General features: G+C 53.3%; 58 protein-coding genes and 1 tRNA gene (2 of these 59 only partly in view). 31 read left to right on the forward strand and 28 right to left on the reverse strand.

Translation table 11 applies throughout. From position 1 onward, the window contains the following. From ACUTQ5_RS07935 to eptB, 3 genes are all read left to right on the forward strand, one after another. Nucleotides 1-496: the 3' end of a 6-phospho-beta-glucosidase gene (locus ACUTQ5_RS07935; protein WP_445650798.1), read on the forward strand. 806 nt of this gene lie to the left of the window's left edge; the window shows 496 of its 1302 coding nt (coding positions 807-1302); its start codon lies off the left edge, out of view; it ends in the stop codon at nt 494-496. Nucleotides 497-551: 55 nt separating this feature from the next. Beyond that, entirely contained in the window at nt 552-1913 is a 1362-nt protein-coding gene (celB, locus tag ACUTQ5_RS07940; protein WP_445651143.1) for a PTS cellobiose transporter subunit IIC, read from the forward strand. 230 nt (nt 1914-2143) lie between these two features. Continuing rightward, complete coding sequence (gene eptB / locus ACUTQ5_RS07945) at nt 2144-3796, forward strand: kdo(2)-lipid A phosphoethanolamine 7''-transferase (RefSeq protein ID WP_445650799.1); 1653 nt, start codon at nt 2144-2146, stop codon at nt 3794-3796. 52 nt (nt 3797-3848) lie between these two features. On the opposite strand, the gene proP is transcribed toward eptB, so the two are convergent. The 4 genes from proP to ACUTQ5_RS07965 form a co-directional block, all read right to left on the reverse strand. Beyond that, on the reverse strand, nt 3849-5351 hold the full coding sequence (proP, locus tag ACUTQ5_RS07950) for a glycine betaine/L-proline transporter ProP (RefSeq protein ID WP_445650800.1): 1503 nt from the start codon (nt 5349-5351) through the stop codon (nt 3849-3851). 406 nt (nt 5352-5757) lie between these two features. Further along, entirely contained in the window at nt 5758-7122 is a 1365-nt protein-coding gene (locus tag ACUTQ5_RS07955) for a TolC family protein (protein ID WP_445650801.1), read from the reverse strand. Between the two features lie 3 nt (nt 7123-7125). Then, on the reverse strand, nt 7126-9066 hold the full coding sequence (locus ACUTQ5_RS07960) for a MacB family efflux pump subunit (RefSeq protein ID WP_445650802.1): 1941 nt from the start codon (nt 9064-9066) through the stop codon (nt 7126-7128). Continuing rightward, complete coding sequence (locus tag ACUTQ5_RS07965; protein ID WP_445650803.1) at nt 9063-10244, reverse strand: efflux RND transporter periplasmic adaptor subunit; 1182 nt, start codon at nt 10242-10244, stop codon at nt 9063-9065. The genes ACUTQ5_RS07960 and ACUTQ5_RS07965 overlap by 4 nt, the downstream gene beginning before the upstream one ends. 238 nt (nt 10245-10482) lie before the next feature. On the opposite strand from ACUTQ5_RS07965, the gene ACUTQ5_RS07970 reads away from it, so the two are divergent. The 4 genes from ACUTQ5_RS07970 (at nt 10483) to ACUTQ5_RS07985 (ending at nt 11895) form a co-directional block, all read left to right on the forward strand. Further along, nucleotides 10483-10576 (forward strand) — tRNA-OTHER (locus ACUTQ5_RS07970). Between the two features lie 187 nt (nt 10577-10763). Then, the gene (locus ACUTQ5_RS07975; RefSeq protein ID WP_445650804.1) at nt 10764-11063 is read left to right on the forward strand and encodes a hypothetical protein; all 300 of its coding nucleotides are present in this window, start codon (nt 10764-10766) and stop codon (nt 11061-11063) included. Between the two features lie 127 nt (nt 11064-11190). Beyond that, entirely contained in the window at nt 11191-11694 is a 504-nt protein-coding gene (locus ACUTQ5_RS07980) for a YlaC family protein (RefSeq protein WP_445650805.1), read from the forward strand. 69 nt (nt 11695-11763) lie between these two features. Beyond that, the gene (locus ACUTQ5_RS07985; RefSeq protein WP_012006291.1) at nt 11764-11895 is read left to right on the forward strand and encodes a hypothetical protein; all 132 of its coding nucleotides are present in this window, start codon (nt 11764-11766) and stop codon (nt 11893-11895) included. Nucleotides 11896-11975: 80 nt separating this feature from the next. Here the strand turns inward: ACUTQ5_RS07985 and ACUTQ5_RS07990 are convergent, their stop codons facing one another. The 5 genes from ACUTQ5_RS07990 to mdoC form a co-directional block, all read right to left on the reverse strand. After that, nucleotides 11976-12104, reverse strand: a complete 129-nt coding sequence (locus ACUTQ5_RS07990; RefSeq protein ID WP_017892392.1) for a hypothetical protein — start codon at nt 12102-12104, stop codon at nt 11976-11978. 279 nt (nt 12105-12383) lie between these two features. Further along, entirely contained in the window at nt 12384-14105 is a 1722-nt protein-coding gene (locus ACUTQ5_RS07995; protein WP_445650806.1) for a potassium/proton antiporter, read from the reverse strand. 287 nt (nt 14106-14392) lie between these two features. Then, the gene (locus ACUTQ5_RS08000) at nt 14393-14617 is read right to left on the reverse strand and encodes a hypothetical protein (protein ID WP_445650807.1); all 225 of its coding nucleotides are present in this window, start codon (nt 14615-14617) and stop codon (nt 14393-14395) included. Nucleotides 14618-14924: 307 nt separating this feature from the next. Further along, entirely contained in the window at nt 14925-15941 is a 1017-nt protein-coding gene (locus ACUTQ5_RS08005) for an acyltransferase family protein (RefSeq protein WP_445650808.1), read from the reverse strand. A 217-nt stretch (nt 15942-16158) separates the two neighbouring features. Continuing rightward, nucleotides 16159-17289 carry a glucans biosynthesis protein MdoC gene (gene mdoC, locus ACUTQ5_RS08010; protein ID WP_445650809.1) on the reverse strand — a complete coding sequence of 377 codons (1131 nt, stop codon included), beginning with the start codon at nt 17287-17289 and terminating at the stop codon, nt 16159-16161. Nucleotides 17290-17548: 259 nt separating this feature from the next. On the opposite strand from mdoC, the gene mdoG reads away from it, so the two are divergent. From mdoG to ACUTQ5_RS08025, 3 genes are all read left to right on the forward strand, one after another. Further along, nucleotides 17549-19117: a glucans biosynthesis protein MdoG gene (gene mdoG, locus ACUTQ5_RS08015; RefSeq protein ID WP_445650810.1), complete on the forward strand. Its 1569-nt coding sequence runs from the start codon at nt 17549-17551 to the stop codon at nt 19115-19117. After that, nucleotides 19110-21671, forward strand: coding sequence for a glucans biosynthesis glucosyltransferase MdoH (mdoH, locus tag ACUTQ5_RS08020; protein ID WP_445650811.1), 2562 nt, complete (start codon nt 19110-19112; stop codon nt 21669-21671). Before mdoG ends, mdoH begins: the two co-directional genes overlap by 8 nt. A 162-nt stretch (nt 21672-21833) precedes the next feature. After that, nucleotides 21834-22079: a YceK/YidQ family lipoprotein gene (locus ACUTQ5_RS08025; protein ID WP_445650812.1), complete on the forward strand. Its 246-nt coding sequence runs from the start codon at nt 21834-21836 to the stop codon at nt 22077-22079. A 2-nt stretch (nt 22080-22081) separates the two neighbouring features. Here ACUTQ5_RS08025 and ACUTQ5_RS08030 read toward each other — a convergent pair whose 3' ends face one another. Continuing rightward, nucleotides 22082-22630 carry a GNAT family N-acetyltransferase gene (locus ACUTQ5_RS08030; RefSeq protein ID WP_445650813.1) on the reverse strand — a complete coding sequence of 183 codons (549 nt, stop codon included), beginning with the start codon at nt 22628-22630 and terminating at the stop codon, nt 22082-22084. Nucleotides 22631-22695: 65 nt separating this feature from the next. Then, nucleotides 22696-23073, reverse strand: coding sequence for a MysB family protein (locus tag ACUTQ5_RS08035; protein ID WP_445650814.1), 378 nt, complete (start codon nt 23071-23073; stop codon nt 22696-22698). A 207-nt stretch (nt 23074-23280) separates the two neighbouring features. Between ACUTQ5_RS08035 and leuA the strand changes: the two genes are divergently transcribed. Further along, nucleotides 23281-24951 (forward strand): 2-isopropylmalate synthase, encoded by a 1671-nt coding sequence (gene leuA / locus ACUTQ5_RS08040; protein WP_445650815.1) that lies wholly within the window; start codon nt 23281-23283, stop codon nt 24949-24951. Here the strand turns inward: leuA and ACUTQ5_RS08045 are convergent. Next, nucleotides 24936-25697 carry an AraC family transcriptional regulator gene (locus ACUTQ5_RS08045; RefSeq protein ID WP_261088877.1) on the reverse strand — a complete coding sequence of 254 codons (762 nt, stop codon included), beginning with the start codon at nt 25695-25697 and terminating at the stop codon, nt 24936-24938. The two genes, leuA and ACUTQ5_RS08045, sit on opposite strands and share 16 nt — an antisense overlap. Before the next feature lie 141 nt (nt 25698-25838). Here ACUTQ5_RS08045 and ACUTQ5_RS08050 point away from each other — a divergent pair, with 141 nt between their 5' ends. The 3 genes from ACUTQ5_RS08050 to ACUTQ5_RS08060 are packed head-to-tail and all read left to right on the forward strand — an operon-like array spanning nt 25839 to nt 27005. Next, a complete protein-coding gene (locus ACUTQ5_RS08050) occupies nt 25839-26150 on the forward strand; it encodes an ArsR/SmtB family transcription factor (protein WP_445651144.1) in 312 nt (103 codons plus the stop codon). Beyond that, nucleotides 26147-26581 carry a YeeE/YedE family protein gene (locus ACUTQ5_RS08055; protein WP_445650816.1) on the forward strand — a complete coding sequence of 145 codons (435 nt, stop codon included), beginning with the start codon at nt 26147-26149 and terminating at the stop codon, nt 26579-26581. Before ACUTQ5_RS08050 ends, ACUTQ5_RS08055 begins: the two co-directional genes overlap by 4 nt. Before the next feature lie 4 nt (nt 26582-26585). Then, the gene (locus ACUTQ5_RS08060) at nt 26586-27005 is read left to right on the forward strand and encodes a DUF6691 family protein (protein WP_445650817.1); all 420 of its coding nucleotides are present in this window, start codon (nt 26586-26588) and stop codon (nt 27003-27005) included. Nucleotides 27006-27100: 95 nt separating this feature from the next. Here the strand turns inward: ACUTQ5_RS08060 and ACUTQ5_RS08065 are convergent, their stop codons facing one another. The 4 genes from ACUTQ5_RS08065 to ACUTQ5_RS08080 form a co-directional block, all read right to left on the reverse strand. After that, nucleotides 27101-28654, reverse strand: a complete 1554-nt coding sequence (locus ACUTQ5_RS08065; RefSeq protein ID WP_445650818.1) for a peptide MFS transporter — start codon at nt 28652-28654, stop codon at nt 27101-27103. 477 nt (nt 28655-29131) lie between these two features. Then, on the reverse strand, nt 29132-30367 hold the full coding sequence (gene mdtG, locus ACUTQ5_RS08070; RefSeq protein WP_445650819.1) for a multidrug efflux MFS transporter MdtG: 1236 nt from the start codon (nt 30365-30367) through the stop codon (nt 29132-29134). Nucleotides 30368-30566: 199 nt separating this feature from the next. Then, entirely contained in the window at nt 30567-30851 is a 285-nt protein-coding gene (locus ACUTQ5_RS08075; protein WP_261088870.1) for a YciI family protein, read from the reverse strand. A 117-nt stretch (nt 30852-30968) separates the two neighbouring features. Continuing rightward, the gene (locus ACUTQ5_RS08080) at nt 30969-31889 is read right to left on the reverse strand and encodes a Kdo(2)-lipid IV(A) acyltransferase (RefSeq protein ID WP_445650820.1); all 921 of its coding nucleotides are present in this window, start codon (nt 31887-31889) and stop codon (nt 30969-30971) included. Between the two features lie 276 nt (nt 31890-32165). Here ACUTQ5_RS08080 and ACUTQ5_RS08085 point away from each other — a divergent pair, with 276 nt between their 5' ends. Further along, nucleotides 32166-32327: a hypothetical protein gene (locus tag ACUTQ5_RS08085; protein ID WP_017892410.1), complete on the forward strand. Its 162-nt coding sequence runs from the start codon at nt 32166-32168 to the stop codon at nt 32325-32327. 18 nt (nt 32328-32345) lie between these two features. On the opposite strand, the gene ACUTQ5_RS08090 is transcribed toward ACUTQ5_RS08085, so the two are convergent. Beyond that, complete coding sequence (locus tag ACUTQ5_RS08090) at nt 32346-32822, reverse strand: oxidoreductase (protein ID WP_445650821.1); 477 nt, start codon at nt 32820-32822, stop codon at nt 32346-32348. Nucleotides 32823-32997: 175 nt separating this feature from the next. On the opposite strand from ACUTQ5_RS08090, the gene trhO reads away from it, so the two are divergent. Further along, nucleotides 32998-34059: an oxygen-dependent tRNA uridine(34) hydroxylase TrhO gene (gene trhO, locus ACUTQ5_RS08095; protein WP_445650822.1), complete on the forward strand. Its 1062-nt coding sequence runs from the start codon at nt 32998-33000 to the stop codon at nt 34057-34059. Between the two features lie 52 nt (nt 34060-34111). Here trhO and ACUTQ5_RS08100 read toward each other — a convergent pair whose 3' ends face one another. Further along, a complete protein-coding gene (locus ACUTQ5_RS08100) occupies nt 34112-34690 on the reverse strand; it encodes a YceI family protein (protein WP_445650823.1) in 579 nt (192 codons plus the stop codon). A gap of 23 nt (nt 34691-34713) precedes the next feature. Further along, nucleotides 34714-35268: a cytochrome b gene (locus ACUTQ5_RS08105; protein WP_445650824.1), complete on the reverse strand. Its 555-nt coding sequence runs from the start codon at nt 35266-35268 to the stop codon at nt 34714-34716. Between the two features lie 424 nt (nt 35269-35692). Here ACUTQ5_RS08105 and ACUTQ5_RS08110 point away from each other — a divergent pair, with 424 nt between their 5' ends. Next, on the forward strand, nt 35693-36745 hold the full coding sequence (locus tag ACUTQ5_RS08110; RefSeq protein WP_445650825.1) for an AI-2E family transporter: 1053 nt from the start codon (nt 35693-35695) through the stop codon (nt 36743-36745). A gap of 108 nt (nt 36746-36853) precedes the next feature. Here ACUTQ5_RS08110 and ACUTQ5_RS08115 read toward each other — a convergent pair whose 3' ends face one another. The 7 genes from ACUTQ5_RS08115 to pyrC form a co-directional block, all read right to left on the reverse strand. Further along, entirely contained in the window at nt 36854-36970 is a 117-nt protein-coding gene (locus ACUTQ5_RS08115; protein ID WP_012006315.1) for a DUF2770 family protein, read from the reverse strand. Between the two features lie 120 nt (nt 36971-37090). Next, complete coding sequence (locus ACUTQ5_RS08120; RefSeq protein ID WP_445650826.1) at nt 37091-37717, reverse strand: LuxR C-terminal-related transcriptional regulator; 627 nt, start codon at nt 37715-37717, stop codon at nt 37091-37093. A 226-nt stretch (nt 37718-37943) separates the two neighbouring features. Next, nucleotides 37944-39059 carry an N-methyl-L-tryptophan oxidase gene (gene solA, locus ACUTQ5_RS08125; protein ID WP_445650827.1) on the reverse strand — a complete coding sequence of 372 codons (1116 nt, stop codon included), beginning with the start codon at nt 39057-39059 and terminating at the stop codon, nt 37944-37946. Between the two features lie 268 nt (nt 39060-39327). Next, nucleotides 39328-39582 carry a biofilm formation regulator BssS gene (bssS, locus tag ACUTQ5_RS08130; RefSeq protein WP_012006318.1) on the reverse strand — a complete coding sequence of 85 codons (255 nt, stop codon included), beginning with the start codon at nt 39580-39582 and terminating at the stop codon, nt 39328-39330. Between the two features lie 198 nt (nt 39583-39780). Continuing rightward, nucleotides 39781-40059 (reverse strand): hypothetical protein, encoded by a 279-nt coding sequence (locus tag ACUTQ5_RS08135; protein ID WP_135316079.1) that lies wholly within the window; start codon nt 40057-40059, stop codon nt 39781-39783. Nucleotides 40060-40185: 126 nt separating this feature from the next. Then, nucleotides 40186-40425: a DNA damage-inducible protein I gene (gene dinI, locus ACUTQ5_RS08140; protein ID WP_153857159.1), complete on the reverse strand. Its 240-nt coding sequence runs from the start codon at nt 40423-40425 to the stop codon at nt 40186-40188. An 80-nt stretch (nt 40426-40505) separates the two neighbouring features. Next, a complete protein-coding gene (gene pyrC, locus ACUTQ5_RS08145) occupies nt 40506-41552 on the reverse strand; it encodes a dihydroorotase (RefSeq protein WP_445650828.1) in 1047 nt (348 codons plus the stop codon). A 224-nt stretch (nt 41553-41776) separates the two neighbouring features. Between pyrC and ACUTQ5_RS08150 the strand changes: the two genes are divergently transcribed. After that, entirely contained in the window at nt 41777-42064 is a 288-nt protein-coding gene (locus ACUTQ5_RS08150; protein ID WP_445650829.1) for a putative quinol monooxygenase, read from the forward strand. A 62-nt stretch (nt 42065-42126) separates the two neighbouring features. Here the strand turns inward: ACUTQ5_RS08150 and rne are convergent, their stop codons facing one another. Then, a complete protein-coding gene (gene rne / locus ACUTQ5_RS08155; RefSeq protein ID WP_445650830.1) occupies nt 42127-45498 on the reverse strand; it encodes a ribonuclease E in 3372 nt (1123 codons plus the stop codon). Nucleotides 45499-46049: 551 nt separating this feature from the next. On the opposite strand from rne, the gene rluC reads away from it, so the two are divergent. Beyond that, the gene (gene rluC / locus ACUTQ5_RS08160; RefSeq protein WP_445650831.1) at nt 46050-47012 is read left to right on the forward strand and encodes a 23S rRNA pseudouridine(955/2504/2580) synthase RluC; all 963 of its coding nucleotides are present in this window, start codon (nt 46050-46052) and stop codon (nt 47010-47012) included. Nucleotides 47013-47020: 8 nt separating this feature from the next. On the opposite strand, the gene ACUTQ5_RS08165 is transcribed toward rluC, so the two are convergent. Continuing rightward, a complete protein-coding gene (locus ACUTQ5_RS08165) occupies nt 47021-47602 on the reverse strand; it encodes a Maf family protein (protein ID WP_445650832.1) in 582 nt (193 codons plus the stop codon). A 141-nt stretch (nt 47603-47743) separates the two neighbouring features. On the opposite strand from ACUTQ5_RS08165, the gene yceD reads away from it, so the two are divergent. The 12 genes from yceD to holB form a co-directional block, all read left to right on the forward strand. Then, the gene (gene yceD / locus ACUTQ5_RS08170; RefSeq protein WP_012006326.1) at nt 47744-48265 is read left to right on the forward strand and encodes a 23S rRNA accumulation protein YceD; all 522 of its coding nucleotides are present in this window, start codon (nt 47744-47746) and stop codon (nt 48263-48265) included. A gap of 16 nt (nt 48266-48281) precedes the next feature. Next, nucleotides 48282-48449, forward strand: coding sequence for a 50S ribosomal protein L32 (gene rpmF, locus ACUTQ5_RS08175; protein ID WP_012006327.1), 168 nt, complete (start codon nt 48282-48284; stop codon nt 48447-48449). An 11-nt stretch (nt 48450-48460) separates the two neighbouring features. Continuing rightward, a complete protein-coding gene (plsX, locus tag ACUTQ5_RS08180; RefSeq protein ID WP_445650833.1) occupies nt 48461-49495 on the forward strand; it encodes a phosphate acyltransferase PlsX in 1035 nt (344 codons plus the stop codon). Between the two features lie 6 nt (nt 49496-49501). Further along, nucleotides 49502-50455, forward strand: coding sequence for a beta-ketoacyl-ACP synthase III (locus tag ACUTQ5_RS08185; RefSeq protein ID WP_261088858.1), 954 nt, complete (start codon nt 49502-49504; stop codon nt 50453-50455). Between the two features lie 17 nt (nt 50456-50472). Then, complete coding sequence (gene fabD, locus ACUTQ5_RS08190) at nt 50473-51402, forward strand: ACP S-malonyltransferase (RefSeq protein ID WP_445650834.1); 930 nt, start codon at nt 50473-50475, stop codon at nt 51400-51402. An 11-nt stretch (nt 51403-51413) separates the two neighbouring features. Next, entirely contained in the window at nt 51414-52148 is a 735-nt protein-coding gene (fabG, locus tag ACUTQ5_RS08195; RefSeq protein WP_020826338.1) for a 3-oxoacyl-ACP reductase FabG, read from the forward strand. Nucleotides 52149-52302: 154 nt separating this feature from the next. Continuing rightward, nucleotides 52303-52539 carry an acyl carrier protein gene (acpP, locus tag ACUTQ5_RS08200; RefSeq protein ID WP_004719003.1) on the forward strand — a complete coding sequence of 79 codons (237 nt, stop codon included), beginning with the start codon at nt 52303-52305 and terminating at the stop codon, nt 52537-52539. Nucleotides 52540-52620: 81 nt separating this feature from the next. Continuing rightward, nucleotides 52621-53862 carry a beta-ketoacyl-ACP synthase II gene (fabF, locus tag ACUTQ5_RS08205; RefSeq protein WP_445650835.1) on the forward strand — a complete coding sequence of 414 codons (1242 nt, stop codon included), beginning with the start codon at nt 52621-52623 and terminating at the stop codon, nt 53860-53862. Between the two features lie 174 nt (nt 53863-54036). After that, nucleotides 54037-54834: an aminodeoxychorismate lyase gene (gene pabC / locus ACUTQ5_RS08210; RefSeq protein ID WP_445650836.1), complete on the forward strand. Its 798-nt coding sequence runs from the start codon at nt 54037-54039 to the stop codon at nt 54832-54834. 13 nt (nt 54835-54847) lie between these two features. Beyond that, nucleotides 54848-55873 (forward strand): endolytic transglycosylase MltG, encoded by a 1026-nt coding sequence (gene mltG / locus ACUTQ5_RS08215; protein WP_445650837.1) that lies wholly within the window; start codon nt 54848-54850, stop codon nt 55871-55873. Beyond that, nucleotides 55863-56501, forward strand: a complete 639-nt coding sequence (gene tmk, locus ACUTQ5_RS08220) for a dTMP kinase (protein WP_445650838.1) — start codon at nt 55863-55865, stop codon at nt 56499-56501. Before mltG ends, tmk begins: the two co-directional genes overlap by 11 nt. Then, a protein-coding gene (gene holB / locus ACUTQ5_RS08225; RefSeq protein ID WP_445650839.1) for a DNA polymerase III subunit delta' crosses the window boundary here: on the forward strand, nt 56501-56620 show its start. Its footprint extends 888 nt past the window's final position; only the first 120 of its 1008 coding nucleotides appear in the window; the start codon lies at nt 56501-56503; its stop codon lies beyond the right edge, outside the window. Before tmk ends, holB begins: the two co-directional genes overlap by 1 nt.

Raw genomic sequence — 56620 nt, forward strand, 5'->3', positions numbered from 1 at the left:
GGCTGCCGCGCAGGGCACCCGTGCAGAGCAGGTGATGAAAGTAGAAGCAGAGTTATTTGCCTTATATGCCGACCCGACACTGGATAAAAAACCGGAGCAACTGAGTTTTCGCGGGGGGGCCTTCTATTCTGAGGTGGCGGTCGAATTGATCCGCGCAATTCACAATAACAGCGGCAAGGTGCTGGTGGTGAATACTCGCAATAACGGTGCCATTCAGGGCTTGCCCGATGATGCGGTGATTGAAACCAACTGTGTGATCGATGCACAGGGCGCGCATCCGCTGAGCTTCGGCCCGTTGCCAATGGCCATGAATGGACTGACTCAACAGGTTAAAGATTTTGAACGCCTGACCATAGAGGCGGCGGTGCATGGCGATCGTCAGAGTGCGCTGTTGGCGCTTGTGGTGAACCCGCTGATTGGCGGTGTCGGCATTGCGCAACCCTTACTGGACGAAGTGTTGAGCCTCAATCAGGCCTATCTACCGCAGTTTAATTAAGTCGATATTCCATAATAACAATCACGACGACCGGCTTTGCCGGGCAGGGGGGATGATGGCGGGTTTAAATAACATTCTGGAACGTTACGTGTTGCCGACGGCGTTAAAAATTGCTGGGCAAAAACATATTTTGTCGGTGCGGGACGGCATAATTCTCAACATGCCGTTTATGTTAATCGGGTCGTTTTTCCTGATCTTCGCTTATTTACCGATCCCCAGCTACGCCAATCTGATGGGCGAGGTGTTTGGTGCGGCGTGGCGGGACAAGTTGTTGTATCCGGTCAAGGCGACCTACGACATCATGGCGATCATCTCCAGCTTTGGCATTGCCTACCGGCTGGCGGAAAAATACCGTGGGATGGATCCGCTCAGTACCGGTGCGGTTTCGCTGGTGGCGTTTATCATGACTATTCCCCAGCATACGCTGTTTTCACCGGTGAAAGGGGCCGCAGAGCAAATTGTTAAAGGCGTGCTGCCGATGAATTTTATCGGTAGCCAGGGGCTGTTTGTGGCGATCGTAGTGGCGCTATTATCGACGGAAATCTACCGTTTTGTGCATAACCGTAATCTGGTGATCAACATGCCGGAAGGGGTGCCGCCAGCGGTAGCCAAATCCTTTCTGGCCTTGATCCCGGGGTTCTGCGTGCTAGCAGTGATTTTGCTGCTGCGTTTGATTGTTGAGGCTACGCCGTTTGGCGATATCAACACCATGATCGCTACGCTTATCGGCATCCCGATGCATCACGTGGGTGGAACACTTCCCGGAATGATTTTCTCGGTCATTCTGATCGGCCTGCTGTGGACGCTGGGGCTGCATGGCGACGCTATCGTACTGGTGTTTATTCAACCGGTGTGGCTGGCGAATATGTCAGAAAACCTGGTGGCGTTTCAGGCCAATCAGCCGATCCCGCACATCATTACTCAGCAATTTTACGATTTGTGGATTGCGCCCGGCGGGACGGGAGCGCTGTTGGGGCTGGTGATCTTTATGCTGTTGCGCAGCCGTAGCACTCAGATGAAACAGTTGGGGAAAATCGCCGCACCGGGTTGTCTGTTCAACATCAGTGAACCCATGGTGTTTGGGATCCCGTTGGTGATGAATCCGTACTTCTTCCTGCCGTTTATTCTGACGCCGGTGGTGCTGGTGATCGTGACCTACAGCGCGATGGCAACCGGGCTGGTGACGCCTCCGGTCGGCATTGCCTTACCGTTCACTACGCCGATTTTCATTAGTGGCTATCTGGCAACTGGCGGTCATATTTCAGGAACGGTGATCCAGGTGGTCAATCTGCTGATTTCAATGGCGATTTACTATCCGTTCTTCCGCGCCTGGGATAAGCAAAAATACCGCGAAGAAAATCAGGCGGCGATGCCAGTACAAAACGCCGTGACTGATGAGCAACCGCAGATGCCATAAAACGGACGATTCCAGTAACGGTGGTCGGATACTGCCGTTACTGGAGATAAACGAAAACAACGCCACACATGAATTGTTACATCATAACAGCACTAATTTCACCCACCGTGGCAACGCCGGCCTAAATTGCCTGTCAGATAACCATTCCAGCAGCAGGAGAGAGAAAACTCTCAACAATAACCTGTATCTGGCAAGGGTATGAATTCACTTTGGCAAGAATGGTATCAATAATGCAGAAGTTCCGACGCTGGACCCAGTTGCAGGTCTCTTTCTTTATCGCTTTTTATCTCGGTGTGTTACTCAATATCCCCATATTTTACCGCCGTTATCAGCAACTTCATTATGACAACTCCTTGTCGATCGGCATTGAGGTGCTCGCCGCCTTCTGCCTGGTGTGTTTTATCACGCTATTGATCTCGTTTTTGGGGCGCAGGCTGTTCCGTGTTTTGGCATCGTTACTGGTGTTGAGTTCGGTTGCCGCCAGCTACTACATGGTGTTATTCCACGTTGATATTGGCTACGGCATTCTGGCGGCGGTGATGACCACTGACGTTGACTTGTCCAGGGAGTCGGTAGGCTGGCATTTTGCCGTGTGGGTGGTGTTGGTGAGCCTGTTGCCGATGCTGCTTATTTGGTTGGCCCCGATGCACGAAGCGACTTATAAGAAAGGAAACGGCTGGGCGTGGTGCAAGAAGGGCGGCATTATGCTGAGCGCCGCACTGCTGTGCTGGCTCCCCCTGAAGCTAATGGGGCAGGTACAGGATCGTCACGATCGGGAAAGTAATCAGTTGATGGCCAGTTATGGTGGGGTGGTGGCCGGCAGTTATTCGCCGTCCAACTGGCTTTCTGCCTTGGGATTGTTGACCTACAGCTCATACAGCCAGGCGGAAGACAGCCGTAATCTGTTTGATCCGGCGGCGCACTTTACCTATCAACCGCCAAAAGACGTGAATGATCTGTACGTGGTGTTTGTGATTGGCGAAAGCGCCAGACGCGACCACATGGGCATTTATGGCTACCAACGCGACAACACGCCGAATCTGGATAAGGAAAGCAATCTGGCGGTGCTGCAGGGCTATTCCTGCGATACCTCAACCAAGCTCTCGTTACGTTGCATGTTCGTGCGTGAAGGCGGAGCGTCAGAAGCGCCGGAACGGACCCTGAAGGAAATGAACGTATTTTCCGTGCTGAAAAAGCAGGGTTTTTCCTCTGAACTGTTCTCAATGCAGAGCGAGGCCTGGTTTTATAACAAAACCCAGGCGGATGATTATGAGTTGAGAGAAAGTATTCAGGCGGAAAAACGTAATGCCGGTAAACCTGTGGATGATATTGCGCTGATTGACGAGTTAAAGGATTCGTTAGGTCGCCACCCGCAGGGCAAGCATTTGGTGATCCTTCATACCAAGGGCTCGCACTATATGTACACTGAACGTTATCCTCGTGCTTTTGCCCGCTACCAACCGGAATGTCAGGGTATTGATGATACTTGCTCTACGCAATCAATGATCAACTCTTACGACAACAGCCTGCTGTATACCGATTACGTCCTTGAGCAGGTCTTCAACCAGTTACGTAATCGTAATGCCATCGTGTTTTACTCCTCGGATCATGGTGAATCGATCTCGGAGAATATGCATTTCCACGGTACCCCGCGTGACCATGCACCGCAGGCGCAGCGCACCATTCCTATTATGGTCTGGGCATCCGACAAGTTTCTTAGCCAGCCCGACCATCAGGCGGCTTTTAATCAGTTAAAGGCGCTGCAGCAGGCGAAAACGCCGGTTTTCCACGAGAAACTGTTCGACAGTATTCTGGGCTGTATCGGTTACACCTCGCCGGACGGGGGGATAGTGAAACAGCATAACTGGTGCCAGGTTAACTAAACCAACCGCTTGGGACGGGACACCAGGAGCACTTTTTTATTAGAGCATGGTTTTAGTCCAGTTTTGGATGCTGGTCGACCAACGTCTGTTTTTTCTTTTCCAGCTCGGCGATCTGCTCGTTGATTTCTTCGACTTTCTGTTCGATGTTGTCGTAGTTCTCCTGCAGCAGTTCTTTGGCTTCCGAGCGGTCTGAAGCGGCTGGGGTAGCACCGCGCAGCGGTTTATTGGCGGTTTCCTTCATGTACAGGCCGGTGGCGAGACCGATTACCGCTACTGTCATCAGGTAGTAAGCCGGCATATACAGGTTTCCGGACGACTCGACCAACCAGGCGGCCACCGTTGGGGTTGCACCGGCAACCAGTACCGAAATATTGAACGAAATTGCCAATGCGCTGTAACGAATGTGCGTTGGGAACATTGCCGGCAGAATCGAAGCCATCACGCCGGTGAAGCAGTTCAATAGCACCGCCAGGACTAACAGCCCGACGAAAATTAAACCAATCACATTACTGTTGATCAAAATAAAGCACGGGATCGCCAGCGCCAGTAGGCCGATGCTGCCGCCAATAATAAACGGCTTACGGCCAATGCGGTCACTGGTCATGCCGATTACTGGCTGCACGAACAGCATGCCGATCATGACGGCGATAATGATCAGAACGCCGTGATCTTCCGAGTAGTGCAGGTTATGCGACAGGTAACTCGGCATGTAGGTCAGCAACATGTAATAGGTCACGTTGGTCGAAATCACAATACCGACGCACACCAATAGGCTTCTCCAGTGCTTGGCCGCAATCTCTTTGAACGACGTCCTTGGCGGGTTTTCGATAGCGTTGCGGTCTTCCTTCTCCATTTTTTCCACGTGCTGCTGGAATGCCGGAGTTTCTTCCAGCGCATGGCGCAGGTACAGACCAATCAGGCCCAACGGCGCGGCGATGAAGAATGGAATACGCCAGCCCCAGTCGAGGAAGTTGGCTTCCCCAACAATGCTGGAAATCAGCACTACAACGCCGGCACCCAGCACGAAGCCGGCAATCGAGCCGAAATCAAGCCAACTGCCCATAAAGCCACGCTTGCGGTCTGGAGAGTATTCGGCGACGAAGATGGCCGCGCCGGAGTATTCGCCACCGACCGAGAAGCCCTGCGCCAATTTTGCCAACAGCAGCAGCACTGGTGCCCAAATACCGATCGAAGCGTAGGAGGGGATCAGACCGATACAGAAGGTGCTCACCGCCATGATAATGATGGTGATGGAGAGGACTTTTTGACGACCGAATTTATCGCCCATCGCACCAAAGAAGATGCCGCCTAACGGACGAACCAGGAAGGGAACGGAAAAGGTTGCCAGTGCGGCAATCATCTGTACGCCGGGAGTGGCGCCAGGGAAAAATACTTGTCCGAGGGCGTAGGCCACGAAGCCATAAACACCAAAGTCGAACCACTCCATCGCGTTGCCCAATGCCGCCGCGGTTATGGCCTTTTTCAACTTGCTGTCGTCAATAATGGTGATGTCATTAATATGCATCGGCTTATGACGTTTTTTTCTTAACTTCATACAATCATCCCTTAATCAATTTTAGTCGTACGTGAATTCGCGATCCTTCTGCCCAGTTATCAGTTTGGTTAATCTAAGCGCTATACGCAGAGATCGACCATTGCCATTTTTTGTGTGATGCGAATCACGTAATATTTCAATTTTCACCGGGAATATGTCATTTAGGTGACTAATTATTTTGCATCTATAGCTTAACGTTATATCTTGCGGTGATCAAATTTAGCAGTTTATCTAATGAATTTGCACCGATTTAGCGCATAAATAGATTAACTATTGTGCATGTTGACGGTTTTTTGTCTGGTGAGGGATGGATTAAGTATAGGAAGAACTGCGGTAAAAACCGGCAAAATTAATGCGTTCTGCGGCTGAAAAAAGCCTGACGAAGACGTCAGGCCGGGGAGGGGAGTTATTGCGCTGAGCCGCCGAATTCCAGATAGAGTTGGGCCAGGTTCTGATATTGGCCAAAACGGTTTTCATCCAGCGCCAGTTCTGCCAGCCTGCGGCGATTCTGCGCATCCAGCCAGAAGCTGATTGGGACGGCACCTTGCCGGTAGCGCCTCTCATTCAAGCGTTCAGATTTTTGCGCCAACGCCAACGAGGCCTGTAAGTGTTTTTCCTGAGCTATCAATTGGCCACGCAACGACAAGGCATCGTCGACATCGGCCATGGCTTTATACAGCGCCTGTTTGAATTCCAGCACCTGCAGATCATAGTCGCTGCGGGCAATTTTGATATCTACGTCCATCTGCCGCCATTCAAGGAACGGCAGCGACAGCCCTGCCCCCACCGAAGTCACAGGGTTGCGCAAAAACTCCAGCAATGCGGTACTGCTGGCACCCAATGAACCGGTCAGGCTGAAGGTCGGATAGTACTGGGTACGCTTTACATCGATGTTGGCCAATGCTTCACGCAGCCGCATCTCTTTGGCGCTGATATCCGGCCGATGACGCAGCACGTTGACCGGGATACCGGCATTGATTTGCGGCAGCGGGCCGGTGGGTAAACGGGCGGGTTCTACCAAAGTCTTGCCCGGGGGCGAGCCCAGTAACACCGTTTGTTCATTCAAGGCTTGTTGACGCTCACGCAACAGCGCCAGATGGCTGCTCTCCTGGTTGTTCAGATTTTGCTCGGCATCCACCACGTCCAGTGAAGAGATGCTGCCGGCACGGTAGCGGGCATTGACCAACTGCAAGATCTGTCTGGAGTAAGCGATATTTTGCTGACTGACGCCAATCCGTTGATTGATAAAACCGAGGCGCCAGTAATTTTTGCTGGCGTTGGCGAGCAATGCCAAACGTGCAGTTTGCAAATCTTGTTGAGTTGCCTGACTGGCCCATTGTGCGGCATCGCGCTGTCGTGCCAGTTTGCCCCACAGATCGACCTCATAGCTGACGCCGAGGTTGGCGCTGCTGTTTTTATTCCAGGGTGATGAGTTGGACAGAGCGGTGCTGGCACCGGTATTGAGCGTCGCGTTTACGCTGGGAGCGGTGCCGATGTCGACCCGTTGGGCCGCCAACTGGGCGCGATAGACGCGCAACGCGGCAGCGGCCAGATCGTTATTAGCCAGCATCACCTGTTGCAGCCAGCGGTCCAGTTGGGGATCGTGGAAGTCATGCCAGGCAAAAGGGACTGACGTAGCGGCATCGGCACCGGGTTGCCATTGGGGCGGATAGTCCACCTTCGGAGGTTGATATTCGCTTTTCAGCGCGTTGCCGCAGCCGGTGCTGAGCAGGGCGGTGAGGCATATCGCCAGGGGGGATAAAATTCTCATAAGTTACTCGCTGGCCAGTGAAATGACCGGATCCATCCGTGCCGCTTTGCGGGCTGGGAGATAACCGAAGATCATGCCGATCAGAGTGGAGCAGCAAAAGGCAACGGCGGCGGCCTGCCAGGAATAGATGGCGGTGAGCATGCCGCCCGCCAGCAGGGTGAACAGCGAGCCGGCGGCGAAAGACAGTAAAATGCCCAGTACGCCACCGATCAGGCAGACCAGCACCGCCTCAATCATAAATTGCTGCATAATGTCGCTGCGACGTGCGCCGACGGCCATACGCACGCCGATTTCATGCGTCCGCTCGGTCACCGAGACCAGCATGATGTTCATCACGCCGAGGCTGCCGATGATCAGAGAAATTGAGGCCACCATCAGGATCAGTAGGCTGAGGGTCATCGAAGTTCGTTCGATCGACTTACGGAATTTATCGAGGTTGAACAACATAAAGTCTTTAACGCCGTGACGCTGGGTCAGCAACTGGTTAATGGCGGCGACAGCGGCTTCGTTGGCAACGTCATCTTTCAACCTTACGCTGATGCTGCTCAACTTGGTTTGGCCCACCATGCGGTACATGACGGTGGTATAGGGCATCCACACTCTGATGCGGTTGGGGGCAGAGTCCTGGTTACTTTGCACCACGCCAATCACTCGCGCCGGTACGGCGCCAAGAAACACGATCTGGCCCAGTGGCTCTACGCCGAAATCACCGAACAACGACTGGCGTGCGTTCTCGTCAATGATCACTTCCTGTAGGGCGTTGCGGTCGTCCTGGAAATTGCGACCTTGCAGCAGAGTTAGGCCGTTAACGCGTAAATAATCACGTCCAACACCAGTGATCGACGCGTTGGCTGATTTGCTGCGAAAGTGGATGCTGTCTGAGGCAGTGACCTCAGGGCTGACACTATCGACAAAGCTTTGGCGGGCCAGCGCGTCGGCATCCGCCGGCACCAGGGTGCGGATGTTGTCGATGGCATCATCAAAGAAATCACGGCCGGGATAGATGCTGACCACGTTGGTGCCCAGGCTTTTAATACTCTCCAGCGTGCGTTGTTTGGCACCTTCACCCAGCGCGACCACCGTCACCACCGCAGCAATGCCGAAAATGATACCGGTCATGGTCAGTGCGGTACGCAAGCGATGGGCATTCATGGCTTTCAGCGCCATCTGTAACGATTCACGGGTGCGATCGACCAGACTCTGCCAATAGCCTTGAGCAACCGGTGGGGTCTTTTTCATTATCGGCAGAGGAAGCGTGGATTTACAGCCACTGTCGGCGACGATCTCGCCGTCCTGCAGCTCGATGATGCGCTGAGCGTGCTGCGCCACCTTCATATCGTGAGTGACGATCACTACCGTATGGCCGCGCTGATTAAGTTCGCTGAGGATCTCCAGCACTTCCTGACCTGATCGGGTGTCCAGGGCGCCGGTGGGCTCATCCGCCAGGATAATTTCAGCGCCGTTGATTAACGAACGAGCAATACTGACACGCTGTTGCTGGCCGCCGGAAAGCTGACCGGGTTTATGGTGTTCACGACCTTCCAGTCCCAGCCGGGCCAACAGTTGCGCCGCATGCAGTTGGCGTTGGTCCCGCTTGCTGTTGGCATAAATCGCAGGGATCTCGACGTTGCCTAACGCGCTGATATCCGGCATTAGATGATAACGCTGGAAGATAAAACCAATGTGTTCACGGCGAAGCCTGGCCAGTTGGTCCGGCGATAGATGAGCCGCGTTTTGGCCGTTGATGTAATAGTCACCCTGATCCGGTACGTCCAGACAGCCAATGATGTTCATCAGCGTGGACTTACCGGAGCCAGAAGCACCAATGATTGCGACCAACTCCCCGGTAGCGATGCTCAGATTAATGTTTTTCAGGACGGTCAGCGGCTGGCTGCTGTTGGTGTAGGTGCGGCCAATACCTTTCAGCTCAATGATAGTGTTCACAGTGAGAGGTCTTCCTCGCCCGGTCTGGTATTTTCCTGCACCAGCACCACGTTTTCACCTGCCTTCAATCCGGACAGGATTTGAATATCGACATTATTGGTAATGCCGGTTTTCACCTCGCGCATTTCCAACCGGTTGTCCCCGGTCAGCACTTGTACCTGTTGTTTATTATCTGCGGTTTTATGTACCGCCTGGATCGGCACCAACAGCGCGTTTTTCGCCTCACCGAGCAGCAATGAAACTTGCGCCGTCATGGCAATCCGCAAGCGGTTATCCGCGTTTGGGACGTCCAGCAATGCGTTGTAATATACCGAAGCATTGGAGTTACCGGAACCGGAGGACGAACTGCCGGCGGAGATCGAGTCGTCTTTCATCACCGATTCCGGTGCCAATTCGACGGTGCGCAGCGTGGCGTCGTAACGTTTATCGGGTTCGGAGAAAATGGTGAAGTAGGCCTTTTGCCCCTGAGAAACGCGGGTAATGTCGGCTTCGGAAATCTGCGCCTTGATGGTCATTACGTCCAACTGTGCCAGTTTGACGATGGTGGGCGCGCTCTGGTTGGCATTCACCGTTTGGCCTTGCTGAGTAATCACTGCAATAACAATGCCGTCCATCGGCGCCAGAATACGGGTGTAACTCAGGTCGACCTTTTTCTTGTCTACTTCAATCTGTGCCTGCACGATGCGAGCATTCAACGCGATCAGTTCGGCGCGGGTGGCGGCGAGCGTGGCCTCAGCCGTCTCAAAATCTTCGCGGGAGCCAGCTTCATCCATCAACATGCGCCTTTGGCGTTTAAAGCGGGACTCGGCCTGTTTCAACAGTGCCTGTTTGGCCTGTAAATCTGCCTTGGCGACATTCAGCGCTGCTTCTGCGTTGCGCAGATCGTTGCGTTGGGGTAGATCGTCGATGTCGGCAATAGGTTGGCCTTTGGTGACCCTGTCGCCAAGTTTGACCTTCAGGGATTTGACTTGGCCGGAAACCTGAGCCCCGACGTTGACCCGTTCTATCGCATCAAGTTTGCCGGTGGCCAGTACAGCATTTTCAATATCGCCCAGGCGAGCCGGTGCCGTGACTGAAGCGGCTTGCGGGGGGCTTTGTAAAGAGAATGCTACCAGGGCAAGGATGACCAGCAGAGCGCCGGTCAGGATAAACGCCAATCGGCGCGGGGTGATTTTCATAATGTTATCCATAACAGAAAACGATGATCCCGGAAGGCACTATAGTGGCATCCAGCGCCTTAACTAACAATAAACACGCCGCAGACGAGCCATAAAATGATCATTATTAATTATCACACGGTGAAATTAATTCTCCGCTGAAGGTTAAATAGGCGAAAATATAAGATTTCTCTGCAAATGCAGCGGTTCATATTTCGATAATTTTAATGTGGGTAATGACATCCCGAAGCAAAGGAATGCGCTATTAACTCAGTTGGCAGAGTGGTTGGTTTTAAAATGTTTTATTGGCTACAAAATTGATAGACGCGGGGTCGAGTCCGCATAGCGCGCCAGCTTGCTTTTGTGAACTGTTACCGTAAAGTGCACCCGGGTTGATTTGCACTATCGGCTCCTTATTGGTTTTTTCGGGTGTGCTTTGCCGTAACCGTTTCTCTTCCTTTCTTTATGTTTTCTTCCGTTCCAGCGATCTTTGCTAAACTGTAATCAGGCAGGTATGCTGCCCGGCAACAGGAGATCGCTATGTCAGAGTCCGATCAACTGCAGGAATTAATGCAACGCGTAGCGATACTTGAAGCCAGAGAAAAGTCGCTGACCGCCGCCTCCAACGCCTATCAGGCGATTATCACCACCATGCTCGGCAATCTGGATAAGCAGGATCGAGACAAGATTATCGGAATGATTGACCAGGCACATGAGCTTGCCTATGCTCGTGCCATCCAGCGCTGCAATGAGCCGCAAAAGCAAAAAATCAAACAGGCTGACGATATTGCTCAGCGGATGTTTATGTTTGCTCAAGGCAAGAATTCCCTGCAACGTTAGCCATTAGAGGTATAACAGTTACCCATTTAAAATTGCTTAACTGATCTACCTGCGCAAACTGTACTTGTGTTAGTTTGAGGAATGATTATTGATAGCAATAATGTCCCCCAGGCATAAGGTTGTAGCGATGGACGCGATTAAAAGCATCTTGGTAAAAGAAATCGAGCGGATCAACAGGCAGGAAGGGCGCGACGGTAAACTGCGTTTTAACAGTGAGTTTGCCCGCGATCACCGTTATCTGTGTCTCGCCATGTTTGCCGGTTATTTTGCCGTGATCGCCGTGATGTATCAGGTTCCCTATATGGGCTTCATCTCTTTCCTGGCTTTCACCGCCTTCGTATTGTTCATGTTCGCCATGCTGCTAATTGAAATCAAACCGGTGTATCGCTTTGAGGACATCGGCGTGCTGGATCTGCGCGTATGCTATAACGGCGAGTGGTATTTCACTCGCGCACTGTCGCCGCAGTCGGTGAAGGCGTTGTTGGATGAACCGTCGATCGCAGCAGCGATGAAAACACGCATGCAGGAAATCATCGCCAATAAAGGCGAAATTGATTTCTATGACGTTTACGATCTGGCGTATTCAAAGAAGCCACAGGATGAACAGCCACGGGTGGTGGTGCTCAACTGAAGGGTTTGCGGCTGAAGAGTTGTCGATTATACTCACGCATTGAAGCCAGTTAAGCGTGAGGAGCTTACCATGAGTGATGATATTTTCGATTTTGATATCGATGCCGAATTGGCGCAGGCAGAAGAGAAAGCGGCACAGAAAGTAAAAGAGCTGCCCGAAATCCTTGAGGATGAGGCAGATTGCGAAGGCTGCAAGATCTGATCGCCATCGCCAATAAAAAAACCGCTGAGGCGGTTTTTTTATGTCCGAATTTGGGAAGATTGCGCCCGTCAGGCGGGGGGTTAATCCAGCACAAAACCCCAAATGAGTAACGCCGCCACAGTAATCAGGCAGAGTGCGGAGACGGTAATCAGTATCTTGCCCAGAATGTCTTTTTCTTGCTGCTGCTGCGCCACGTTAAAATTATCCAATTAAGAGCCTGTGGACCAAATCGGCGATCCCCAGATCCAGCACAATGACCGTCAGTGCGATCCCCAACATGGCCGATAGAAATCGAGTTTTACTGTTCAAATCAATACCCATCACTGCTACGCAGCGTTCCCAGAGTAAGGTAAGGTTAAAACGTCGGAGCTAAACGCCCGGTTTTGATAATCACAGAGTTTAAGAACCTTTCCGGGTCTATAAGTTCCGTCTGTTTTGAGGCGGTCGCTACGAGGATTGCCACACAGCGACCGGTGTTGAGGGGCGGATCAGTCAGTCACAATTTTTACGCCGATTTTACTGATGGCATTGCCATCCATCTCGGCGATGGTCCAGGTCAGGCCATCCCATTCGATCTGATCGCCTACCACGGGTTCGCCGCCAATCAGTTTAATGACGAATTGACCCAGCGTTTGCTGTTCGTCCACACCTTCTTGCAGGTTAAGCCCGTACACCTGCGAAATATCGCTCAGGCGTGCGTCCGACTGCAGGATAAAGTCGCCGAAGAAACGCTCGTCCATGGTGACTACCGGCGCTTGGCTAAAGAGTTTTCCCAGCACCGGCAGATCATGCTCGTGGCCGATAACGCACAGAATGTCATCTTCGCGCAACCGCGTGCTGCCGCTAGGATGCAATAACTCTTTGCCACGGAACAATGCGGCAATACGCGTGCCGGGTGGCATTTTCAATTCACGCAGTGCAGCACCCACACACCAGTTTTCCGACGAGAGCTGATAAACAAACTGTTCCCACTGGTTTTCCGGGTGTACGTCCAACCCGACCCGTGAAATAGGTGCCAGAGCCGGCGGCACTATCACCTTGGCTTTCTTCGCGGCGAACGACAGAGTCGTGCCTTGCAACAACAGTGAAACCAGCACCACAAAAAAGGCCACGTTGAAGAACAACTGCGCATTTGGCAATCCGGCCATCATTGGGAATACGGCCAAAATAACCGGCACGGCTCCGCGCAGACCGACCCAGGAAATAAAGCTGCGTTCGCGCAGGGTAAAGCTGCGAAACGGCAGTAAACCGATAAATACCGAAAGCGGCCGGGCGAACAGGATCATCCATAACGACAGCAGCAGGGCAGGGATGGCAATAGGCAACAACTCGTGCGGATTAAGCAATAGGCCCAGCACCAGGAACATGCCGATTTGGCTCAGCCAGGCCAGGCCGTCAAAGGTTTGGACAATGCCGTGTCGGTTACGGATTGGCCGGTTGCCCAGCGTCAGCCCGCACAGGTACACCGCCAGTATGCCGCTGCCATCCAGCGCAGTGGTCAGCGCAAAAATCAAAATGCCGCCGCTGACGGCCAGCAGTGGGTAGAGACCTTCGGCCAGTTTGATGTGGTTGATCAAGGTCAGCAGCAGCCAGCCGCCGCCGAGCCCAAAAACAATGCCCATACCAAACTGCTGCAACAGGTGGAGTGGGAACATCCAGCTCAGCGTGGTTTCGCCGGCGGAAATCATCGCAATCAGGGTGATGGTAAGAAACACCGCCATCGGATCGTTGCTGCCGGACTCAATCTCCAGCGTGGCACTGACGCGTTCGTTAAGTCCCTTGCCACCGAGGAGTGAAAATACCGCCGCGGCATCGGTAGAACCGATTATGGCACCAATCAGCATACCCTGTAGTAAGTCGAGGTTGAACAACCAGGCTGCAGCCAGCCCAGTCAGCCCTGCGGTGATCACCACGCCGACGGTGGCGAGGGAAAGCGCCGGCCAAAGCGCCACGCGAAATGAACTAACGCGGGTGCGCATGCCGCCATCGAGCAGGATCACGGCCAGTGCCAGGTTACTGACCAGATAGGCCACCGGGTAATTACTGAAAACGATGCCTCCCGGTCCATCAACTCCCGCCAGCATGCCGATGGCGAGGAATATCACCAGAATGGGAATACCCAGGCGAGAAGAAAATGAACTGAGAAGAATACTTGCTCCCACCAACACGGCACCGATGATGAACAAACTGTTAATGGTGCTGGCATCCAAAATAACGTTCTCCTGCAGGCTGGGGGGAAAGGCGTTGCGCGTGGGCGCAGATACCCCATGATGATAGCCTGTTTTCTAGGTAAAACGCCAAGAGTGATTCGAAAACAATTTGGCATTTATTGTCATTTAACAGAGGAAGTGTGGGGAAGTCGGGGGAAAACGATGAACTTCTCACTTTTATCTATAATTATCAGCTTGCTGTGGTTCTATGCGAGCAATAAACCGGCGGGAAGGAAAAACCATTAAACCCCCGCGAGGAGGCTTAATGGTTTGCAGGCGTGGTGCCATTAATGATCGAGTGATTGCAAAGCCCGCTTGATCAGCTCGGCAGCCAGTTTTCGTTCTGACTCTGAAATACCGTCAAGGTTAAGGCTGGAAAGCTCGGTGATCAGAATGCTGCGGTCCTTGCCGCTGATGGATGCATCCAGTGCGGAAAGCAACCGACCAAGAATTTTCAGCAGGGTGGCGTTTGCTGGTACGGCTTCCGGAGCCGAAGTGTCTTTATCAGTCATTAAAAATCCTCTCTGTCGTGACGGAAGGGAGATACTGCAAACATTGCCGCAATGATAGCAACAACGCCGTCCCTCAGGGTTCATTGAGCCCAATCGCTACCGTAAGGCAGGGATGTGGATTTCCACTTATGCATTGCAGTTATAACAACTAGCAACAATATGCTCCAGCATAACTTTGTCCTAACTTTCACCACCGGGGTGAGCAATGCGTGCTCAATATCCTGTGTTACGGCCGTGGCGCGGCAGTGATGAATGCAGCGAAACTAATCAAATCGGAGGTGAAGGCGGCCGGAGCCGCCTCGGATGTTCAGAAGGTTTTTTCTTTGGGTTGTGCCCGGTGGAAACTCGGACGTTCCAGCAGAAAGTTGAGGTGCAGCCGTTGAATAAAATAGTAAGCAACCATCGGTGCAATAAGACCGAACAAGGTGCCGGCGATAATATGAGCTGACCAGTTATTAACGTGCAGGAACTTGGTCAACACTATACGCAACCCACTGGCGGCCAGGATGTGCATTAGATAGATCACCATGCTTAACTCACCCAGCCGTTTCAGCCAGGTTATGTCTGCCTTCGCCAACAAAACGGACAGGCAAATGATAAAGGTGATGGCGACTACGGCCAGGATCATGGAATACAGGCCTGCATCGGTATAGGTCAGACCAAGATAGTCATGGAAACCCCATTCAAGCAGGACAAAGGCGAACATGGCTACCAGACTGGAAGTCATACTGATTCTGGCAATAGTGGCTGAGTAACGAATGGCCAAAACACCGAGCAGGAAGAAAATCATAAAACTAGTGATATAACCAAAGTGGAAAGCCTTGGTAAGGTTGTCCTGGTATACGTATAACCCGGCGCTGATGATGATCAGTGTAGGCAGGATATAGTTGAATTTATTTTTGTTATACAGCAAGGTCGCAAGGACAAACACCATAAACAGAGCATACAGGAACCAGAATTGTGCCCGTGGATGCGTAAACAACGCCAGCATGTCGTTCAGACTGGCCGAGTTGTTGGTATAGCGTGATAACACAACCTCTACGGTGCCTTGCAGTAATGACCAAATGACATAGGGGTATACGATGGTATCAATTTTACTGATGATGAAACGACCTTTCCCCTTTCTCTCTAATGAATGAACAAAAAACAAGCCAGAGAGGAAAAAGAACAATGGCATATGAAAACTGTAGATAACGCTGTCAGTCAGTTGGTAAAACGATTCTGAAAGGTGAATACCCGCACTGTATAAACCGCGATTAACGTGGCCAAAGACCACCAAAATGATACCGATTCCCTTCGCATAGTCGACCCATGCTTCTCTCATATGATTACCCAGCCCAAGAAAAAACAAAAAAAACTTACAAATCTGCATAAGGAGCGTAACAGGCGATGGCCGTTTTGCAATGTGATAACGGGAATAGGACGATTATTCGGAATATGCTCAATATGTCAGGATGCGTAACACATTCAAAAAGTTAACGAAGACGAATTTGCTGGTGCCAGGAGATGAGGCATCACCCTGCGAGGGTGATGCCAATCGGTTATTGCGGTTTTCCGGAGAACAGGAAGCGGAGTAGTGGGACGCGTTTGTGCAACTCATATAAGGCGAAGGCACAGGAGAAGACAAACACCAAACCCAGCAGGAAACCCAGCAGGTTATTGTTGATATGTGGCGTCACAAACGCGCCATATATCAGGGTAAGTGGATGGTGCACCAGATATATAAACAGCGAGGCGTTGACCAGGTAAGTGATTCGTGGCGAGTGATAATTCAGCAGGGTATGTCCGAATGAGAAAATCACGTTGGCCATCAGGATCCCCAGCAGAGTTTTGATCAGCACTTCCAGTTCAAACATATAGCTACTGTGGGCCAGATACTTCTGATTCAGCATGTAGGCAACGAACAGCAGCAGTGAACCGAGCAGTGACCAGACGGAGGGTTTGAGGAAAATCTCTTTCAACCACACGTACTTGAAGGCGTAAGCGCCAAGGATGAAGAACGGCAGGTAGAACATCGTCTCCATGACCACGAAATTGAACAGGCCATTGGAGAGTAAATATGGAGCAAAAATTAAAATAATACGGTGCCCGGCCGAATAGCATAAAGCATAAATAAGAAAGAGCAGTGAGATTTTTCCTAATCCAGTCATTTTATTTATTGGATAGGGTGGGGAATTACTTTTAATTACCTTGATTTTTTTGAATAGATAAAAACAAAGAGTAGTCAGTAATGACAGCGTTAATAAAAACCACAGGTGAGAAACCAGTTCCCAAACTGTTACATTTATTTTCTGGTAGAGCGTAAAATTTTCCCAGCCGTTTAATTTATCGGTGAAGTATTTCAGCATGAAAAACTGCGGCACCGTTATTAACGGGATCGAACTCAACAGCGGAATGGCCACCCGCTCCAGCCTTACCTTCAACCACTTATGGCGTTCATAACGCTCATAGAGCAGATATGAGAAGTAGCCGGAAATCACAAAGAACACCTGCATGCGGAAGGCATGGATGAAGTCGTTCAGCACTGTCAGCGAGAAGGAAGGGGTAGCACTGTTCACCGCCCAGGCATGGCTGGAATAGATCAGAGACAGATGAAAAGGGATGCCGAGCAGCATCAAATAAGCTCGGATCGAATCGAGGAAAAACTCGCGTTGGTTGCTGCCTTTAGTCATAGTTTACCGCTGATGATTTTATCGAATGGTCATTAGCACGCTTAATAAGTCGGCAATGGTTAAATCGAACCTCAAACCCTACTATAGCGTTTCACATTTTTCCATAGCGTCTTGTTGCGGGGCTTGCTACGCTGGTGTTTAGTCAGTTGCTTAAACAATGAGCCATAAACATGAACCATTAATTTATCATGTTGTCGGAAAGCTGAATAATCCATTAATATGGATTTAAATGATTTGAGCACACGAATAGGGGGGGGATGTGCTAGTTAATATATTATCCAAGAAACCACGCGCCGCGAGCGTACGTTGGTTAGGTGCGACCGTATTGTTCACGCTGTTGACTTCGCCGGCATGGGCTTTTTCTATTGATGATGTGGCCAAGCAGGCGCAGGATCTGGCAGGGAAAGGCTTCGAGGCTCCGAAAAGCAACCTTCCTTCTCAATTCCGTGAGATGAAATTCGCGGACTATCAGCAAATTCAGTTCAATCACGATAAAGCCTATTGGAGCAAGCTGAAAACCCCATTCAAGCTTGAGTTTTATCATCAGGGGATGTACTTCGACACGCCGGTGAAAATCAACGAGGTCACCTCGACCACCGTCAAGCAGATCAAGTACAGCCCGGACTACTTCAACTTTGGTTCGGTGAAGCACGATCCGGATTCGGTAAAAAACCTCGGCTTCGCCGGTTTCAAGGTGATTTATCCGATCAACAGGGCGGATAAGAACGACGAAATTATGAGCCTGCTGGGCGCGAGTTACTTCCGCGTGGTAGGTAAAGGACAAGTGTACGGGATTTCCGCCCGTGGCCTGGCGATTGATACCGCCTTGCCATCTGGTGAAGAGTTCCCGCGTTTCCGCGAATTCTGGGTTGAGCGTCCGAAACAGGGCGACAAGCACCTGGTGATTTACGCGCTGCTGGATTCACCGCGTGCGACCGGGGCTTACCGTTTTGTGGTCTATCCGGGCCGCGATACCACGGTGGACGTCGAATCTAAAGTGTTCCTGCGCGACAAGGTCGGCAAACTGGGCATGGCACCGCTGACCAGCATGTACCTGTTCGGGCCGAACCAACCTTCGCCAACCCTGAACTACCGCCCGGCGCTGCATGATTCCAACGGCCTGTCTATCCATGCCGGCAACGGCGAGTGGATCTGGCGTCCGCTGAATAATCCTAAGCATTTGTCCGTCAGCACCTATCAGGTTGAGAACCCTAAAGGTTTCGGTCTGCTGCAGCGCGGTCGCAACTTCAAGGATTACGAAGATCTGGACGATCGTTACGATCTGCGTCCAAGCGCCTGGATTGAGCCGCGTGGCGACTGGGGCAAGGGTAAAGTTGAGCTGGTGGAGATCCCAACGGCGGATGAAACCAATGACAACATCGTTGCTTTCTGGACCCCGGACGTGTTGCCGGATGCCAAAACACCGCTGGCGCTGAACTATCGCCTGCACTTCACCCGTGACGAAGACAAGTTGCATTCTCAGGATATTGCCTACGTCAGCCAGACCATGCGTTCTACCGGTGACGTGAAGCAATCTAACCTGATCCGCGAGCCAGACGGCAGCGTGGCATTCCTGGTTGACTTCGTGGGGCCGGTACTGAAAGGCCTGGATGGTGCTACGCCGGTTGCCGCTCAGGTGAGCATCGGTGATAACGGTGAAATGGTAGAAAACAATGTCCGCTATAATCCAGTGACCAAAGGCTGGCGCCTGACGCTGCGTCTGAAAGTGAAAGACGACAAGAAGCCAGTAGAAATGCGCGCCGCGCTGGTCAATGGTGATAAGACCCTGTCGGAAACCTGGAGCTATCAGCTACCTGCCAATGAATAAGCCTACTCAACTTGCCCAGGATTATCTTGCGGCAATGCCTCTGGCCGCTGAGCGGTCGGAGGCGCTTACCCCCCAGCCAGGAGCGGATGACGCCAAGGCACTGGAGGCGCTGCATCGCAAGATGGGCGCCACCGATGCCAACGTCAATACGCTGTCGGCGGATGACGTGGCGCTGGCCTCGGTAAAGGCGCGTATCGAAAGCGCCTGGCCGGATGCGGTCAGCGACGACGATTTTGACAATGACGTGGAAGGCCGCAGTATTTTGAAGGCCACGCCACCGATTAAACGTACCAGCATGTTCCCTGAAGCCTGGCGTACCAATCCGGTGGCGCGCTTCTGGGACTCCCTGCTGGGGCGCTCGCCGCACAATCGCTATGCTTCCAAAGAGGAGGCAGACGCGGAAAACCGCTGGCGTGTAGTCGGTTCAATGCGCCGTTATGTACTGTTGGTGTTGATGCTGGTGCAGACCGGTATCGCCACCTGGTACATGAAAACCATTTTGCCGTATCAGGGCTGGGCGCTGATCGACCCAATGGCGATGCTGGAGCAGGATCTGATGCAGTCGGTGTTGCAATTGCTGCCTTATGTACTGCAAACCGGCATTCTGATCCTGTTCGCCATTCTTTTCTGCTGGGTATCAGCCGGTTTCTGGACTGCACTGATGGGCTTCCTGCAGCTGCTGATCGGCAAAGACAAATACAGTATCTCTTCCACCATCAAGGGCGATGAGCCAATCAATCCGGCGCACCGCACCGCGTTGATCATGCCGATCTGTAACGAAGACGTCGAACGGGTGTTCGCCGGCCTGCGTGCGACCTATGAGTCGGTTGCCGCCACCGGTCAGCTTGAACATTTCGATATCTACGTGCTCAGTGACAGCTACGACCCGGATATCTGCATGGCGGAACAGAAAGCCTGGATGGAACTGTGCCGTGACGTAGATGGCCATGGCCGTATCTTCTATCGCCGTCGCCGTCGCCGTGTGAAACGTAAAAGCGGCAACATCGACGACTTCTGCCGTCGCTGGGGGGGCGAGTACAGCTATATGGTGATCCTGGATGCCGATAGCGTGATGAGCGGCGAGTGTCTCACCGGTTTGGTGCGCCTGATGGAAGCCAATCCGAACGCCGGCATCATTCAGTCTGCACCGAAAGCTTCGGGTATGGATACGCTGTATGCCCGTGTGCAACAGTTTGCCACCCGGGTCTACGGGCCGCTGTTTACCGCTGGTCTGCATTTCTGGCAGTTGGGTGAGTCGCACTACTGGGGTCACAACGCGATTATCCGCGTGAAGCCGTTTATCGAGCACTGTGCGCTGGCACCGCTGCCGGGTGAAGGCTCCTTTGCCGGTTCCATCTTGTCGCATGACTTTGTGGAAGCCGCACTGATGCGTCGTGCCGGTTGGGGCGTGTGGATTGCTTATGATCTGCCGGGCAGCTACGAAGAATTGCCGCCTAACCTGCTGGATGAGCTGAAGCGTGACCGTCGCTGGTGCCACGGTAACCTGATGAACTTCCGCCTGTTCCTGGTGAAAGGTATGCACCCGGTGCACCGTGCGGTGTTCCTGACCGGTGTAATGTCCTATCTGTCGGCGCCGCTGTGGTTTATGTTCCTGGCGTTGTCCACCGCGTTGCAGGTGGTGCATACCCTGATGGAGCCGCAGTACTTCCTGCAGCCGCGTCAGCTGTTCCCGGTTTGGCCGCAGTGGCGTCCTGAACTGGCAATAGCGCTGTTCTCTACCACTCTGGTGCTGTTGTTCCTGCCCAAGCTGCTCAGTATCGTACTGATCTGGGCGAAGGGGGCGAAAGAATACGGCGGTGGCGTGCGTCTGTTCCTGTCGATGCTGTTGGAAATGCTGTTCTCGGTGCTGTTGGCTCCGGTACGCATGTTGTTCCACACGGTGTTTGTGGTCAGCGCCTTCCTCGGTTGGGAAGTGGTGTGGAATTCTCCGCAGCGTGACGATGATGACACGCCATGGAGCGAAGCCTTTAAGCGTCATGGTTCGCAGATGCTGCTCGGTCTGGTCTGGGCGGGGGGGATGGCCTGGCTGGATCTGCGCTTCCTGTGGTGGTTGTCACCAATCGTCTTCTCGCTGATCCTGTCACCGATCGTTTCGTCTCTGTCGAGCCGTGCAACGCTGGGGATCAAGAGTAAGCGCGCCAAACTGTTCCTGATCCCGGAAGAGTATTCTCCTCCGCGTGAACTGCTGGCGACCGAAGAGTATCTGCAGCTTAACCGTGAACGTGCATTGGCCAATGGCTTTATGCACGCCGTGGTTAACCCGTCGTTCAATGCTCTGGCGGCTGCGCTGGCGACCGCGCGTCATCATCGGTGCGGTGTTATCGAGCGCAATCGTGAAGAGCGGGTGAATGAGGCGCTGCAACTGGGGCCAGAGAAGCTGGTGAAGGGCAAACGCCTGGAGCTGTTGAGCGATCCTGTTGCTCTGTCGCGCTTGCATCAACGTGTCTGGTTATTGCCGGAAGGCGCCGCATGGCGTGAGCATTATCAGCAACTGCCATACAATGAACAGGCTCACCCGCAAGGTCAGCGCTAAGCGTTGACCGGGTAGTCCAAACGGGGAATGCGCACAGCGTGTTCCCCGTTTTTTTTGGCTCTTCTCTTACGCAATGCTGACGATCTGCAAGGAAAAAACTATGCTAACATCCGCGCCGGGCGTTGTTTACTTTCAGAATATCCAGGGCTAAGAGTCAATTTGGTGAATCTCTCTTCTTTTCTTCGGCTGGCATTATTGGCTGCAGGTGTAATGCTGTTAACTGGCTGCGGCAGTATTATCAGCCGCACAGTGCCGGGTGCCGGCCACGGTCATCAATACTACCCGGGTGTGCAATGGGATCTGCGTGATACCCCCTGGCGCTATGCCACGGTGATCGATGTGCCGCTGTCGATGGTGGTGGATACTTTTATGCTGCCGTTTGATGCACAGCACGGGCCTTACGAGTAAGTCTATTCCCGGGTGGCAAACACCAACAGCTGGTATCCCTGGGGGCCACAGTGGAAGGGGGCCAGCACCGTCATCTTTAGTCCTTGCTGATGGGCAGCCAGCGAATGCGGGTTGTCGTCGTCAATAAACAGGGCGCCAACGTCGAACTTCTTCCGAGAGTGCGCTTTGACGGCGGCGAACAGCTGCTTTAACACGCCTTTGCCGCGCCAGGCAGAGTCCAGGCACACCGGACCGTACATAAACACCCGTTGTTCACTCAAAGGTTTCCCGTTGAATGACTCGTCGGCCAGCTTTTCCAGCATCGCATCCACTACCGGCGGGCGCGGCTGCGCGTCCGTGCTCATCAGGCAAACAAAGCCGGCCAACGCCTGGTCTTCAACCGCCACCAGAATACCGAGGCCCTGATTAATTCGGGCCAACTGTGCTTCGTTCATGCTGGAAACAATAAAACCCTGGCGCTTCTGGCTGTCGCTTAAATTGCCGGGGGTATTTTGTGTTTGCAACTGCAGAATGGCGGGGTAATCCTCGGGGCGTGCCTGACGGATAATCATACTGCCTCTCTGAAAATTATGGGGAGTTTATGGGCGGGATTTTACTCGTTCCCGCCCGCTATCATTCAACGTTCATCCCACTCATCGGCGGCGGTCTGGCCCTCTTCGGTATCCAACGGCGGATCGAGTTGGAAATCACCTTCCTCCCACTCGTGCAGCGTGTTTTCTTCTATCCATTCGGCGCTAATTTCGATTTCGTCATAATCACCGTCAAAAACAGCCTGGGCCGCCGCACCGCTGCGTAGTGTCAGGCATTCGACCGACTCGCCTTCTTGCTCAAAAAACTCGGCCTGCCACATGATATCACCATCCAGCATCACGTATTTTTGCAGATTGAATTGTTGCACCGTCGGCGGCTGATCGTCGCTACCGCTCTCAGCGGATTCCATAAACTCCTCGCGCGCCGTTTCAATAGCTTCTTCCAGGGTTGCATACAGGCTCATAGTCGTCTCCAGTGGTGAGGGTAACGAAAGGATTTTGGCAGAGGTAAACCGCCATGAGTGACGTCAAAATTAATTGTTGCTGCACTGGCGCAGGATGCAAATTTTTTTGTTGTCCGTTTCGCGACGATGGTTGTCCGCCAGCCGCGAGCAAGCTATTTCCCGGTGGGAAATAATAAGGCATCGTTTATGACAGCCCAGGAGAGTGCCATGTTAACCAACCCTTCAATCAAATATCGTCCGTTCCCACCGGTGGCGTTGCCAGAACGTCAGTGGCCGGGCCGCACCTTGCAGCGGGCACCGCGTTGGTGTTCCAGCGATCTGCGTGATGGCAATCAGGCGCTGGCGGAGCCGATGGATAACGCCCGCAAACGGCAGTTCTATCAACTGCTGTTGCAGTGCGGGTTCAAAGAGATTGAGGTGGCCTTTCCTTCGGCGTCACAAACCGACTTTGATTTTGTCCGCTCGTTGATCGATGAACAGTTGATCCCGGACGACGTCAGCATTCAGGTATTGACCCAGTCACGTGACGATCTGATCGATCGCACCTTTGAGGCTCTGCAAGGTGCTCCAAGGGCTATTGTGCATTTGTATAACGCCACCGCACCGATGTTCCGTGACATTGTCTTCAAACAGGACAAGGCGGCGACGGTAGCGTTGGCGGTCAATGGCGCGCTGCGTATTCGTCAGCAGTGCGAGCAGCAGCCTGAAACCGCCTGGACTTTCGAGTATTCGCCGGAAACCTTCTGCTTTACCGAGCTGGAATTCGCCCTGGAAATTTGCGAAGCGGTGGCGGATGTCTGGCAGCCAGGCCCCGGGCGACCGATGATCATCAACCTGCCGGCGACGGTGGAAGTCAGTACGCCGAACGTTTATGCCGACCAGATTGAATGGTTTTGTCGGCGCTTCAGTCAGCGAAATCGGGTGACCATCAGCGTACATCCGCATAACGATCGCGGCACCGGGGTCGCCTGCGCCGAACTGGCGATGCTGGCGGGTGCTGATCGGGTGGAAGGTTGCCTGTTCGGCAACGGTGAGCGCACTGGCAATGTCGATCTGGTGACGTTGGCGCTCAATTTGTACACCCAGGGGATCGCGCCGGGACTGGATTTTAGCCAATTGAAACAGGTAGTGGAGGTGGTGGCGCTGTGCAACCAGCTGCCGGTACATCCGCGTCATCCTTATGCCGGTGAACTGGTTTTCACCGCTTTTTCCGGCTCGCATCAGGATGCAATCAAAAAGGGCTTCGCCGCCCAACAGCAACGGCAGGACGGTCTGTGGCAGGTGCCTTATCTGCCGCTCGATCCGGCGGACGTTGGTTGCAGTTATGAAGCGGTGATCCGGGTTAACAGCCAGTCAGGCAAAAGCGGAGCAGCCTGGCTGCTGGAACAGAACCATGGGTTGTCGTTACCGCGTGGGCTGCAGATTAATTTCAGCAAGGTGGTTCAACAAGCCACCGACGGCAGCGGCAAAGAGATGACCACGGCAGAGCTGTGGCGGCTGTTTCGCCTCAGTTATGGGCTGGTTGAGCAGCCGCGCCTGCAATTGCTGAGCTACCAGACCGAAAGCCACAGCGTCGAAGCCTACAGCTTTAGCGCTCGGGTATTGTTCGATGGGCAACAGCAGCGGTTGTTGGGGGTAGGGAACGGTCTGTTATCCAGCGCGGTAGATGCACTGCGCCAGCGCTTTGGTCTGAGTCTGGCGATAGAGGACTACCACGAGCACACGCTGGGGCATCAGAGCCAAAGTCGCGCCGTGGCCTATATCCGCTGTACGCTAGCGCACGGTGAGGCGGCTTATGGCGTGGGCATCGACGCCGATTCCGCCAGCGCCTCGCTGCAGGCACTGTTCAACGTTGCCGCACGCTATTTGGCAAAATAAGCACTGGGTGCAACGCCCAGCAGCCGACGGAACATGGCGCTGAAAGCACTGGGGCTGTCGTAACCCAGATCCAGCGCCACTTCCAGCACCGAATGCCCGGCGGCCAGGGCGTTCAATGCCGCCAGCAAACGGGCGCGGCGCACCCAGTCACCGAAGCGCAGTCCGGTTTCACGCTGAAAGCGCCGTGACAGCGTGCGGCCGCTAACGCTGATATAACCGGCTGCCTGCTCTAATTCCCAGGGATGGGCCAGCGATTGCTGAATATGCCGACACAGCGTCAACAGAGCCTCGGTACGCGGCTCAGGTAAATTCAGCGGCAAAATAGGCAGCACGCGCAGCTCATCCAGGATCAACTCCATTATTCGCTCTTCACGTCCCCCTGTGGGGTAGTCAGCCGTGATATCCATCGCGCAGATAATCAGCTCACGCAGTAACGGGGAAACCTGTACCACTTCACAACAGGCAGGCAGATCGGCACGCGCCAGCGGATCGACCAACAGCGCTCTTGCCGCCACCTTGCCGGTGATACGCAGGCTGTGTTCAACCCTCGCAGGGAGCCAGACGCCGCGTCCGGGGGGCACCACCCAACTTCCCTGACGGGTATTGACCTGCACCACACCGCTGAGGCTATGAATCAGTTGCGCGCAATCATGGTAGTGGGGAGGCTCGAAGTCGCCGTGCTGATAATCTTTGGCAACCGGCACAATCGACCGATTGGCGGGCACAGCGTCATGGAAAAGCAGCATTGTTAGGGTTCATCCCCTGTTCGCGGAAAAGTCATAACGGCAGCATGCCATGCTGAAACCTTTCGCACCAGCCTATGGTGAGGAGAGGGAATATAGTTTATATATATACAATATATTATTTTATAAATTGTTCGGGGAATGATGGATATCGACAGTATGCGGCAGGCAGCGGCGCAGGCCGGAGCATTACTGCGGACGCTGGGCAACGAGGATCGCTTATTGCTGCTGTGCCAACTCAGCCAGGGTGAGATGTCGGTCGGGGAATTGGCGCAAGCGTTGGAAATTCGTCAGCCGACACTTTCACAGCAGCTAGGCGTATTGCGTCAGGAAGGGCTGGTATCCACTCGACGTGAAGGCAAGCAAATCTACTACGTCGTTAGCGACGAAAAGGCGTTGGCGATACTTAATACCCTGTACCAACTCTATTGCCCACAAGAGGGGGCGACACCATGACCATTGACTGGCTGCATTTTACGCCTGTATCTGCCCTGGCCGGTGGCGGCATTATTGGCGTCGCGGTGGTACTGCTGCTGATGTTTAACGGCCGTATCGCCGGTATTAGCGGCATTACCGGCGGCCTGTTGACACCCCAGGGTAAAGAAAAAGCCTGGCGAGTCGCATTTCTTGTCGGGTTGCTGGCTTCGCCCTGGTTGTATGGTATTGCCGCACCTTTACCGGCTCTGGCGGTGAGCGGCAGCAGCCTGTGGCTGGTGCTGGCCGGATTGTTGGTTGGCTTGGGGACCCGGTTGGGTGGCGGTTGCACCAGCGGCCATGGGGTTTGCGGTACGGCAAGACTGGCACCGCGTTCGCTGGCGGCCACGGCGGTATTTATGCTGTTGGGGTTTGCCACGGTATGGGCAGTCCGTCACTGGGTGGGAGGCTAATCGCATGTTCAGATACCTGTTTGCTTTGCTGAGTGGCGCCATTTTTGGCCTCGGACTGATCGTTGCAGGGATGGCCAATCCGGCCAAGGTATTGGCGTTTCTCGATATTACCGGCCACTGGGATCCCTCATTGGCTCTGGTGATGGTGGGTGCCATTGCGGTGGCCGCACCGGCGTTTTACTGGGCGCGCAGGCGACAGCGTAGTTTGCTGGGGGAAGATATGCAGATCCCAGCCAACCGCCGCCTCGATGGCCGTTTGCTGGCAGGCAGCGCGCTGTTTGGTATCGGTTGGGGCATGGCGGGTATTTGCCCCGGACCGGCCTGGGTACTGGCCGGGGCCGGGTCTTCGGCCGGCTGGCAGTTCGTGGCGGCCATGCTGGTGGGCATGGCGCTGTATGAATTCATCATGATAAAGAGAAAATAATGCCAATAGCCAACGCGGTGCTGCAACAGCGGGCGTGGGAAACATAAAAAAGCCAGCGCACCGGGCGCTGGCTGAAGGGTTAAGCGAAACGGTTATCAGGCGTTGGTAGCTGATTTCTGCGCGCTTTTACCCTGAGTATTTTCCATCATCCGGCGGATCGGGACGATCAGCAGGATCAGCACCGCAGCACAGATCAGCAGTGCAATCGAGCAGCGTGCGAACAGGTCAGGCAACATGTCCAGCTGGTCGGCTTTCACGTGGCCACCAATCAGACCGGCTGCCAGGTTACCCAGTGCGCTGGCGCAGAACCACAGGCCCATCATCTGGCCCCGCATTCTTTCCGGTGCTAGTAGGGTCATGGTTGCCAGCCCAATCGGGCTAAGGCACAGTTCGCCCAGTGTAAGCATCAGGATACTGCCCACCAGCCACAACGGAGAGACACCGGCACCACCGTTGCTCAGCACGTTCTGTGCAGCCAGCATCATCAGGCCAAAGCCCGCAGCGGCAAACAGAATACCGATAACAAACTTGGTGATGCTGCTCAGGCGGACTTTATTGCGCGCCAGTGCCGGCCATGCCCAGCTAAACACCGGTGCCAGCAGGATGATGAACAAGGCGTTGATGGATTGGAACCACACCGCCGGGATCTCGAAGTCGCCAATCATACGGTTGGTATAGTCGTTGGCGAACAGGTTGAACGAGGTCGGTTTCTGTTCGAAGGCTGACCAGAAGAAGGCCGCGGACACCAGCAGGATAAAGCAGACCAGTAGGCGGGCGCGCTCTTTACGGCTCAGACCGGCAAACACAAACAGGTAAATGAAGTACAGGGTAACCGAGGCCGCGATCACGTAAACCAACATGCTGGCCACGGCGACCGGATTAATCACAATGATGCCCTGGGCAATCAGGGTGATAACCACCGCCACGCCGACCGCCAGCGCAATCAGCCAGGCACCGACACCGTTTTTCTTGGAGACCGGGTTGTTCCAGGTGGAGTCCAGGCCCACTTCGCTGTCATAGCGTTTCATCGCCGGTACGGCGAACACACGGAAAATCACCAACGCCACCAGCATACCGATACCGCCGATACCGAAGCCCCAGTGCCAGCCGTGGGAACGAATCAGCCAGCCAGAGATCAGCGGGGCGATAAACGAGCCCATGTTGATGCCCATATAGAACAGTGAGAAGCCACCGTCGCGGCGGTTGTCGCCTTTCTTGTAGAGCGTACCGACCATCACCGAGATACAGGTTTTGAACAGGCCGGAACCCAACACGATAAACATCAGACCGATAAAGAACAGGTTGTTGCCCATTAAGGCGGACAGCGCGATCGACAGGTGGCCGAGGGCGATCAGAATAGAGCCGTACCAGACCGCTTTCTGCTGGCCCAGCCAGTTATCGGCCAACCAGCCGCCCGGCAGGGCCGCCAGATACATGCTGCCGGCAAAAATACCGACAATGGCCGAGGCATTCTCACGGGCCAGGCCCATGCCGCCGTCGTAGACCGTCGCGGCCATAAACAGGATCAGTAATGGGCGAATGCCATAAAACGAGAACCGCTCCCACATTTCGGTAAAGAACAAGGATCCCAGCGGATAAGGGTGGCCGAAGAAGGTCCGGCTTTCTTGGTTATTAACAGAGGATTGCATAACGTCTTCCCAATAAAATGCGCCGCATTTATGCAGCTTATACTGTGGTATGTATGTGTATTTAAGGAAGGTGATCCAGCCAGTGGCAGATTACCCGACAAAACCGCAGCCGCAGCGCCCGTTAACCGTGGAAAGCGCGTCGGCCTTTTTTCACTTGGCCAATGGTTTACATTGGGCGTGATATTATTTAACCATTTGATAACTGGATGGTGGTTTTGTCTAGTCCCTGTATCCCATTTTTTAGATGAAAAGTCGACAAACATCTCCTTTCCTGGTTTTTATGTTGGTTTCGAGGGGAATGTTATTGACAGGTGGTTTATTGCGCTAAAATTTAATAACTTTTTTAAAAACAATAAATTGAACTAAGATTTATCTGATGGGGGTTGGCAAGGCGGGGGGAGAAGGTATCAATACTAAAAGTAGGGTAAACGGGTCGTCGACCCATTCTAGTGAAGGAAATGGTGATAATTACGGCTATTACTCTTCCTGCAGAGTGTCTTCTCTCATTCGTTTCTGGCGACGTTGCAAACACCACCAGGAATAAACGGCGTTGAACAGCACCACCAGAGCGGTGACGCAGAATACCGCACGGAAGCCATAACTGGCGGAGACGGCGGCCCCCATTAATGGGCCACTGACGTTGCCGATATCGCGGAACGATTGGTTATAGCTGAAGATCCGCCCGGCGACCTGATTGGTGCAGTTGTAGATCAGCAAGGTTTGTACCGCCGGCAGCAGTGCGCCATCGGCAGCGCCTAGCAGGAAGCGAAGTACGCCGAGTTGCCACGGGGTTTGCACAAACGCCATCGGGATCAGTAATAGCACCGATACGATCAGCATAAACACCAGAATGCGCTCCGGGCCGATCCTGTCGCCCAGTTTGCCCAGCCGTGGCGCACTTATTAGCGCGGCGACACCCGGCACTGACGCGATCAGGCCGCTGACAAAGGCCAGATTATGAATGTTACCGGCCAAATCACGGACGTACAGCGTCAGGATCGGCGCTATGGAGCCGGTGGCAATCTGAATAATCATGGTGGTGACAAACAGGCTGAGGATCAGCTTGGGGCTTTTTAGCGCCGCGAATACCTGACGGGCGTGCAGCATGTCCTTTTTCTGCACCGGGATGAACTGTTCTTTGACATACAGCAGCGTCAGAACAAAGCAGGCCAGCAGCACAGCGGCGGTAATGTAGAACACCGGCCGTAGACCATACTGGTCGGCTAGCAGGCCGCCAATCAGCGGCCCAATCAATGCACCACTGACGCCGCCGGTGGACAGGGTACCCAGGGCCCAACCGCTACGATTGCGCGGCACCTGTGTGGCAATCAGCGCATTGGCGTTGGGGATAAAACCACCGAGCAGTCCCAGCGCTGCGCGTAGCGCCAAAAACTGCCAAATATTCTGCGCCATGCCCATCAACAGCATCACTATCGACATGCCCAATGCCGATCGCAACAGCATCAACTTGCGCCCACGGCGATCGGCCAAACCGCCCCAGAATGGAGAGGCAATCGCAGAGAACAGGAAGGTAATGCTAAATACCAGCCCAGACCACATGTTCAGTGCCTGGTGGCCGGTAACGCCGAGGGTTTCTACATAAAGCGGCAGGAATGGCATGATCAGACTGAAGGCGGCACCGGTGAGGAAACACCCCAGCCAGGCAACAAAGAGGTTGCGTTTCCAGTTGATGAGTTCGGGTGCCGGAGCCATAAGTTCCTGTTACGTAAAGTAGAGGGCTTTGCTTGCATTATCAGACAGTCGGGCAAAGCAAAAAAGTTAGCCTGGTAAGTATGCGCTTAATTATAGGTGGCATCAATTGATGTGGGGGGAGATATACCGGAAATGAAATAAAGTTTTAAAAATAGAATATTGGCAGTATTCCGCGCTGTACGCGCGGAAAAAGGCGAATTTAAAGCCCGGCAAGCAGTTCAAAACCACTGGCGGTGGTGGAGAGGGCGACATCGGTAATTTCATAGTGGGCTACGGCGTTGAAAGGATCTTGTCCGACAATGATATCCAGCTGTGCACGCTCGATGCCTTTTACCAGGATCACACCGCCGGTGCGCGGGTTCTTACGGCCGGAGGCGATGAAGGTGCCGTCCTGGAAATATTTTTTTAGCCAGGCGATGTGCCCTTCAAGGTGGCTGTCGACCTCTTCTATCGGGCGGTGGTAGGTCAGGTTAACGATGTACATGGTGGCTCCAGAATTAACGACGAAGGCTTTACCATCCCACCGTTGCTATTGATTCTCAAGGTTTGCGGCATAAAAAACCCGCCGGGTGGCGGGTTAGCGGTTCAACGGTTTAACGGATCAATACAGTGAAGGTTCACCTTCCGGGCGGGTCTTGAAGCGGCGGTGTAGCCACATGTACTGATCCGGCGCCATCAGAATTTCCTTCTCCACTACCTTATTCATAAAGGCGGCGGCCTCGAGCTCATTATCCAGCGGGAAGTTTTCCACCGCCGGCTGCATAATCAGCTCATACCCTTTGGCATCCGGCAGACGGCGCGGGGTAAAGGGAATAATGGCCGGTTTGCCCATTCTGACCAATATGTAGCTGCCGGTGGTGGTGGCGGCTTTATCTACGGCGAACAGTGGGGCGAACACGCTGCTGCGTGGGCCATAGTCATGATCCGGGGCGTACCAGATGATGTCCCCCTGCTTTAACGCGCGGATCATGCCTTTTACGTCCTTACGGTCCAGCATCGATTTGTTGGAACGCATGCGGCCCCAGGTCTGCAGCCAGTCCATCAGCTTGTTGTCGTGCGGTCGATAAACGCCGATGCCCGGATTATGAATGCCAAAGATACGGGCACCCAGTTCCAGCGTCAGGAAATGCAGACCGATCAGCAAAACCCCTTGATGGTTGTCTCGTGCCTTCTGAATATGTTCCAGCCCGCTAACCTGGAACCAGCGTTCGATACGCCAGTTTGGCCAAAACCACGCCATACCGGTTTCAAACAGCCCCATACCGACGGATTCAAAATTTTGCACCACCAATGCATCGCGTTCGGCTTGCGGCATCTCCGGGAAGCACAGCACCAGATTACGTTGGGCTATTGCCACGCGGCGCTTGAGAAATCGCATGGAAAAACGGCCAAGCCGGGTGCCGAGGCGATAAATAATCGGATAAGGCAGCAAGACCAATAGGTAAAGCAAACCGATGCCGATCCAGGTAAGCCAGTAACGCGGATGCAGTAAAGAACGATTAAAAGAAGGAACTTGAGTCATGTGTTCTCAGCTTAGAAGCAGTCATTTAATGATAATAACAGAGTTCTCGAATGGTCTCTCCTGCGGAGGAATTTTGACCAGACGTTTATTTTCTGCCGTTTATAACCGGCTATTGTGGCATTTTTATCGTAGAACGTGAAAAGGCACCGCATTAAAACATCATTTTTAATGATGAACGGATATAAGTTGGCGGTAAATTAAGCTAAATGGCTCTAAAGGATAAAATCCTTACTCGACAGAAGCGTATTATCTCGCGCAATTTGTTAGGGAGATCTTATGTTGGCTACATGGTTGAGTGCGGGATTGTTGGTTAGTGGAGCACTGCTGGGCAGTCTGGGGGCGCATCTGCAGTTTAATCCGTTGCTGCTGGTGGCGGGTATCGCCCTGGCTGCGGGAACGGTGATTTCCGGTTTTACCGAATGCCGGGGCGGGCGCTGAACATCTGCCCCGGTAACTTTAGCCGTTTTTAAACAAGCCTTTCAATACGTGCGGTTCAGAGCGCCAATATTGCGGTGGTGCGCTGACTTTCTCACCCAGTTTCGCCGCGGCGTGCCACGGCCAACGAGGGTTATAAAGGATGCCGCGTGCCAGCGCCACCATATCGGCCTGGCCGGAATACGCACGCCGAGCGCTTTGGATACCCAGTGGCATGGTGGCGTGTTTTTTGACCGCCTTCACGACCTCGTCCAGCGCCTGTTCGGTTGTTTCGTCCCACAGCCCGAGAGCGCTGGGCGTAATGCGCCCTTCGGGGCCGACCGAGGCGGCTTCGACAATCAGCAGACCGGCACCGGACAAGGAAAGATGCCCAAGATGCAGGGTATGCAATTCGGTGGCTTTGCCGTGGTCGGCGGAATATTGGCACATAGGTGCAATAATAATACGATTGGGTAAACTCAATTTTCCCAGTGTAATGGGGGTAAATAGCTGACTCATGACGTCCTCCTGAACCGTGATAAATAGAGGGGAACTCCTGTTAGGAGTATCGGGATTTGTGAGCAGCGTCAAGTTGCCAGCGCTTAACATCATCGGGTATTATGTGCGCCGCGCGTGGGCCGGCGGTCGGCGCGCGTGTAAATAAGTCACCTCCCGAAAGACAGGAAAGTACACCATGCCAGTGTTACATAACCGAATTTCTAATGAGGAACTGAAGGCGCGCATGTTGGCGGAAACCGAGCCGCGTACCACAGTTTCTTTTTATAAATACTTCACCATCGAAGATCCCAAAGCGTTTCGCGACAGCCTGTACGTTCAGTTCGACAAGCTGAAGGTGTTCGGCCGCATTTATGTGGCGAAAGAGGGCATCAACGCGCAAATCAGCGTGCCGCAGAATAAATTCGAGGCGTTCAAAGCCGCACTCTTTGCCTCACATGCGGCGCTGGATCAGGTTCGGCTGAATATCGCCCTGGAAGATGATGGAAAATCCTTCTGGGTGCTGCGCCTGAAAGTGCGTGAACGCATCGTTGCCGACGGCCTCGATGACGAGAGCTTCAACCCGGCGAATGTCGGTGAGTATCTGCAAGCCGATCGCGTTAATCAGATGATTGACGATCCGGATACACTGTTTGTCGATATGCGTAACCATTACGAATATGAAGTCGGCCACTTTGAAAACGCCATCGAAGTGCCGTCAGACACCTTCCGTGAGCAACTGCCGATGGCGGTTGAGATGCTGCAGGACAAGAAAGACAAAAATATTGTCATGTACTGCACCGGCGGGATCCGCTGTGAAAAAGCCAGTGCCTATATGTTGCATAACGGCTTCAAGAACGTCTATCACGTGGAAGGCGGTATTATCGAGTATGCGCGTAAGGCAAAAGAGCAGGGGTTGCCGCTGAAGTTTGTCGGCAAAAACTTTGTGTTTGACGAGCGTATGGGTGAACGAATTTCTGACCATGTGATCGCCAATTGTCATCAGTGCGGTGCGCCTTGCGATACTCACACCAACTGTCTGAATGACGGTTGTCACCTGTTGTTTATTCAGTGCCCGAGCTGTGCGGCCAAATTTGAAGGTTGCTGCAGTGAGATCTGCCGCGAAGAGCTGAAGCTGCCGCGTGAAGAACAACGCGCGCGCCGAGCCGGCCGTGAAAACGGCATCAAGATTTTCAATAAGTCGAAAGGGTTATTGCAGACCACGATGCACATTCCGGCACCGGAAGACTCGTCAAACTGAGTCGTTGATAAGCGCGGCAGCCTTGCCGCGCTTTATTATTTCTTCGCGGGAATTACTTCGCGCGAACGCCTTCCACAGAAATAATCAGTTCCACGTCCTGCGATGCCGGGCCAAGATCGGTGGTGATGCCAAAGTCTTTCAACTTGATTTTACCGTTGGCTTCAAATCCGGCACGGTAGCCACCCCACGGGTCATTACCCTGGCCGATCAGCTTAGCGTCCAGCGTGACCGGCTTGGTCACGCCATTCAGCGTCAGATTACCGATTACCGCATAACCTTCGCCGTTCTTTTTCACTTCGGTAGATTCAAACTTGGCCTGTTTGTTCTTTTCCACATTCAGGAACTCGGCGCTGCGCAGGTGTTTGTCCCGCTCGGCGTGGTTGGTGTCGACACTGGCGGTGTTGATCGTGACGTTAACCTTGTCCTTGGACGGATCTTTTTCGTCGAAGGTGAAGCCGCCGTCAAAATCCTTGAAGGTGCCGTACAGCCAGCTGTAACCCAGGTGCTGGATGCGGAACTCGATAAAGGCGTGCTGCCCCTGTTTGTCAATCTTGTAGTCGGCAGCCAGCACGGAACCGGCGCTCAGCAGCATTGCGCCTGCGGTCAGGCCTAGTAGGGTTTTCTTCAACATAGCAATCTCCATAAATCCAAAGGTTAATCGGCGCTGTTACCCAGCATCCGTTTCAAAGTAACATCACGATCAACAAAGTGATGTTTAAGCGCAGCCAGACCGTGCAGTACGGAAAGCACAACAACAATCCAGGCCAGGTAAAGGTGAACGGAACCGGCCGTATCGGCCTGTTCCGCCATACCGGTGACGGTAGCGGGTATATCGAACCAGCCAAAAACGCTGATCGGTTGACCGTCAGCGGTAGAGATCAGATAGCCGCTGATTAGAATGCTGAACAGCACGACATATAACGCCAGATGGGCGAGGATCGCGCTGACGCGAGTAAAACGACTGTAGCTGGCCAAAGGTTTGGGCGGCGGTGAAACGAAACGCCAAATGACCCGAACCACCATGACGATAAACAGCAGTGTCCCGATGCTTTTATGAATCTCCGGTGCCTGGTGGTACCAGACATCGTAATACCCCAGTGTGACCATCCAGAGGCCCAGGGCAAACATGCCGTACACCGTCAGTGCAACCAGCCAGTGAATCAGCACTGAAATATGACCAAAACGATTGGCGGTATTTTTCCACAGCATCCTGTTTCCTTACTATCCTCATTATCCGGTTGCAATAATTAAACTTTAAGAAACATAAAATCAATAATAAATTTAACTATGTTACTTCTTAATAATATTAATCAGTGAATTTGGCTGAGATAGCGTTAAATCAATCAGTGAAATCGTTGAAGTGCTTACTGTGTGAACGTGTTGTTTTTTTGCTATGAATTGAAAACAAAAGGATTTATACATTATTGTCAGCTTTTGTCATGTTACGTAAGTGTCGTGAATTTTTTTAACAAATAAACCCTAGTCAAGATTGTTGATTATTTCCAGCCAGGATTTGGCAAAACGAGGATTTTAATGCGCGGAGTAATACCTCTGCGGCGTAAGGGGAGAGTTTGCTAACATAACACTCATCTGATGGCCCTTGGGGCCTGCGCTATTAACGCAAAGGAAATGTATGGGCCGAACCCTGTTGAGCGATCGCAGCCTGCGTCTGGCAATTATGCTGGCGATGTTAGTGATTATTCTTGCCGGCGTGAAAGCGGCAGTGGAAGTTGTGGTGCCCTTCCTATTGGCACTGTTCCTCGCGATGGTGCTCAATCCGCTGGTGGCACAGCTCGAGCGCTGGCGGATACCCCGAGTGCTGGGTGTGAGCTTGCTGGTGGTGGTTGTGGTGGTATTGCTGATGCTGTTTGTCGGTGTACTGGGGGCATCTTTAAACGAATTTGCTCGCTCATTGCCGCAGTATCGCGGCTTGATGCTGGAAAAATTGAGCGAACTGCAGCACTACGCCGACCGTTTCAAAATTACCATTTCCACCGAGGCGATGCTGCAGTACGTCGACCCCAGCGCGGCGATGAATCTGATCACTCGCCTGTTGAGCCGGTTTTCAGGCGCGATGACCAATATCTTCCTGTTGCTGATGACCGTGGTATTTATGCTGTTTGAAGTGCAGCTATTGCCTTACAAATTGCAGCAGGCGTTGGATAAGCCAAGTGAAGGTATGGCCAATATTCAGCGCGCGCTGGATGGCGTTACCCGTTATCTGCTGATCAAAACGGCGATCAGTCTGGCGACCGGGATTATCGTATGGGCCTTCCTTGCGGTTGTTGACGTGCGTTTTGCCTTTATCTGGGGGCTGCTGGCGTTCCTGCTGAATTATATTCCTAATATTGGCTCGGTGATCGCCGCTGTTCCTCCGCTGATTCAGGCTCTGTTGTTTAACGGATTTGGCGATGCTCTTGTCGTGGCCACAGGCTTTATCACCATCAATTTGGTGATTGGTAATATGCTGGAGCCGCGTGTGATGGGACGCGGGCTGGGGCTGTCAACGCTGGTGGTGTTCCTGTCATTGATCTTCTGGGGTTGGTTGATGGGGCCGGTAGGGATGTTGCTGTCGGTGCCGCTGACCATTATTACCCGTATCGCGCTGGAGACCACAGAAGGTGGGCATAAATTGGCGGTGATTCTCGGTGATGGCCAACCGGGCAAACCGATTACTCCGGAGTAAAGAATACCTTCCCCTGACTTGTCACGCCACCAGGCCTTCACGGCCAGGGAATTGTTCCGGGAAGGCAAAACGGTTAAAGCACAAGCGGGATAAAGTGGGCGGCATGAGTTAAGGCATAAAGAAGAAATAGACGTCCAGCGCTAACAATACCAGCCACAGGCAGATATACAGCACCAGATGCTCGCGTACGTTGTTGACGATCGCCGACAGTATTTTGTTTAGCATTCTCAGCAGCCAAAAGATAGGGACTGGCAGAGTATAGATTTTTGCGGTCCGCGTTAATACTGCCGATAGAGCAAAGCGTGTAGATAGGCCAATTTCACCGCTAAAATCAGCCTAACCTGATCATACCGCCAGTAGGGACAATGACATCGGGCTGGCAGGAACGCTTGTCGGGTAGAAGTAACGCAGCACGTTATACAGCGAATAAAATTCCAGCCGGTTGCGGGCGTTGATTTTCTCTGTGATATGGCGTTTGTGAACATAGACGGTGTGCGAGCTGATTTGCAGCTTTTTTGCTATGCGGTAATTGGGCATTTCCGCCATCCAGTGCTTCATTACCGTCAGTTCCTGCGGGCTGAACAGCGAATGTTCAACACTGCAATCCATCAGTGACACCGGTTTTTCACGCATCATACGTAATGTCACCGGCAACGTGGCTTTATTGAACAGGAAAGCATGGTCGGCGATACGCATTGGCGCTTCGCTATAGGGATAGGGGGTGTCCAGGTAAATAAACAGCAATGCCGATTGGGTGGCTTCAATAAAAGCCTGCAGCTGGGCATCATCTTCACTATGGCGGCACTGTTTGGTCAGGTTGACCAGGATATGACTAGGCCGGTAGTGCTCCAGCAGGGGAGTCGCCTGTTCAAGGCTGTGGCAACATTTTATCTGGGCGAAAACATTGTCCGTAAAATAGTTATCGATCCCGACCCGAGTGAAGCAGCATTCGTCCACGACAAGCAGTTTCATGGTGACGTCCTTGTTGTTCGAACAATTAGCAGGGGCATATCAGCTGTAAAATAGAACTTACACCACGGGGGATCAATTCGGAAATCCGGATACTTACGCCAGAAATTTCCGTTGAAATATTTTTTACGATAGATTTCAGATTGCTATGATGATTTCGGTATGTAACTAAAAGGCTAAACCGCAGCCAGCGCGAGTTTGCGGCTGCGATTAAGTAAGCAAGAAGGGGTTAAATAAAGCGTTTCAGTGAGAAAGGAGTGATATCCACCGGTGGGGTTTTATCTTCAGCAAACAGCGCGGCGATCTCACCTAACACGCTGGCAAACTTGAAACCATGGCCGCTCAGGCCGCTGATGACCATTAAGCGATCGCATTCTGGCAGGGTATCGATAATGAAATCTTCATCAGGACTCATATCATAACTACATGCTTCACCGTGTAAACATACCCCTACACCCGGTAAAAATTGGCGCAGAAAATGGAAAACCTCAGTTCCATCCGCGGTGAAACTGCCAAAAGGCTTGCGCTGCTCCGGTGTCTCCATTGGTTGGCCACCATCGTGTTTACCTACTTTCAAGCCGTCATTATCGGCAGGAAAGCCGTAATAGTGGTTGCCGTCCTGCGCTTCGACGGTAAAAGCAGGGAAACGGTTGTTGACGCTGTAACGCCCATCCGCCTGATGCCAGGAAAAAACCTTGCGCAGTGGCGCTATCGGCAACTGTGGCAGCAAGGCTTTTACCCAAGTCCCGGCGGTGACCACGGCTTTACGCCCCTGAAAGCGGCCTTCGGGGGTGATCACTTCCACACCGCCGTCAATTGGCTGGACTGCGCTAACCGGGCAATTAAACAACTGGCCACAGCCGGCATCTTTAGCCAGCTTGATGAAGCTGGCAACGGCCTGTTCCGAGCGCAGGAACCCGGCGTCAGGCTCAAATACCCCCACGTAACCTTCCGGTGCATTGAATTCCGGCCAGCGCTGGTTAATCTTTTCAGCGCTAAGCTTTTGCGTATTGAGACGGAATTTTTGTGCACTGTGTTGGGCGTTGTTGATAAATTCAGAATCCTGTGGCCCCATGTTCAGAACGCCGCAGTCCTGGAACAGTTCTTCGCCAGTTTGTTTAATCAGTGCGTTCCATAAGGCCTGGGCGCGCAGGATCAGCGGCACATACTTTTCGCCTTCACCGTAAGCATGGCGGATGATGCGGGTATCGCCGTGGTGGCTACCGTTACGGTGTGGGGGCATGGCGCTGTCGATCATTAATACTTTCAGGCCGGCTCGTGTCGCATAGTAACCTGCCGCCGAGCCTACCGAACCGCTGCCCACAACAATTAAGTCATATTCCACGTGCCATACCCTCTCTGTTATATACCCGTCATCTTTCAAGTGGCAGCGTTGTTATCTGTACTCGCTTACCCCAGTTACTTACTTGAGTAAGCGCCTGGGGATGAGCGAGCTGGCCGCCTAGCTGCAACTTGAAAGCTATAGGGTATAGGTTTCTTATTTCGTTATGATAAAAGGTTGGAAGCCGCAATGCACCCGTTGTGCCGCTCGCAGACAAAGAAAAAGGCGCCAGAGATAATCGCTGGCGCCTTAGGCATTTTGGTACAGTGAATTAGTGCTTTTTACGATCAAGGTCCTGGTAATCCGTTGCTTCAATCTTGGCGATGCCGGCTTCTAAGATATTGATTAATTGACGTGCGACATCTGTGGTTAGCCAAAGCGTTCTGTCTACTTGGGCATCTTCGGGTGTCTGATCTCGTGAAGACAGGTAATGAAGGCGTATCATCATGGCGTCATAAGCGTCGACAGTACTGATATCCCAACCAACAAGCGGGTGTGTCTGAATTACTTCATCATTTCTGTCCATAAAGACCCCTTATTGAGTACTGACTACCGTGAGTGACTAACGAGGATCAATGCGGCTCATCATCATGTGAGCAATTACAGTATACTCATCTGGCTACCATGGTGGAGACTTTCCTGCTTTCTTTTGCAAAATAATTATTTATTTGAGTGATTATTCTACACGTCGGTACGCAAAGACATGAGAACGGAGACATCACGTTCATTCAACATCAGGGGGGAGTGGAACACTGTGCAATCGTTTTTCCAGCTCGAGGGCCAGATGGGCAAAGTGTTGCTGGGTTTCGGCATCACGATTTTGATTTTGCGATTCAAGCTTCAAACTGTGAATTAGCAATTGATTGGCTTTGTCATCCAGACCAAAAGCCAGATAGGAAAATGCCACTTCCAGCACGCTCAAACGCCGTTTTTGGTCGGCAATCAGCGCCAGCAGTTCGCCAAAGGTCATCGCTTCTTCGGTTTTTACCTTGTCCGGGGCCATCTTGAATACCTCCTGTTAAAGTATTCAGTACAGACCAGATAAGACTTTTCTTCCAGCGGAAAATTAAACGGGTTTCAAATACAAAAAAGCCGGAGAGCGACCTCCGGCAAAAACTACATTGCAGTATTATTCTGCGCTAAACCAATCGTCGGCACTTTCCCAGGTTTCCTGGAGAATGTCCGCGATCAGATCTTTATCTGTTTTCAGGCCACCCAGTACAGAAAGCCCATTTGACCCGGCATAACGGACCTGAACCACAGTGTCTGGAAACAGGCGGTTTACCCGCTTGCTCAACTCACCGGTCAGGGCTTCGATGGCCCCTGACGGTAGCGGCTTGGTTTTATCTATAGTGACTTCAACACGCATAATTGCCCCCGAAGTGATTTACTGGATATTTATACAGTTAACCTTGCACGGGGGCAAGAGGCTGGATTAAAAAAAGATAATTATGCTTTTACCGACCAGCTCAGACTCTCTCCGGCCAGGAATGGAATGACCGTTTCACTGCCCATGGCGATCTCTTCCGGCTGGGTCGTCGCTACGCGTTGCAGCTCGATGAAATCGGTATTGATCGGCAGGTCATAAAAACGTGGGCCATTCAACGAGCAGAAGGCTTCCAGATGCTCCAGAGCACCGAGTTGCTCGAACACGCTGGCGTAAGCTGGGATCGCGTTGGGAGCGTTAAATACGCCGGCACAGCCGCAGCTTGATTCCTTGCGATGTTTGGCATGCGGTGCGGAGTCGGTGCCGAGGAAGAAGCGATCCGAACCGCTGGCAACGGCTTTGCGCAGTGCGTCCTGGTGAATATTACGTTTCAGGATTGGCAGGCAGAACAGATGCGGACGGATGCCGCCAACCAACATGTGATTGCGGTTAAACATCAGGTGCTGCGGGGTGATGGTAGCGCCAAGGAAACGATTGCCTTCCTGCACGTATTGAGCCGCTTCTTTGGTGGTGATGTGCTCGAAGACGATTTTCAGTTCAGGGAACTGCTGACGGATCGGCTCCATAACCTGCTCAATAAAGCGAGCCTCGCGATCGAAAATATCAACGGCGGCATCGGTCACTTCGCCGTGAATCAACAGTGGCATGCCGATTTTCTGCATTTGCTCGAACAGCGGGTAAATGCCTTTCACATTGCTGACGCCGTGGCTGGAATTGGTAGTGGCATTGGCCGGGTACAGCTTGGCGGCGGTGAACACGCCTTGCTCAAACCCGTTGACCAGCTCGACTGCATCCAGTGAATTGGTCAGGTAACAGGTCATCAGCGGGGTGAAATTATGCCCCTGAGGGACCGCTGCCAAAATACGGTCACGATAAGCGCAAGCCGCGGCGACGGTAGTAATTGGCGGAGCCAGGTTCGGCATCACAATCGCCCGGCCAAAGACCTGACTGGTATAGGGTAATACCGTTTTCAGCATGTCGTCATCGCGCAGATGGATGTGCCAGTCGTCAGGGCGGCGAATTTTTAGGGCTTGAGGTTGTGCGGTCATGTTGCAAGGCTCCGGCGGTTAGAAACGGGTCTATGTAAAAGCGAATAATGGGGGTTATTCACGCCGGGGTGTAAGGATAAGCGTAAAGCGTTTGCGATGCATCTGTTTGTTCACGGCAAGTTGAAATCAATTGGCTATCGGGGGCATAGTGACAGGGATTTGAATGATACCTGCATCATAACTATCAGGTTATCAACGTTAATCATGTGGAATGGGAGAGAAAAATGGAAGTACGTGTCATTGCCACCTTACAAGCTAAACCTGAGTTTGTGTCCGCCGTCAGCGACGTAGTGCATGCGATTATCGATCCAAGCCGCCAGGAACTGGGTAACCTGCAATATGATCTGCACCGTGATCTGGAAAAGCCGGGTACCTTCGTATTTTTTGAGCGTTGGGCAAGCGCTGAGGCACTGGAAAAACACAATGCCACCGATCATTTCAAGCATTTCGTCGGCCAGTTAGAGGGCAAGCTGGATTTACTGGATATCAAACAGTTGAAGAAAATAGCCTGAGTCGATTTTTCGGCAATAAAAAACCCGCCAAGTGACGGGTTTTTTTATCGGAGCAGATTAACTTAATCGTTAACCGGCTGCGGTTTGGTTGCCGGTGCGGTGGCCTGGTTTGCCGCCGCATGACCACCCGCAGAACCTTTGCCTTCGAAGTTGAAGGAAGGGCGCTGCCAATCGCTTTGCTGCTGCTGTTCCGGTACATAGTCCGGCGCAGGAGCCTTGGTCATTGGGGCAGTGGCGATGTGTTTATACAGTACATCTTGCACTGGCGCTGGTTGCTGTTGCACAACCGGCGCTTTTTGTTCGACCACTACCGCGGCAGCAACTTCCTGCACTGGTGCGGCTTCAACGACCACTGGTGCGACTTCAACGACGGGCTCAACGAACACCGGGGCTGGTTCAGCGACAGTTTCTTCCGCAACGGTTGCTGCTGGAACGACTGGCGTTTCTTCAACCACTGGGGCAGGTTCAGCCGCCGCGGTTTCTTCTACCACCGGTGCAGCTTCTACCACCGCAGTTTCTTCTACTACTGCAGGCGCTTCAGCGACCGGGGCTGGTGGGGTTTCTTCTGCGTGAGCAGTGATTGCCTGCTCAGCGGCTTTAACAACCGGTTGGGCTGGTTCTTCTGCCGGGGTTACAACTTCTGGTTCGATCACCGGCGTAACGGCTTGGGCAATAACCGGAGCGGCTACGCTGACGGCTTCTTGTGCCATGACGTTGTCGGCGGCGATCTCAACAGCTTCAGTCTGAACGCCTGCTTCTTCAATCACTTGCGCTGCTTGAGTGACAGGGTAACTCACCCATACCTTGCCGGAAGCCATTTCTGGAGAGGCGAAAGCACCTGCCAGCGGCATTGGGGACTGGGTAGGGTAACGCTCATCACGGTAACGACGACGGCGTTGACCGCTAACACGCAGGTGGCGCGGAGAACGACGTGAACGGCGTGGCATGCCGTTTTCGCCATTAGCGCGGTTTTCCTGTGCATCATCTTCGGCCGGTGCCTCAAGGGTTTCCGGCAGCAGTTTAACACTGTCTTCAACCTGGGCGGGCTTCACGCCCTGGGCTTTCACTACCGGTGCTTTTGGCGCCAGCAGTTCTTCCGCTGCACGATGCAGTTCTTCTTCCGCAGACAGCACGCGAACTTTCTGCGACAGAGGACGACGCTGACGGCGCTGCATGTTCTGCATCTGACGTTCTTCGAGATCTTCGTCAACGCTGGCGTTGGCAGAGGTTGCGGTTTCTACGCTTTCCAGCGCGGTGACTTCCTGCTGAGCCTGACGTTTCTCTTCCTGACGACGACGCTGGCGATCGGCACGTTGGTCGCGGCGTTGTTGCTGCTCTTCGCGCTGTGCCTTGACGGCTTCTTCAGACAGCGGCTCTTCGGTAACGGCAGCATTGGCTTGTGGCGCATTACGGCGGTTACGACGCTGTTCATCACGTACTTCACGTGTTTCACGGCCTTCGCGGTTGTCACGAGATTCACGCGGCTCACGATTATCACGACCTTCACCGCGCTCTTTACGCTCTCCACGCTCTGGACGATCGCCTCGTTCTCCGCGCTCACCACGATCTTTACGACCGGTGCCCTGACGACGTTGACCACGACGATCCTGACGGCGGTTTTCACCGTTGCCTTCAGGCTTCGGCGCCTCAACTACAGGCTTGGCTTCGACAACCGGTTGTTCTTCACCGGCAAACAGTGCTTTCAGACCACCGAACAGACGGCCCAACAGGCCCTGCTTGGCAGTGGCTGGCGCGGATTGTCTGGTTGCAGCTGCGGCGACGGTAGCTTGAGCCACAACAGGTTCTTCTGCAGGTGGTGGGGCGTCTGCAGCCAGAGAGAATGAAGCCAGTGCCGGTTGTTCCGGACGCTTGCGCTCCATCGGTGCATCTTCTAGCGGCTGGGCCATCTCTTCTTCGTGCAGTTTCGGCAACAGGTAGCTCAGGGTTGGTGTTTCTTCACCCTTACGCACGCGCAGTACAGAGTAGTGCGGGGTTTGCATCTGATCGTTCGGCACGATGATCGCTTTCACGCCACCCTGACGCTTTTCGATCGCGCTCACCGATTCACGCTTTTCGTTCAGCAGGTAAGATGCGACCTGTACTGGCACGATGGCGTGAACTTCTTTGGTATTTTCTTTCAGCGCTTCTTCTTCGATCAGACGAAGAATGGAAAGTGCCAGCGATTCGTTATCACGGATGGTGCCGGTGCCGTTACAGCGCGGGCAGACGTGATGGCTGGATTCACCCAGTGATGGGCTGAGGCGCTGACGTGACATCTCAAGCAGGCCGAAACGGGAAATGCGACCGATTTGGATACGTGCACGGTCCTGACGAACCGCGTCACGCAGACGGTTTTCTACTTCTCGTTGATGACGAACCGGGGTCATATCGATAAAGTCGATAACGATCAGGCCGCCAAGGTCACGCAGGCGCAGCTGGCGAGCAATCTCGTCCGCCGCTTCCAGGTTGGTGTTGAACGCGGTCTCTTCAATATCGCCGCCACGGGTTGCTCGCGCGGAGTTGATATCGATAGCGGTCAGCGCTTCGGTGGAGTCGATAACGATCGAACCGCCGGAAGGCAGGCGAACTTCACGCTGGAAAGCGGATTCAATTTGGGATTCGATTTGATAGTGGCTGAACAGCGGGATTTCGCCGCTGTACAGTTTGATCTTGCTGCTGAAATCCGGACGGCCCAGGGCAGCGATGTGCTCTTTGGCCAGATCAAGAACTTTTGGGTTGTCGATCAGGATTTCGCCGATGTCCGGGCGCAGATAGTCGCGGAATGCACGCACGATAACGTTGCTTTCCTGATGGATCAGGAATGGTGCAGCGCGGCCTTCAGCGGCTTTTTTAATCGCTTCCCAGTGCTTCAGGCGGAATGACAGATCCCACTGCAGCGCATCGGCAGATTTGCCCACGCCCGCGGTGCGAACAATCAGACCCATGCCATCTGGCAGTTGCAGGGAAGAAAGCGCTTCTTTCAGTTCGGTGCGGTCGTCACCCTCAATGCGGCGTGAAATACCACCGGCGCGTGGGTTGTTCGGCATCAACACCAGATAACTGCCGGCCAGGCTGATGAAAGTGGTCAAGGCTGCGCCTTTGTTACCACGTTCTTCTTTATCAACCTGAACGATCACTTCCTGGCCTTCGCGCAGCACATCTTTGATGTTTGGGCGACCATGAGAGGAGTAGTTACTTGGGAAATATTCGCGAGAGATTTCTTTAAGAGGGAGGAAACCATGTCGTTCGGCGCCGTAATCAACGAACGCTGCTTCAAGACTTGGTTCTATACGAGTGATTTTGCCTTTGTAAATATTCGCTTTTTTCTGTTCATGACCCGGACTTTCAATATCCAAATCATACAGCCGCTGCCCATCTACCAAAGCAACACGCAACTCTTCCTGCTGAGTTGCGTTAATCAACATTCTTTTCATCTTAACTTACTCGTTATTTTTACATTATCGACAAAGCTGCGGGCAAAATAACCTCATGGCCGGATTAAAACCGAAAACCCCGTGTCTTCTCGCAAAGCCGTCAACCTCACGGTTGTCGCCTGCATAGGGGCGCATTATCTCGGTAAGCCTGTATTTCTTTGTGAAAAACAGCACTTTTACTAGGGGAATAGCCTCTGATTTACGTCGACAGATCTGATTCCGTTTGCCGGCCAAGCTGCAACCCGCAGCCCGCTAATTGTTTGATTTCACATTACGTCTTACGCCATTGCTGCGTTTTTGTGCCATCAGACAAATTTATAATTCCACAGTTTTCCCTGTTTAACGAGAATCAACGTGGAAAGTAAACGCATTATTCCACTGCTGATACTGTTATAGCAAGGTGACTTTTCCTTAACTGCGGAAGAAATCGCAAACGTTCAAACCGGCTTGCTGCCTTATTGTCCGCTGGGATTTCGCCTGCAGTCAGAGAGACAGTTAAGCACATAAAAAGAAGTGGCGCTATTTACGCGCTCTATTTAGAATCCTGCCCCATGAAAACGAACATTCCTGCAGTACAACTAATCACGATTTCTGATGACGAAGCCGGTCAGCGAATCGACAATTTTCTACTTGCCCGCTTAAAAGGCGTGCCGAAGAGCATGATTTATCGCATAGTGCGCAAGGGCGAGGTGCGCGTTAATAAAGGACGCATCAAGGCGGAATACAAGCTGGCCCCTGGTGATGTGGTGCGTGTGCCGCCAGTGCGTGTTGCTGAGCGTGAGGAAGCACCTGTCTCGGCCAAACTCGATAAAGTGGCCGCGCTGGCCAATTGCATTTTGTATGAAGACGATCACCTGCTATTGCTGAATAAACCCTCCGGCACTGCGGTGCATGGCGGTAGCGGCCTGAGCTTCGGTGTCATCGAAGCTTTGCGCGCGTTGCGCCCGGAAGCCCGCTTCCTGGAGTTGGTTCACCGTTTGGACCGCGATACCTCGGGCGTGCTGCTGGTGGCGAAAAAACGTTCTGCGTTGCGCTCCTTGCATGAGCAACTGCGCTTGAAAGGGATGCAGAAGGATTATTTGGCACTGGTGCGCGGTGAGTGGCAGTCGCATTGCAAAGCGGTGCAGGCACCGTTGCTGAAAAACATTCTGCAGAGCGGTGAACGGATCGTGCGTGTCAGCAGCGAAGGCAAGCCATCGGAAACCCGCTTCAAGGTGGAAGAACGTTTTGAGCATGCGACGCTGGTCAAGGCCAGCCCGATCACCGGGCGTACTCACCAAATCCGCGTTCACGCACTGCACGCCGGCCATCCAATAGCCTTTGACGATCGTTATGGCGATCGTGAGTTCGATCGCCAATTGGCGGGGACCGGGCTCAAACGTTTGTTCCTGCACGCAGCGGCGTTGCGGTTCGAACATCCGGGCACCGGCGAAACCATGCGTATCGAAGCACCGATGGACGCAGAGTTGCGCCACTGCCTGCAGGTATTGCGCAAGCAGTCCAAACCGCAGTAAACCGTATTTTATGCCAGCGGGTTGATGCCTTCAGCCCGCAGCATCTCCAGTAGCGCGATCAACGGCAGGCCGATCAACGCATTCGGATCCCGCCCCTCCAGTTTTTCGAACAGCGCGATGCCCAAACCTTCGCTTTTAAAGCTGCCCGCGCAGTTGAGTGGCTGCTCAAGGCGGATATAGGCGGCGATTTCAGCGTCACTCAGCGCACGGAAGTGCACGTGAAAGGGTTCGCAAAGCACTTGCAGGTGTTTGCTATGGCTGTTGTATAACGCAAGGCCGGTATAAAAGGTGACCCTTTGGCCGCTGGCCTGGCGTAATTGCGCGTGGGCATTTTCTTCGGTGTGTGGTTTCCCGGTGATTTTATCGTCGATCACGCAGACCTGATCGGAGCCGATAATCAGGTGGTCGGGGTAGGCGGCGGCCAATGCCTGGGCCTTTGCCGTTGCCAATCGCAGCACCAGCGCTTCGGCGCTTTCCCCAGCCAGTGGGGTTTCATCGACCTGGGGAGCATCACAGATAAAAGGCAGATGCAGTTTTTCCAACAGCATCTTGCGGTAGGGCGAAGTGGAGGCAAGCAGGAGTCTTTGCATAATTTTTTTCTTAAACCGTAGCGTAAATAGAGTAGGCATTTTAAACTGTCCGCCGCTGAGGAAGCGAATATTGGTGAAAGGTGCCGTTTTACGGCCTTTTTCTTTGACTCTAAGTCGTTACAAAGTTAATATGCGCGCCCTATGCAAAAGGTAAAATTACCCTTGACCATTGATGCGGTACGTACCGCTCAGAAACGCCTGGATTATGTTGGTTCCTATGCGCCTGAGCAGGTTACTCGTGTCGCCGCCTCTGTGGTCAGTGTGGACAGTGATGTTGAGGTCTCGTTATCCTTTGATATTGATAACCAGCGCCTCGCGGTGATAACAGGGCATGCGGACGTCCAGGTAATGCTGATGTGCCAACGCTGTGGAGTCCCGTTTGAACATCATGTTCACACAACATATTGTTTTAGCCCGGTCGTCAATGATGAGCAGGCTGAGGCATTACCGGGAGCGTATGAGCCGATCGAAGTCGATGAGTTTGGCGAAGTCGATCTGCTGGCAATGATTGAAGACGAAATTATTCTTTCACTGCCTGTCGTCCCGGTACATGAATCTGAACACTGTGAAGTGTCCGAAGCGGATATGGTGTTTGGCAAACTGCCTGAAGAGGCGGAGAAACCAAATCCATTTGCCGTATTAGCCAGTTTAAAGCGTAAGTAATCAAGGAGTAAGGTCCATGGCCGTACAACAAAATAAACCAACCCGTTCCAAGCGTGGCATGCGTCGTTCACACGATGCTCTGACCACCGCCACTTTGTCTGTTGATAAAGCATCTGGCGAGACTCACCTGCGTCACCATATCACTGCCGACGGTTTCTACCGCGGTCGCAAGGTTATCGGCTAAGTAGCGATACCTTGACTCGTCTAACCCTGGCGTTAGATGCAATGGGCGGGGACTTCGGTCCCTGCGTCACAGTGCCTGCTTCATTGCAGGCACTGGCCTCTAATTTACAGCTTCATCTTCTGCTGGTCGGCAATCCCGACACCCTCTCTCCCTTACTTGCCAAAGCCGATCCGGTTCTTCTGGAACGTTTGCAAGTTGTGCCCGCTGAATCTGTGATTGCCGGCGACGCCAAACCCTCACAAGCGATACGCGCCAGCCGCGGTTCTTCCATGCGCATTGCGCTGGAACTGACTAAAAACGGCGATGCGCAAGGTTGTGTCAGCGCAGGGAATACTGGTGCGTTGATGGGCTTGGCGAAAATGCTGCTCAAGCCGCTGGACGGTATTGAACGGCCGGCGCTGATGACGGTGATCCCTCATCAGCTGGGGGGTAAAACCGTGGTGCTGGATCTGGGCGCCAACGTCGAATGCGACAGTACCATGCTGGTGCAGTTCGCGGTGATGGGAGCGGTGATGGCCGAAGAGGTGGTGGGGATTGCGCAACCTCGCGTGGCGCTGCTGAATATTGGTGAAGAAGAAACCAAAGGCCTGGATAATATCCGCGAAGCGGCCGCCGTGCTAAAAAATACTCCGGCAATCAACTATATTGGTTACCTGGAAGGCAACGATCTTCTCACCGGTAAAACCGATGTGTTGGTCTGCGACGGTTTTGTGGGTAACGTCACCCTGAAGACCATGGAAGGGGTGGTAAGAGTATTTTTATCGCTGCTGAAATCATCCGGAGACGGTGGCAAGCAGGCGTGGTGGTTAAAATTGTTGGGCCGTTGGTTGCAAAAACGGGTGGTAAAGCGGTTCGGCCACCTGAACCCCGACCAGTATAATGGCGCATGTCTGTTAGGATTGCGCAGCACCGTAATCAAGAGCCACGGCGCTGCAAACCCACACGCGTTTGCAGTGGCAATCGAACAGGCTGTGCAGGCGGTGCAGCGGCAAGTCCCTGACAGGATTGCTGCGCGCCTTGAAGCTGTATTACCTAAGAGTGACTGATCGTACATGTATACAAAGATTCTCGGTACGGGGAGTTATTTACCCGTACAAGTGCGCACCAACGCTGACCTTGAAAAAATGGTGGATACCTCTGACGAATGGATCGTCTCACGTACGGGTATCCGTGAACGCCGTATTGCCGCCGCTGATGAAACAGTCGCGACGATGGGCTTCCATGCTGCTGAAAAAGCGCTGGAAATGGCAGGTGTGGCTAAAGAAGACATCGGGCTGATCGTTGTGGCGACCACCACCTCGAGCCACGCATTCCCAAGTTCTGCCTGCCAGGTGCAGCAGATGCTGGGCATTAAAGACTGCGCGGCATTCGATCTGGCTGCGGCCTGTGCCGGTTTCACCTATGCGTTGAGCGTCGCCGATCAGTATGTTAAAAACGGCGCGGTGAAGCATGCTCTGGTGATCGGCGCAGACGTGTTGTCACGCACGCTGGATCCGGAAGATCGCGGCACTATCATTCTGTTTGGTGATGGCGCAGGCGCGGTGCTGTTGGGGGCTTCTGAAGAGCCGGGCATTTTGTCGACCCATCTGCACGCCGACGGCAGCTACGGCGGTTTGTTGACCTTGCCGTTCAAGGATCGTCAGGATCAGGACAAGCCGGCCTATGTCACCATGGCGGGTAATGAAGTCTTCAAGGTTGCGGTTACCGAACTGGCTCACATCGTTGATGAAACGCTGCAGGCCAATAATCTGGATCGCAGCGCGCTGGACTGGCTGGTGCCGCACCAGGCCAATTTGCGCATTATCAGCGCGACGGCGAAAAAATTGGGTATGGGGCTGGATAAAGTGGTAGTGACGCTCGATCGTCACGGTAACACCTCTGCCGCCTCGGTCCCTGCAGCGCTAGACGAAGCGGTGCGTGATGGGCGAATTCAACGCGGCCAACTGGTGCTGCTGGAAGCCTTTGGCGGCGGCTTTACCTGGGGCTCGGCGCTGGTTCGTTTCTGATATAACAGGAAGAAAAAATGACGCAATTTGCTTTTGTTTTTCCAGGCCAAGGGTCACAGACTCTGGGCATGCTGGCCGATTTGGCCGCTCAATATCCGATCGTTGAAGCGACCTTCAGCGAAGCCTCTTCCGTCCTGGGTTACGACCTGTGGCAGCTGGTGCAGCAAGGGCCGGCGGAAGAACTGAACAAAACTTGGCAGACGCAGCCGGCATTGCTGGCCGCTTCCGTAGCGATTTTCCGCGTCTGGCAGCAGCAGGGCGGCAAAACGCCGGCCATCATGGCTGGCCATAGCTTGGGTGAATACTCGGCATTGGTGTGTGCGGGCGTGCTGGATTTCCAGGCGGCTATTCGTCTGGTTGAGCTGCGCGGCAAACTGATGCAGGAAGCGGTGCCGGAAGGCACTGGCGCGATGTCCGCCATTATCGGCCTGGACAACGCAGCCATTGCCAAGGCTTGTGAAGAGTCTGCCCAAGGGCAGGTTGTTTCACCGGTGAACTTTAACTCACCGGGCCAGGTGGTGATCGCCGGTAACAAAGAAGCGGTTGAACGTGCAGGTGCGGCCTGTAAAGCCGCTGGCGCCAAGCGTGCGTTGCCGTTGCCGGTGAGCGTGCCTTCGCACTGCGCACTGATGAAACCGGCTGCAGACAAGCTGGCTGTGGCGTTGCAGGAGATTACCTTCAACGCACCGCAGGTCTCAGTGGTAAATAACGTAGACGTGCGTACCGAAACCGATCCAGAAGCGATCCGCAGTGCTCTGGTGCGCCAGTTGTACAGCCCGGTACGTTGGACCGAAAGCGTAGAGTTTATGGCGGCACAGGGCGTTACCTTGCTGCTAGAGGTTGGTCCGGGCAAAGTTCTGACCGGTCTGACTAAACGTATTGTTGACACCCTGACGGCGGGGGCGGTTAATGACGCGCCCAGCCTGACAGCGGCGCTTGAACAATAAAGAGGAAAACAATGAGCTTCGAAGGTAAAGTTGTTCTGGTCACCGGTGCCAGCCGGGGTATTGGCCGGGCTATTGCAGAAACGTTTGTGGCACGTGGCGCCAAAGTCATCGGCACCGCCACCAGTGAAAGCGGCGCTGAGGCTATCAGCAGCTACCTGGGTGCAAACGGCAAAGGGTTCGCATTGAATGTGGTCGATGCTCAATCTATCGACAGCGTTCTGGCATCTATTCGTGCTGAATTTGGCGAAATCGACATTTTAGTGAATAATGCCGGTATTACGCGTGATAACCTCCTGATGCGTATGAAGGACGACGAGTGGCAGGATATCCTGAACACCAATCTGACTTCCGTATTCCGTCTGTCAAAAGCGGTAATGCGAGCTATGATGAAAAAGCGGTTTGGCCGTATCATCACCATCGGTTCCGTAGTTGGTACCATGGGGAATGCAGGGCAGGCTAATTACGCGGCGGCTAAAGCTGGTCTGATTGGTTTTAGTAAGTCTTTGGCACGCGAAGTTGCTTCGCGTGGCATTACGGTCAACGTCGTGGCACCTGGCTTTATTGAGACGGACATGACTCGGGCGTTGACAGATGATCAGCGTGCAGGCATTTTGTCATCAGTTCCAGCCAATCGGCTGGGGGATGCTAAAGAAATCGCCAGCGCTGTTGCATTTTTAGCCTCTGATGAGGCTGGCTACATCACCGGTGAAACGTTACATGTCAATGGCGGCATGTACATGATTTAAAAAATGCGAAAACTATTTGCGTTATTTGGGGTAAAAACCGCAGAATAGCGTAAAATCGTGGTTTGACCAGCCGGGATTTAGTTGCATCTTTTTCAACATTTTATACACTACGAAAACCATCGCGAAAGCGAGTTTTGATAGGAAATTTAAGAGTATGAGCACTATCGAAGAACGCGTTAAGAAAATCATTGTTGAGCAATTGGGTGTTAAACAGGAAGAAGTTTTAAATAACGCTTCTTTCGTTGAAGATCTGGGTGCTGATTCTCTTGACACCGTTGAGCTGGTAATGGCTCTGGAAGAAGAGTTCGACACAGAGATTCCAGACGAAGAAGCTGAGAAAATCACTACTGTTCAGGCAGCTATTGATTTCATCAACGCCAGCCAGCAGTAAGAGAACATATCTAGGCGGTCACTCGACCGCCTAAGTTTTTTCTATCCCTAGTGTCATATTTTCCCTCCTTGGAGGACAAACGTGTCTAAGCGTCGAGTAGTTGTGACCGGACTGGGCATGTTGTCTCCTGTCGGCAATACGGTAGAGTCCACATGGACAGCTCTTCTTGCCGGTCAGAGTGGCATCAGCCTGATCGACCATTTCGATACCACAGCCTATGCGACCAAGTTTGCTGGCCTGGTAAAGAATTTTAATTCAGAGGATTTCATCTCACGCAAAGATGCGCGCAAGATGGACGCCTTTATTCAATACGGTATCGCTGCCGGCATGCAAGCCATGCAGGATGCACAATTGGATATCACCGAGGCTAACGCCAGCCGCATTGGTGCCGCTATCGGCTCTGGCATCGGCGGCCTGGGTTTGATTGAAGAGAACCACAGTTCACTGGTTAACGGTGGCCCACGGAAAATCAGTCCGTTCTTTGTGCCGTCAACCATCGTAAACATGATTGCAGGCCATCTGACCATCATGTACGGCATGCGTGGCCCGAGTATTTCGATCGCCACCGCCTGTACTTCAGGTGTGCATAACATTGGCCATGCCGCGCGTATCATTGCTTACAATGATGCCGACGTCATGTTGGCCGGTGGGGCAGAGAAAGCCAGTACTCCGTTGGGTGTCGGTGGCTTCGGCGCAGCACGCGCGTTGTCGACCCGTAACGAAGATCCTCAAGCGGCCAGCCGCCCATGGGACAAAGACCGTGACGGTTTTGTTCTGGGTGACGGTGCCGGTATGATGGTGCTGGAAGAGTACGAACATGCCAAAAAACGCGGTGCCAAGATTTATGCTGAAGTTGTCGGCTTTGGGATGAGCAGCGATGCTTATCACATGACGTCTCCCCCTGAGAATGGTGCGGGTGCGGCGCTGGCGATGGAAAATGCATTGCTTGATGCCGGTGTGACTACGTCACAAATTGGTTATATCAATGCGCACGGGACTTCAACGCCGGCCGGTGACAAAGCCGAAACGCAGGCGGTGAAGTCGGTATTTGGCAGCGATGCACAGCGCGTGATGGTCAGCTCGACCAAATCGATGACCGGCCACCTGTTGGGTGCCGCAGGCGCGATTGAGTCGATCTTCACCGTTTTGGCATTGCGTGACCAGGCAGTTCCGCCAACCATCAACCTGGATAATCCGGATGAAGGTTGTGATTTGGACTTTGTTCCGCATGAGGCTCGCCAGGTGAGTGATATGCAGTTCACGCTGTGTAACTCCTTCGGCTTCGGCGGCACCAACGGTTCACTGATCTTCCGCAAGGTATAATGCCTCTGCTGGCAGACGGTAAAAAAGCCCGGTTTTTTAAACCGGGCTTTTTTTATGGCGCGACCGCGACTCGGAAAGCTCTGCTTGTTGGCTCTGTAGCCAAACGGCAAGCTGCTGCTAACGGCACCTGCGCCTGTTATTCTGTAGTGATACCAAAGCGGTCAGGGGGAGTCTATGTACTGGATTAATGGGCATCAACACGATGTGTTAGCACCAAGCGATCGCGGCTTGCAGTTTGGTGACGGCTGTTTCACTACCGCCCGGGTGACTGAGGGGAAAATAGACCTGCTGCCCTGGCATATCGAGCGGCTACAGTTGGCAGCGCAGCGGTTGATGCTGCCGCCTTGCGACTGGAACGCTTTGAAAGATGAAATGGTGCGCGCGGCAGAATCTATCCCTTTGGGCGTGGTCAAAGCGATACTGACACGCGGCAGCGGTGGCAGGGGATACAGCCCGCAAGGGTGTGAGGCCCCCACACGCATAGTCTCTCGTAGCACCTATCCCATGCACTATTTGCCATGGCGAGAGCAGGGCATCAGCCTGACGCTCAGCCCGGTAGCGCTGGGACGCAACCCGCTGTTGGCTGGGCTGAAGCATTTGAATCGTTTGGAGCAGGTGTTGATCCGCACGCATCTTGACCAGACAACCGCCGACGAGGCGCTGGTGCTTGACACTGCCGGTATGCTGGTGGAATGCTGTGCGGCTAATTTGTTCTGGCGTAAGGGAAAAGCAGTATTTACGCCAGATTTAAGCCAGGCAGGCGTGGCTGGGTTGATGCGTCGCCGGGTTATTGAGCTGCTGGCGGGCAGTGAATACTCGCTGCATTGTGTCAGCGAACCTCTAGAGACGCTGGCCGATGCTGAAGAAGTGCTGGTGAGCAATGCGTTAATGCCGTTGCTGCCGGTCAATACTGTGCAATCATGGTGTTACCCTTCACGCCAACTTTATGATGTTTTGCGCCCACACTGTTAACGATGGCTGATTGATGAAGAAAAGAAAGCTGAAGTTCGTTTCTATTATTGTTGTTCTGGTATTGGGCCTGCTGTTTTGGGGCTACCAGAAGGTTGAACGCTTCGCGGATACGCCATTGGCGATCCAGCAGGAAGCCATTTTCAAACTGCCGGCAGGGACCGGTCGGGTGGCCCTGGAGGGGCTGCTGGTGCGAGACAAACTGATCCGCAATGGCCAGTGGTTCCCATGGTTGTTGCGCCTGGAGCCGGAATTAGCCGAGTTTAAGGCCGGAACCTATCGCTTTACGCCGGGTATGACGGTGCGTCAAATGCTTAAACTGTTGGCCAGCGGTAAAGAAGCCCAATTCAGCGCACGCTTTATTGAAGGCTCCCGCCTGCGGGACTGGCTGCTGGTGCTGCAACAGTCAAAATACCTCAAGCATACCTTGGCTGGTAAAAGCGAGGCGGAAATTGCCGAGGCGCTGGGCTTGCCAGAAGGCGCCAACCCGGAAGGGCGGCTGTACCCGGATACCTATCTGTACACCGCAGGCATGACCGATATGGCCCTGTTGAAGCGTGCCCACCTGCGTATGATTAAAGCGCTGGAGAGCGCCTGGCTGGGCCGTGAAGCCAACCTGCCTTACAAAACGCCGGAAGAGTTGCTGACCATGGCCTCAATCATTGAGAAAGAGACTGCGGTGCCGGAAGAACGAACCAAAGTGGCCTCGGTATTCATTAATCGCCTGCGTATTGGCATGCGTCTTCAGACCGACCCGACGGTGATCTACGGTATGGGCGAGGCTTATAATGGCAATATTACCCGCAAGGATTTGGAAACGCCGACGCCGTACAACACCTACGTGATCAATGGTCTGCCGCCAACGCCGATTGCCATGCCGAGCCAGGCTTCACTGGAAGCCGCTGCCAAGCCGGCGAAGACGCCTTATTTGTACTTTGTTGCCGACGGTAAGGGCGGGCATCAATTTACCACTAACCTGGCCAGCCATAATCAGGCGGTGCGTGCCTATCGCCAGGCGTTAAAGGAAAAGAATGAAAAGTAAATTCGTGGTTATCGAAGGGCTTGAAGGTGCGGGCAAAACGACTGCACGCGATACCGTAGTCGACGTACTGCGCGAGCACGGCATCAACGACATTGCATTTACCCGTGAACCTGGCGGTACGCCGCTGGCGGAAAAGCTGCGCGACCTGTTCAAACGCGGCGTGGATGGTGAATTGCCGACCATCAAGGCCGAGGTACTGATGCTGTATGCGGCTCGTGTACAGTTGGTGGAAACGGTGATCAAACCGGCGTTGGCACGTGGCGCCTGGGTGGTTGGCGATCGTCACGACCTGTCTTCTCAAGCCTACCAGGGCGGCGGTCGGGGTGTGGATCAACAACTTATGGCCTCGCTACGTGACACGGTATTAGGGGATTTTCGTCCTGACCTGACGCTTTACCTGGATTTGCCGCCGATAGTGGGTCTGCAGCGTGCCCGAGCACGGGGCGAACTGGATCGTATCGAGCAGGAAGCACTGCCATTCTTTGAACGTACCCGCGCACGTTATCAGGAGTTGGCGGCGCAAGATGCGTCCATCATCACCGTAGATGCTTCTCAATCGCTTGACCAGGTGACGGCGACGATTCGTCATTGCGTCAGCCAATGGTTACAGCAGCAGGAAGGCGTGTAATGAACTGGTACCCGTGGCTGAATACCCCTTACCGGCAGTTGGTCGGGCAATATGCTACCGGGCGCGGACATCACGCTCTGTTATTGCATGCTGCTGTGGGCCATGGTGAGGATGCGCTG

The sequence above is a fragment of the Serratia sp. NA_112.1 genome (assembly GCF_052691715.1).

What these genes read in the sequence shown, in the direction of transcription:
- ACUTQ5_RS08000 (WP_445650807.1), bottom strand. Translation starts at nt 14,617, where the DNA reads ATGACTGATAAAGACACTTCGGCTCCGGAAGCCGTACCAGCAAACGCC.
- ACUTQ5_RS08065 (WP_445650818.1), bottom strand. Translation starts at nt 28,654, where the DNA reads ATGCAATCCTCTGTTAATAACCAAGAAAGCCGGACCTTCTTCGGCCAC.
- ACUTQ5_RS08100 (WP_445650823.1), bottom strand. Translation starts at nt 34,690, where the DNA reads ATGTTGAAGAAAACCCTACTAGGCCTGACCGCAGGCGCAATGCTGCTG.
- mltG (WP_445650837.1), top strand. Translation starts at nt 54,848, where the DNA reads ATGAAGAAAAGAAAGCTGAAGTTCGTTTCTATTATTGTTGTTCTGGTA.
- ACUTQ5_RS08105 (WP_445650824.1), bottom strand. Translation starts at nt 35,268, where the DNA reads ATGCTGTGGAAAAATACCGCCAATCGTTTTGGTCATATTTCAGTGCTG.
- rluC (WP_445650831.1), top strand. Translation starts at nt 46,050, where the DNA reads ATGAAAACGAACATTCCTGCAGTACAACTAATCACGATTTCTGATGAC.
- leuA (WP_445650815.1), top strand. Translation starts at nt 23,281, where the DNA reads ATGTTAACCAACCCTTCAATCAAATATCGTCCGTTCCCACCGGTGGCG.
- ACUTQ5_RS07955 (WP_445650801.1), bottom strand. Translation starts at nt 7,122, where the DNA reads ATGAGAATTTTATCCCCCCTGGCGATATGCCTCACCGCCCTGCTCAGC.
- ACUTQ5_RS08165 (WP_445650832.1), bottom strand. Translation starts at nt 47,602, where the DNA reads ATGCAAAGACTCCTGCTTGCCTCCACTTCGCCCTACCGCAAGATGCTG.
- mdoH (WP_445650811.1), top strand. Translation starts at nt 19,110, where the DNA reads ATGAATAAGCCTACTCAACTTGCCCAGGATTATCTTGCGGCAATGCCT.
- ACUTQ5_RS08080 (WP_445650820.1), bottom strand. Translation starts at nt 31,889, where the DNA reads ATGACTCAAGTTCCTTCTTTTAATCGTTCTTTACTGCATCCGCGTTAC.
- fabD (WP_445650834.1), top strand. Translation starts at nt 50,473, where the DNA reads ATGACGCAATTTGCTTTTGTTTTTCCAGGCCAAGGGTCACAGACTCTG.
- ACUTQ5_RS08150 (WP_445650829.1), top strand. Translation starts at nt 41,777, where the DNA reads ATGGAAGTACGTGTCATTGCCACCTTACAAGCTAAACCTGAGTTTGTG.
- ACUTQ5_RS08085 (WP_017892410.1), top strand. Translation starts at nt 32,166, where the DNA reads ATGTTGGCTACATGGTTGAGTGCGGGATTGTTGGTTAGTGGAGCACTG.
- ACUTQ5_RS08050 (WP_445651144.1), top strand. Translation starts at nt 25,839, where the DNA reads ATGGATATCGACAGTATGCGGCAGGCAGCGGCGCAGGCCGGAGCATTA.
- ACUTQ5_RS07985 (WP_012006291.1), top strand. Translation starts at nt 11,764, where the DNA reads ATGAGTGATGATATTTTCGATTTTGATATCGATGCCGAATTGGCGCAG.
- ACUTQ5_RS08030 (WP_445650813.1), bottom strand. Translation starts at nt 22,630, where the DNA reads ATGATTATCCGTCAGGCACGCCCCGAGGATTACCCCGCCATTCTGCAG.
- rne (WP_445650830.1), bottom strand. Translation starts at nt 45,498, where the DNA reads ATGAAAAGAATGTTGATTAACGCAACTCAGCAGGAAGAGTTGCGTGTT.
- acpP (WP_004719003.1), top strand. Translation starts at nt 52,303, where the DNA reads ATGAGCACTATCGAAGAACGCGTTAAGAAAATCATTGTTGAGCAATTG.
- ACUTQ5_RS07980 (WP_445650805.1), top strand. Translation starts at nt 11,191, where the DNA reads ATGGACGCGATTAAAAGCATCTTGGTAAAAGAAATCGAGCGGATCAAC.
- trhO (WP_445650822.1), top strand. Translation starts at nt 32,998, where the DNA reads ATGCCAGTGTTACATAACCGAATTTCTAATGAGGAACTGAAGGCGCGC.
- tmk (WP_445650838.1), top strand. Translation starts at nt 55,863, where the DNA reads ATGAAAAGTAAATTCGTGGTTATCGAAGGGCTTGAAGGTGCGGGCAAA.
- ACUTQ5_RS08185 (WP_261088858.1), top strand. Translation starts at nt 49,502, where the DNA reads ATGTATACAAAGATTCTCGGTACGGGGAGTTATTTACCCGTACAAGTG.
- bssS (WP_012006318.1), bottom strand. Translation starts at nt 39,582, where the DNA reads ATGGACAGAAATGATGAAGTAATTCAGACACACCCGCTTGTTGGTTGG.
- fabG (WP_020826338.1), top strand. Translation starts at nt 51,414, where the DNA reads ATGAGCTTCGAAGGTAAAGTTGTTCTGGTCACCGGTGCCAGCCGGGGT.
- ACUTQ5_RS08055 (WP_445650816.1), top strand. Translation starts at nt 26,147, where the DNA reads ATGACCATTGACTGGCTGCATTTTACGCCTGTATCTGCCCTGGCCGGT.
- ACUTQ5_RS07975 (WP_445650804.1), top strand. Translation starts at nt 10,764, where the DNA reads ATGTCAGAGTCCGATCAACTGCAGGAATTAATGCAACGCGTAGCGATA.
- ACUTQ5_RS08075 (WP_261088870.1), bottom strand. Translation starts at nt 30,851, where the DNA reads ATGTACATCGTTAACCTGACCTACCACCGCCCGATAGAAGAGGTCGAC.
- ACUTQ5_RS08135 (WP_135316079.1), bottom strand. Translation starts at nt 40,059, where the DNA reads ATGGCCCCGGACAAGGTAAAAACCGAAGAAGCGATGACCTTTGGCGAA.
- pabC (WP_445650836.1), top strand. Translation starts at nt 54,037, where the DNA reads ATGTACTGGATTAATGGGCATCAACACGATGTGTTAGCACCAAGCGAT.
- rpmF (WP_012006327.1), top strand. Translation starts at nt 48,282, where the DNA reads ATGGCCGTACAACAAAATAAACCAACCCGTTCCAAGCGTGGCATGCGT.
- ACUTQ5_RS08090 (WP_445650821.1), bottom strand. Translation starts at nt 32,822, where the DNA reads ATGAGTCAGCTATTTACCCCCATTACACTGGGAAAATTGAGTTTACCC.
- ACUTQ5_RS07965 (WP_445650803.1), bottom strand. Translation starts at nt 10,244, where the DNA reads ATGAAAATCACCCCGCGCCGATTGGCGTTTATCCTGACCGGCGCTCTG.
- mdoC (WP_445650809.1), bottom strand. Translation starts at nt 17,289, where the DNA reads ATGACTAAAGGCAGCAACCAACGCGAGTTTTTCCTCGATTCGATCCGA.
- ACUTQ5_RS08005 (WP_445650808.1), bottom strand. Translation starts at nt 15,941, where the DNA reads ATGAGAGAAGCATGGGTCGACTATGCGAAGGGAATCGGTATCATTTTG.
- ACUTQ5_RS08120 (WP_445650826.1), bottom strand. Translation starts at nt 37,717, where the DNA reads ATGAAACTGCTTGTCGTGGACGAATGCTGCTTCACTCGGGTCGGGATC.
- ACUTQ5_RS08045 (WP_261088877.1), bottom strand. Translation starts at nt 25,697, where the DNA reads ATGCTGCTTTTCCATGACGCTGTGCCCGCCAATCGGTCGATTGTGCCG.
- pyrC (WP_445650828.1), bottom strand. Translation starts at nt 41,552, where the DNA reads ATGACCGCACAACCTCAAGCCCTAAAAATTCGCCGCCCTGACGACTGG.
- proP (WP_445650800.1), bottom strand. Translation starts at nt 5,351, where the DNA reads ATGAAGTTAAGAAAAAAACGTCATAAGCCGATGCATATTAATGACATC.
- yceD (WP_012006326.1), top strand. Translation starts at nt 47,744, where the DNA reads ATGCAAAAGGTAAAATTACCCTTGACCATTGATGCGGTACGTACCGCT.
- eptB (WP_445650799.1), top strand. Translation starts at nt 2,144, where the DNA reads ATGCAGAAGTTCCGACGCTGGACCCAGTTGCAGGTCTCTTTCTTTATC.
- ACUTQ5_RS08060 (WP_445650817.1), top strand. Translation starts at nt 26,586, where the DNA reads ATGTTCAGATACCTGTTTGCTTTGCTGAGTGGCGCCATTTTTGGCCTC.
- mdtG (WP_445650819.1), bottom strand. Translation starts at nt 30,367, where the DNA reads ATGGCTCCGGCACCCGAACTCATCAACTGGAAACGCAACCTCTTTGTT.
- ACUTQ5_RS08110 (WP_445650825.1), top strand. Translation starts at nt 35,693, where the DNA reads ATGGGCCGAACCCTGTTGAGCGATCGCAGCCTGCGTCTGGCAATTATG.
- ACUTQ5_RS08115 (WP_012006315.1), bottom strand. Translation starts at nt 36,970, where the DNA reads ATGCTAAACAAAATACTGTCGGCGATCGTCAACAACGTACGCGAGCAT.
- ACUTQ5_RS08035 (WP_445650814.1), bottom strand. Translation starts at nt 23,073, where the DNA reads ATGAGCCTGTATGCAACCCTGGAAGAAGCTATTGAAACGGCGCGCGAG.
- celB (WP_445651143.1), top strand. Translation starts at nt 552, where the DNA reads ATGGCGGGTTTAAATAACATTCTGGAACGTTACGTGTTGCCGACGGCG.
- dinI (WP_153857159.1), bottom strand. Translation starts at nt 40,425, where the DNA reads ATGCGTGTTGAAGTCACTATAGATAAAACCAAGCCGCTACCGTCAGGG.